General features: G+C 44.9%; 35 protein-coding genes (1 of these 35 cut by a window edge). 9 read left to right on the top strand and 26 right to left on the bottom strand.

The annotated features are described in order from the left end of the window. Positions 1-173 precede the first annotated feature (173 nt). Both MSG36_RS18265 and cysB read right to left on the bottom strand, forming a co-directional pair. A complete protein-coding gene (locus MSG36_RS18265; RefSeq protein ID WP_248369188.1) occupies positions 174-1376 on the bottom strand; it encodes a methyltransferase in 1203 nt (400 codons plus the stop codon). Positions 1377-1546: 170 nt separating this feature from the next. Next, the gene (cysB, locus tag MSG36_RS18260) at positions 1547-2521 is read right to left on the bottom strand and encodes an HTH-type transcriptional regulator CysB (RefSeq protein ID WP_061039392.1); all 975 of its coding nucleotides are present in this window, start codon (positions 2519-2521) and stop codon (positions 1547-1549) included. Positions 2522-2843: 322 nt separating this feature from the next. On the opposite strand from cysB, the gene MSG36_RS18255 reads away from it, so the two are divergent. Together MSG36_RS18255 and miaE are read left to right on the top strand one after the other, a co-directional pair. Continuing rightward, positions 2844-3608, top strand: coding sequence for a hypothetical protein (locus MSG36_RS18255; RefSeq protein ID WP_048614538.1), 765 nt, complete (start codon positions 2844-2846; stop codon positions 3606-3608). Between the two features lie 143 nt (positions 3609-3751). Beyond that, entirely contained in the window at positions 3752-4507 is a 756-nt protein-coding gene (gene miaE, locus MSG36_RS18250; RefSeq protein ID WP_008224293.1) for a tRNA isopentenyl-2-thiomethyl-A-37 hydroxylase MiaE, read from the top strand. Positions 4508-4611: 104 nt separating this feature from the next. Here the strand turns inward: miaE and pyrF are convergent, their stop codons facing one another. From pyrF to MSG36_RS18195, 11 genes are all read right to left on the bottom strand, one after another. Next, a complete protein-coding gene (gene pyrF / locus MSG36_RS18245; protein ID WP_017078954.1) occupies positions 4612-5307 on the bottom strand; it encodes an orotidine-5'-phosphate decarboxylase in 696 nt (231 codons plus the stop codon). 125 nt (positions 5308-5432) lie between these two features. Continuing rightward, positions 5433-6608 carry a lipopolysaccharide assembly protein LapB gene (gene lapB, locus MSG36_RS18240; RefSeq protein ID WP_016769333.1) on the bottom strand — a complete coding sequence of 392 codons (1176 nt, stop codon included), beginning with the start codon at positions 6606-6608 and terminating at the stop codon, positions 5433-5435. Between the two features lie 12 nt (positions 6609-6620). After that, positions 6621-6893 (bottom strand): lipopolysaccharide assembly protein LapA domain-containing protein, encoded by a 273-nt coding sequence (locus MSG36_RS18235; RefSeq protein WP_017066774.1) that lies wholly within the window; start codon positions 6891-6893, stop codon positions 6621-6623. A 129-nt stretch (positions 6894-7022) separates the two neighbouring features. Continuing rightward, positions 7023-7307: an integration host factor subunit beta gene (ihfB, locus tag MSG36_RS18230; protein WP_017060238.1), complete on the bottom strand. Its 285-nt coding sequence runs from the start codon at positions 7305-7307 to the stop codon at positions 7023-7025. Positions 7308-7428: 121 nt separating this feature from the next. After that, a complete protein-coding gene (gene rpsA, locus MSG36_RS18225) occupies positions 7429-9099 on the bottom strand; it encodes a 30S ribosomal protein S1 (RefSeq protein ID WP_010439921.1) in 1671 nt (556 codons plus the stop codon). Positions 9100-9205: 106 nt separating this feature from the next. Then, entirely contained in the window at positions 9206-9886 is a 681-nt protein-coding gene (gene cmk / locus MSG36_RS18220) for a (d)CMP kinase (protein WP_017060237.1), read from the bottom strand. Between the two features lie 292 nt (positions 9887-10178). Continuing rightward, positions 10179-10925: a 3-deoxy-manno-octulosonate cytidylyltransferase gene (gene kdsB / locus MSG36_RS18215; RefSeq protein WP_059020935.1), complete on the bottom strand. Its 747-nt coding sequence runs from the start codon at positions 10923-10925 to the stop codon at positions 10179-10181. Beyond that, positions 10925-11104 (bottom strand): Trm112 family protein, encoded by a 180-nt coding sequence (locus MSG36_RS18210; RefSeq protein WP_004736429.1) that lies wholly within the window; start codon positions 11102-11104, stop codon positions 10925-10927. Before MSG36_RS18210 ends, kdsB begins: the two co-directional genes overlap by 1 nt. Next, on the bottom strand, positions 11085-12092 hold the full coding sequence (lpxK, locus tag MSG36_RS18205) for a tetraacyldisaccharide 4'-kinase (RefSeq protein WP_059020937.1): 1008 nt from the start codon (positions 12090-12092) through the stop codon (positions 11085-11087). The genes MSG36_RS18210 and lpxK overlap by 20 nt, the downstream gene beginning before the upstream one ends. 14 nt (positions 12093-12106) lie before the next feature. Further along, positions 12107-13855, bottom strand: a complete 1749-nt coding sequence (msbA, locus tag MSG36_RS18200; protein WP_050644559.1) for a lipid A ABC transporter ATP-binding protein/permease MsbA — start codon at positions 13853-13855, stop codon at positions 12107-12109. A 31-nt stretch (positions 13856-13886) separates the two neighbouring features. Beyond that, positions 13887-16217, bottom strand: a complete 2331-nt coding sequence (locus MSG36_RS18195; RefSeq protein ID WP_248369183.1) for a DNA internalization-related competence protein ComEC/Rec2 — start codon at positions 16215-16217, stop codon at positions 13887-13889. A gap of 17 nt (positions 16218-16234) precedes the next feature. Between MSG36_RS18195 and MSG36_RS18190 the strand changes: the two genes are divergently transcribed. Next, positions 16235-16747, top strand: a complete 513-nt coding sequence (locus tag MSG36_RS18190; protein ID WP_017060232.1) for a DUF2062 domain-containing protein — start codon at positions 16235-16237, stop codon at positions 16745-16747. A gap of 206 nt (positions 16748-16953) precedes the next feature. Here the strand turns inward: MSG36_RS18190 and lolE are convergent, their stop codons facing one another. The 3 genes from lolE to lolC are packed head-to-tail and all read right to left on the bottom strand — an operon-like array spanning position 16954 to position 20092. Continuing rightward, positions 16954-18198: a lipoprotein-releasing ABC transporter permease subunit LolE gene (gene lolE, locus MSG36_RS18185; protein ID WP_248369180.1), complete on the bottom strand. Its 1245-nt coding sequence runs from the start codon at positions 18196-18198 to the stop codon at positions 16954-16956. Then, a complete protein-coding gene (gene lolD / locus MSG36_RS18180) occupies positions 18199-18891 on the bottom strand; it encodes a lipoprotein-releasing ABC transporter ATP-binding protein LolD (RefSeq protein ID WP_048614550.1) in 693 nt (230 codons plus the stop codon). Beyond that, positions 18884-20092: a lipoprotein-releasing ABC transporter permease subunit LolC gene (gene lolC / locus MSG36_RS18175; protein ID WP_059020945.1), complete on the bottom strand. Its 1209-nt coding sequence runs from the start codon at positions 20090-20092 to the stop codon at positions 18884-18886. The genes lolD and lolC overlap by 8 nt, the downstream gene beginning before the upstream one ends. A gap of 227 nt (positions 20093-20319) precedes the next feature. Here lolC and MSG36_RS18170 point away from each other — a divergent pair, with 227 nt between their 5' ends. From MSG36_RS18170 to MSG36_RS18155, 4 genes are all read left to right on the top strand, one after another. Further along, positions 20320-20889 (top strand): PilZ domain-containing protein, encoded by a 570-nt coding sequence (locus MSG36_RS18170; protein WP_248369178.1) that lies wholly within the window; start codon positions 20320-20322, stop codon positions 20887-20889. Positions 20890-20895: 6 nt separating this feature from the next. After that, entirely contained in the window at positions 20896-24357 is a 3462-nt protein-coding gene (gene mfd / locus MSG36_RS18165) for a transcription-repair coupling factor (protein WP_248369175.1), read from the top strand. A 63-nt stretch (positions 24358-24420) separates the two neighbouring features. Beyond that, positions 24421-25188 (top strand): peptidoglycan binding protein CsiV, encoded by a 768-nt coding sequence (locus tag MSG36_RS18160; protein ID WP_017065298.1) that lies wholly within the window; start codon positions 24421-24423, stop codon positions 25186-25188. Between the two features lie 137 nt (positions 25189-25325). Beyond that, positions 25326-25871, top strand: a complete 546-nt coding sequence (locus tag MSG36_RS18155) for a GNAT family protein (protein WP_210441212.1) — start codon at positions 25326-25328, stop codon at positions 25869-25871. A 113-nt stretch (positions 25872-25984) separates the two neighbouring features. Here MSG36_RS18155 and MSG36_RS18150 read toward each other — a convergent pair whose 3' ends face one another. The 7 genes from MSG36_RS18150 to hinT all read right to left on the bottom strand — a co-directional run bounded on the left by MSG36_RS18150 (position 25985) and on the right by hinT (position 32574). Then, on the bottom strand, positions 25985-27274 hold the full coding sequence (locus MSG36_RS18150) for an NAD(P)/FAD-dependent oxidoreductase (protein ID WP_009847154.1): 1290 nt from the start codon (positions 27272-27274) through the stop codon (positions 25985-25987). A 512-nt stretch (positions 27275-27786) separates the two neighbouring features. After that, positions 27787-28326, bottom strand: coding sequence for an alpha/beta hydrolase YcfP (ycfP, locus tag MSG36_RS18145; RefSeq protein WP_009847155.1), 540 nt, complete (start codon positions 28324-28326; stop codon positions 27787-27789). Between the two features lie 108 nt (positions 28327-28434). Continuing rightward, positions 28435-29289, bottom strand: a complete 855-nt coding sequence (locus MSG36_RS18140) for a phosphotransferase (RefSeq protein ID WP_248369172.1) — start codon at positions 29287-29289, stop codon at positions 28435-28437. 205 nt (positions 29290-29494) lie between these two features. Continuing rightward, entirely contained in the window at positions 29495-30085 is a 591-nt protein-coding gene (gene lpoB / locus MSG36_RS18135) for a penicillin-binding protein activator LpoB (protein ID WP_017060223.1), read from the bottom strand. Positions 30086-30171: 86 nt separating this feature from the next. After that, complete coding sequence (locus MSG36_RS18130; protein ID WP_017060222.1) at positions 30172-30555, bottom strand: YcfL family protein; 384 nt, start codon at positions 30553-30555, stop codon at positions 30172-30174. After that, on the bottom strand, positions 30555-31946 hold the full coding sequence (locus MSG36_RS18125) for a hypothetical protein (protein WP_248369169.1): 1392 nt from the start codon (positions 31944-31946) through the stop codon (positions 30555-30557). Before MSG36_RS18125 ends, MSG36_RS18130 begins: the two co-directional genes overlap by 1 nt. A gap of 277 nt (positions 31947-32223) precedes the next feature. Then, a complete protein-coding gene (gene hinT, locus MSG36_RS18120; RefSeq protein WP_017065295.1) occupies positions 32224-32574 on the bottom strand; it encodes a purine nucleoside phosphoramidase in 351 nt (116 codons plus the stop codon). Between the two features lie 277 nt (positions 32575-32851). On the opposite strand from hinT, the gene MSG36_RS18115 reads away from it, so the two are divergent. Both MSG36_RS18115 and MSG36_RS18110 read left to right on the top strand, forming a co-directional pair. Continuing rightward, positions 32852-34843: a methyl-accepting chemotaxis protein gene (locus tag MSG36_RS18115; protein WP_048609363.1), complete on the top strand. Its 1992-nt coding sequence runs from the start codon at positions 32852-32854 to the stop codon at positions 34841-34843. 197 nt (positions 34844-35040) lie between these two features. Further along, the gene (locus MSG36_RS18110; RefSeq protein ID WP_048609362.1) at positions 35041-36207 is read left to right on the top strand and encodes a DUF1887 family protein; all 1167 of its coding nucleotides are present in this window, start codon (positions 35041-35043) and stop codon (positions 36205-36207) included. A 212-nt stretch (positions 36208-36419) separates the two neighbouring features. Here MSG36_RS18110 and udp read toward each other — a convergent pair whose 3' ends face one another. The 3 genes from udp to MSG36_RS18095 form a co-directional block, all read right to left on the bottom strand. Next, complete coding sequence (gene udp / locus MSG36_RS18105) at positions 36420-37178, bottom strand: uridine phosphorylase (RefSeq protein ID WP_017065292.1); 759 nt, start codon at positions 37176-37178, stop codon at positions 36420-36422. Positions 37179-37483: 305 nt separating this feature from the next. After that, the gene (locus tag MSG36_RS18100) at positions 37484-39841 is read right to left on the bottom strand and encodes a zinc/cadmium/mercury/lead-transporting ATPase (RefSeq protein ID WP_248369166.1); all 2358 of its coding nucleotides are present in this window, start codon (positions 39839-39841) and stop codon (positions 37484-37486) included. 153 nt (positions 39842-39994) lie between these two features. Then, positions 39995-40805 carry the 3' portion of an MATE family efflux transporter gene (locus tag MSG36_RS18095; protein WP_248369163.1) on the bottom strand. It continues 653 nt past the right edge of the window, so the window shows 811 of its 1464 coding nt (coding positions 654-1464); the start codon falls outside the window, past its right edge; it ends in the stop codon at positions 39995-39997.

Here is a 40805-nt window from a genome sequence, read left to right as displayed (position 1 = left end):
GAGTGCGCTTAATGTAGGTATTATTTGAAGTAGTCATAATTCGTCCTCAATGTGTAAACACATTTCAGGACGGGACACACATTAAACAAAAAGCCAGTACGACATTATGTCGCACTGGCTTTTTTGCATTAATGGATTTAGGTCGTAAAAACACGTAACAGTACGATTTACCACTAGCGCTCGATTTTAACCCCATGAATCAATAGGTTTCTTGGCGTAATACTGCGTTCGCAGAACTCTTCAATCGAAGCTTCATAACCTTGCTCTTGCAGATAGATAGCGCGATCTAAAGCTAGCCATATCTCTAAAGGCCTTCTAAAAACTTGTTGAACCAAACTCAGCTTCTCCATTTCCCAGAAAAGCGCTTCGCCTTGAATCAAATAAGAGTCAAAATCAATATCTGAGCCCAGCGATAGCTCTTTCACTTCAGATGCCCAACGGCAGAAAGATTCAAAACCCTCAGCTAACTCTGATTTTTTGATGCTCGGTACAGGAATGTATTCGTCAATGTTAAGTTCAGCCTTAAGTAACTGGCTGAAGCCTAGACGATAGCTCATCTCTAGTTGACGATGTCTTTTTACTCTTTCACCACCAGTGACGGTTTCTTGAAGCGGAATTCTTAAGTCGCTCTTACTTAACGTTAATGCTGATCTTTTCGCGACAGAAGACATCGCTTGGTAGTTTTCGTCTCGAATAAGATGATAACAACAAGGAGAAATAGTGACCGCTGGTAGCCCATGTGACACTGACTTTTTAACTAACTCGACATGAAGATCGCCACAAGCATGAAGGGCTACGGCATGTTGGCTTGAGTTAAACACTTCATCAGCGCTTTCAGAAAAAGCATCACCTTGAACAAAGTTCATCGCTAATTTCTGGTCATCAGCAATCTTTTGTCCGCTTTCGCATAACGATTGCTGCCATTCAAAGCTAGTGACTTTTTGATCCGATTGCTGAGATAGGATTCGACCAAGAAAGCCTTTACCAGAACACCACTCGAGCCACTCTTTGCCATGATGATGCTCTAATACAGCCTCGCCCATTGCGACAATTTGATGTAGCTTTCGGCCAGGAATACCATCAGCAGTACCACGTGGGAGGTCTAAACCAACCAAAGCTGTGTTATCGAACTGGATGTTTTGGGTAGCAGTCTCTAATTCAGGTAGGAAACGAGTCAGTTCCTCAATCAAAAGTTGAGGCTGCTCTTTTAAGGTTTGAATGCTTTCATTATCTAAGCTTTCTAACCAATCAACGAGTGGACGATTGACCTCCTTCCACGGCTGCTGTTGAGTTTGGCATAGGTGAAAAGGCTCTGAACGCCAGTAAATCTGGTGCTCTAGCAAAAATGAATCGAGAATTGTAAATCGTGAATGCATGCTTCCCCCTATGATGCGTGGATTGTAGGGGTAAGAGGTCGAAATGGAAAGGGTCGAAATGGAAAGGGTCGAAATGGAAAGGGTCGATAAAGAAAACGAAAGCTAAAAGCCCAAAAGAAAAACGGCCTGCAAATACAGGCCGAATAAGAATCTAGATTTACACGATGAGATTAACGAACAGGCAGCTCGATATCTTTAAACATCTCTTCGATCTCTTCATTCGATTTCAAAGAAATAGCTTGCTCAACCACAGGGCGAGTCAAGTGCGGTGCAAAACGCTCCATAAAGTCAAACATGTAAGAACGCAGGAAGGTACCTTTTCTAAAGCCAATACTGGTTGTGCTCGCACCAAATAAATGGCTCGCATCAATCGCAATCAAATCGGTATCTTGCTCGTGGTCAATCGCCATACTTGCGATTACACCAACACCAATGCCCATACGAACATAGGTTTTGATTACGTCTGCATCGGTCGCGGTAAACACAACACGCGGTGTTAACCCTACTTTGTTGAACGCCGTATCAAGCTCAGAACGACCAGTAAAACCAAACACGTAGGTCACTAGGGAATAAGCCGCAAGATCTTCGATCGTGATATTACGCTTCTGTGCCAGAGGATGATCTTTGGTCACGACGATCGAACGGTTCCAGTGGTAACAAGGCAGCATAATCGCATCTTGGTAAAGGTGTAGCGCTTCCGTTGCAATCGCAAAATTGGCTGTACCTTTAGCGACGGCTTCTGACATTTGGCTTGGCGTGCCTTGGTGCATGTGAAGCGATACTTTAGGGTAACGCGCCGTGAAACCTTTAATCACATCAGGCAGTGCATAACGAGCTTGAGTATGAGTCGTTGAAATATTCAATGTCCCCATCTCTGGATGAGTGTGCTCACCCGCTACCGCTTTAATACTTTCAACGCGCGCCAAAATCTCTTGAGAGATACGAATGATATCCTCACCCGCTTGGGTAACCTGCGTTAGATGCTTGCCGCTACGCTCAAAAATCTGAATGCCTAGTTCGTCTTCAAGTAATCTAACTTGCTTACTAATGCCAGGCTGAGATGTGTACAAACTCTCTGCTGTAGCTGAAACATTTAGGTTATGGTTTACAACCTCAACAATGTACTTCAGTTGCTGTAACTTCATATCTAACCTCGTAATCCTTTACTCATTTCTGTGCTAACTTATTTGCAAAGAGAGCGTTATAGTCGCGTGTAATATAATTAATAGTTATAACGCTTCGAACACAAAAATGACAGGAAAATTGAGTTTTTCTAGCTTAACAAACAAAAACATCACTAACGCTTTGCAACCCAACCCTCATTCTCATACATTAGTTGGTAAGTTTTGATTGCCGATTTCGCTCAACAAGAGATAATCAGAAATTGCAATTTACGAGTGCCGATACACAATGGAATCGTGTATCCTCTCCAGTTAGCTATAGAAAATAATAAGCAGACTCAAATATATGAATATTGGTTTAATAATCGCCTTAGTAGCCGTTCTTTTGGTGTTAGTTTTAGGCTACAACATCATGCTTCAATATAAAGTTAAGGTAGAAACAGCGAAGAAACAGGAAGCTTCTCGTTATCTAACCATTATTGACGGTACAGAAGAACTGATTGGCAACGCTCATCACATGCCGTTTAGCCAAGATCTTCTTGTATGCTTAAACAATCGAATTCTTGATGCATTAGAAAACATGTATCAACTCGATCCAAAAAATAAGCAGCTTGCCCAACGCATTGAAAGTGTAAAACAACAAATCACTCAGCTTAAAGAGAACTACAAAGGTGGTGAGAGCACCGCTTTCCGCGTACCAAGTAGTGACAAGCAAGCGATCATGATGCTTAAGTTAGTTAAGCGCCTGCGTGATACAGTACGTAACGAGCACAATAAAGGCCGTTTCGAGACTCAAGCTTATGTGGTTGAAAATGCTCGCCTAGAAACGATTCAAATCCGTATTAACATTGAAAATGTTATTAAACGTGCAAACGATTCGATTTCTCGCGGACAGCCGGGAACAGCGATTCAGCTATTACGCAAAGGTATTGATGCTTTAGCGACTAAGAACGACTCGTACTCTAATCAAGCCAAAGAAAAGCTTCAACAGATGCTTAACGAGCTTGACCAGAAACGCCAAGACAAAAACGCTCAAGATTTGCAGCAGATGGAATCTAAAGAGCGTGAAGACGATATGGATGCCCTCTTCGGTCAGAAGAAGAAATGGTAACAGTCTAACTCAACACTTAAAGGCCGCCTTATTTACATTAAATAGGCGGCCTTTTTTATAGCTGTTGAATTTCCTTTCTCTGTATAGGGAGATCTCTTGAGCTGTGATAAAATCACCGCATTATCAACAAACTTTCCCTGACCATGTATCAAGAATTACTCGCTCCAATCCACTCTTTTCTTAAAGCCGAAACACCAGATTCATGGATAGATGAAGCCAAAAAGCCTGAAAATCTTCACATCATTCTACGCGATCACATGCTGTGTGAACTTAAGGCGGCACAGAGTGCTTTGTTCCTTATTCGCAAGTACGCTGTCGATAAAGAAAGCGCGAAGCAACTGAATGAATGGATTTTGCCATACGAGCAATTTGCTTACCGTCGTATCGGAGACTTAGAGTCTCTGCGTGGTAAAAGCAACGTATCCAAGCAAATCACCGCAAAAGAAGGCTGTAATTACGGTGCTGACCTGATCGATAAGATGGTATTACTGATCAAAGAAGAGCTGCATCACTTCTACCAAGTCATGGAGTTGATGGAGAAGAAAGGCGTGACTTACCAGCCAATCGAGGCGGGTCGTTACGCTAAAGGCTTGATCAAACAAGTTAAGACTTACGAGCCTGATGCTCTGGTTGATAAGCTTATCATCGGTGCGTTTATTGAAGCTCGCTCTTGTGAACGCTTCGCTAAATTGGCTCCTTTCTTGGAAGAAGACATGGAGAAGTTTTACGTGTCTCTACTTCGCTCAGAAGCTCGCCACTACCAAGACTACCTTGAGCTAGCAGAACAGATCGCAGGGAAAGATATTTCAGAGCGTATTGCGCATTTTGCTCAAGTAGAAGCTGATCTTATCACTTCAGATGACAGCGACTTCAAATTCCATAGTGGCGCTCCGGTTTAAGCTCCACACAGAGCATTCAGTCCAGATTAGACTAATCCAGACTAAAAAATTAAGGCCAGCAATTTGCTGGCCTTCTTTATTTATATCTCAATCTAAATATAGACTTAAGCTAACGTACCGTTGATCTCTGCAAGCACAGCAGCAGGGTCTATAGCTTGCGTAATCGGACGGCCGATAACAAGGTAGTCTGAGCCTGATTCAATCGCTTTAGAAGGCGTCATGATACGCTTCTGGTCACCAACATCTGCGCCGACAGGACGAATACCTGGAGTAACTAGCTTGAACTCCTGACCAAGTGCACCTTTAAGCAAAGATGCCTCTTGTGCAGAACATACAACACCGTCTAAGCCTGAGTTTTTCGTTAGAGAAGCCAAGCGCATCACTTGTTGTTGTGGTTCAAGATCCAGACCGATACCCGCTAGATCAGATTGCTCCATACTGGTGAGTACCGTTACACCGATTAACAGTGGACGGTCTTTGCCATAAGGTTCTAAGATTTCGCGAGAAGCCGTCATCATGCGCTCACCGCCACTTGCGTGTACGTTCACCATCCAAACACCCAGTTCTGCGGCAGCACGAACTGCTTTTGAACATGTGTTCGGGATGTCGTGGAATTTAAGGTCTAAAAATACTGAGAAACCACGCTTATGTAATTCACGAACAAATTCAGGGCCAAACAGGGTAAACATCTCTTTGCCCACTTTTAGGCGGCAAGATGCTGGGTCAATACGATCGACAAAGGCTAACGCATCCGCTTGATTATCATAATCCAAGGCTACAATGATTTTTTGGTCGTTCATTTCATCTCCTAACGCAGTTAACTTTCTAAATAATTTTCAATCACCTAAGCAGGTGATAAATAACAGTCATAAAAATGCAGCCCGAAAGCTGCAATTAATAATTTGGTCTTAAAGTGACCACAAATCTATTCACCATCAAGCCCACGAATAGGCTTGATCGTCCCCCACCCTTTACATGAAGGGCAGTGCCAATACATTGAGTGTGTTGAGAAACCACACTGACGACAACGGTAATGAGGCTTAACCTTAAGCTGTTCACCAACCATAGATTGAAGTGTGGTTAAGCTGTCTTTTGCTCGGCCTTCTTCTGCTTCCGCTAGGTGGTAATCGATTAATCGATAAAAACCTTTCATGGTTGGATTTTTAACAAGCTGCTTTGTCAGTAGCTCTTGAGCAGAGCCTACATCTTCATGGTGAGCAACCAATTGCGCCAGCATCAGTTCGGCAGATACACCGGCTTTCTTCTGAATACAAGCTTTGAGGAACTCAACCAATTGAGCTTCTTGTCCAAGCTTGTGGTAACACTCAGCAAGGGTTGGCAACACCTCACTGATAAAATCGATATCTTGTTCAAGTACCGACTCAAGACAATCTATTGTCTTTTGGTAATCTTCATTCGCTAGGTGGAACTTCCCTAACGCGATACTTGCACGAACACATTTAGGGTCTTCAGAAAGCGCCTTCTTAAAATGCTGAAGCGCTTTAGAACGATTACCGTCGGCTTGTTCTTGCATCGCAAGCTCACACCAGAAATGCGCAACGGTCGCACGCATCTTCATTTTTTTCTTGCCGAGCTTAACTAAGATATTTCCGTAATGGATGGCTTTGTTCCACTCACGGGTCTGCTGATAGATAGCAACCAACTGCTGTAAAGCGCCCTCTTTATGGTCAGGTTCTTCTACAAGCTGCTCAAAGATTTTTTCAGCGCGATCAAGGAAGCCAGAGACCATGTAGTCTTTGGCTAATTGTTGCAGTGCGAGGTTTTTCTGATCGAGGGTAAGCCCCGAACGAGAGATGAGATTTTGGTGAATGCGAATAGCGCGGTCGACTTCGCCTCTTGAGCGGAACAAGTTGCCCAAAGCCAAGTGAGTATCGATGGTTTCATTGTCTACTTGAAGTAGCTCAATGAAGTGATCAACCGCTTTGTCAGATTGATCTGACAGTAATAGGTTCAAACCCGTCACGTATTGACGGGAGATCTGGTGTGATTGCTTTTGTTTTTCTTGCTGAGCATTACGATTACCCATATACCAGCCATAAGCGGCTGCGATAGGCAAAAGTAAGAACAGTAACTCTAACATCAAATATAGCCTTTAAGCTTTAGTATCAGCAGCGACCTGCTTTGATTGCTTATTGAGTTGCTTCTTCAAGCGATGAATTTTTAGCTGAGACCGCATGTGCATATTACCAAAGACTAACCAAGCAAGGGCGAAGCCTGAAACGAATACAACACCTAATAAACTTGAGAGGTGGAAGTCACCTTGCGCTAGCAGATAGTTGAAATTCACAGTTGTTTGGTTTTGAGAGCCTAAAGCCAGTGCAATTAGGAAAAGTGCGATAACGGCGACTATTTTTATAATTTTCATAGTTCATCACTCATTGGTTGGTTAGCTGTACGATTATGCAGGAAAATTACTAATCAGACCACCATATTATGGTCATAAAAAAGCGGCATACATTATAGTATGCCGCTTTTCTTAATTCCGATAAGTAGGCTACATTCCTGAGTTTACTCGTTCACGCAGCTCTTTACCTGGTTTGAAGTGAGGAACGTATTTACCTTCTAACTCTACCTTGTCACCAGTCTTTGGGTTACGTCCAACACGAGGCTCACGATAATGCAGAGAAAAGCTGCCAAAACCGCGAATTTCGATTCGATCACCACTTTCTAGTGTTGAAGCCATATGCTCTAAAATGTCTTTTACAGCGTCTTCAATTTCTTTTGCAGAAAGATGCGTTTGCTCAGCGCACAGTCTTTCAATCAATTCAGACTTAGTCATAGTTACCCTCGTTGGTTTTCTTTTTAGAAATTATAGACCTATCGGAAAAATAAGCAAAAAAAAAGGAGCCTTACGGCTCCTTTCTTGGCTAGATAGCTATAATTCTCTTAATGAGAAGCTATTATTCGCCTTTAGCAGCTTTGAATGCGTCTGCCATTGCGTTACCGAACGCGCCTTCTTCAGACTTGTTCAGTGAAGCCATTGCTTCTTGCTCATCAGCTTCATCTTTAGCTTTGATAGATAGGTTGATTACGCGGTTCTTACGGTCTACACCAGTGAACTTCGCTTCAACGCTGTCGCCAACGCTTAGGATTAGAGATGCATCTTCGATACGGTCGCGAGAAACTTCAGAAGCGCGGATGTAACCTTCAACGCCTTCGATTAGCTCGATAGTAGCGCCTTTCGCGTCAACTGCAGTAACAGTACCGTTTACAAGAACACCTTTCTTGTTGTCAGCAACATATGCGTTGAACGGGTCGTTTTCCATTTGCTTAACGCCAAGAGAAATACGCTCACGCTCTGCATCTACTGCTAGAACAACAGCAGAGATTTCGTCGCCTTTCTTGTATTCACGTACAGCTTCTTCGCCGGCAGCGTTCCAAGAAATGTCAGATAGGTGTACAAGACCGTCGATACCGCCTTCTAGACCGATGAAGATACCAAAGTCAGTGATAGACTTGATCTTACCAGTAACTTTGTCGCCCTTAGCTTGCATTTCTGCAAATGACTGCCATGGGTTAGCTTTACACTGTTTCAGACCTAGAGAGATACGACGACGTTCTTCGTCGATATCAAGAACCATAACCTCAACTTCGTCGCCAACATTAACAACTTTAGAAGGGTGGATGTTCTTGTTAGTCCAATCCATTTCAGAAACGTGTACTAGACCTTCAACGCCTTCTTCGATTTCAACGAAGCAGCCGTAGTCAGTTAGGTTTGTAACACGACCAGAAAGCTTGTGACCTTCTGGGTAACGCTTAGCGATTGCTACCCATGGATCTTCGCCTAGTTGCTTAAGACCTAGTGAAACACGAGTGCGCTCACGATCGAACTTAAGAACTTTAACTAGGATTTCGTCACCAACGTTAACGATCTCTGATGGGTGCTTAACGCGCTTCCAAGCCATATCTGTGATATGTAGAAGACCGTCAACACCGCCAAGGTCAACGAATGCACCGTAGTCAGTAAGGTTCTTAACGATACCTTTAACTTCAGTACCTTCTTGTAGAGTTTCAAGAAGTTCGTCACGCTCAACACTGTTTTCAGATTCGATAACAGCACGACGAGAAACAACAACGTTGTTACGCTTCTGGTCTAGCTTGATTACTTTGAACTCTAGCTCTTTGTTTTCTAGGTGAGCAGTGTCACGGATAGGACGTACGTCTACTAGAGAACCTGGAAGGAAAGCACGGATACCGTTAAGTTCAACAGTGAAACCGCCTTTAACTTTACCGTTGATGATACCAACAACAGTTTCAGCTTCTTCACAAGCTTTCTCAAGTACGATCCAAGCTTCGTGACGCTTAGCTTTCTCACGAGAAAGTTGAGTTTCACCGAAACCATCTTCAACAGCGTCTAGAGCTACGTCTACTTCAGCACCAACTTCAACTTCAAGTTCGCCAGCAGCGTTCTTGAATTGTTCAGCAGGGATAGCAGATTCAGACTTAAGACCAGCGTCTACAAGAACGAAACCGTTCTCGATAGCTACTACAGTACCTTTAACGATGCTGCCTTGTTGGAATTCAGTTTCAGATAGAAACTCTTCAAAGAGTTGAGCAAAAGATTCAGTCATTATTTAATCTTCAATAATTAAACGTCCATGGGTATCCTACCGCATGGGGTTGATAAATTCGCCGGTCATCATCCTTGCGACCAACGTTCGTACTAGCTCGGCGAAATTACCCAGCCAGTTTCGATTCAATATAGTGTAGTGCTTTTTCTACTACCTGCTCAATATTCATTGAGGTGGAATCAAGCACTAGAGCATCCTCTGCAGGGCGAAGTGGCGCCACTGGGCGATTACGATCTCGATCGTCTCGCTCTTGGATCTCGCTCAAAAGGTCGTCAAATTTAACATCTAACCCCTTCTGTTGCAACTGTTTAAGGCGGCGACTCGCACGCTCTTCAGCACTTGCATCTAAAAATATTTTCGCTTCAGCTTCAGGAAACACAACCGTTCCCATGTCTCGCCCATCTGCAACCAAACCAGGCGCAGCGCTGAATGCACGTTGACGACGAAGCAGTGCTTCGCGAACGCGAGGTAAAGCAGCAACTTTTGAAGCCGCCATGCCGGTCTCTTCTTTACGAAGTTCACCAGACACATCTTCACCTTCTAGGATAACCTTAACTAAGTCGCCTTCAGCAATAAACTGCACGTCTAAGTGTGTAGCAAGCGGTACTAAAGCATCCTCTGATTCAGTATCCACACCATGGTGAATTGCCGCTAAAGCCAATACGCGATAGATCGCGCCTGAGTCTAGAAGATGAAAGCCTAGCTTATCTGCTAGCAACATACACAGGGTACCTTTACCTGCACCACTTGGTCCATCAACCGTAATCACTGGGCTTTGAGAAGGCATCTTTTACTCCACGTTTTGTCGTAAGTTTTATTCTGTACTAGCGATTCGCCACTACTTTATAGGCGGCATATTATAGAGAAAAATTGGAACTCGAGCGAGGTAAATCTCAGATAATTCCGTGTTGATGATGCATAAACCAATGCAACTATCTCAATATCCGTTTGCTTAGGTCAATGAGACACGCACGCGCTTTTCGATAACGCACTTTTCGATAAATAGAAAAAAGCCTCGCAATAGGCAAGGCTCATCATTTTTCATTTTGTAGAGCAAACAAGAACTCGCTCAAAGAAGCTTAGCCAATAATAGCTCGAACCGCTTCTAGGTCTTCAGGCGTATCAACACCAGCAGCCGGCGCTTCCGCCGCAACGTCTACGTGGATTTTTTCACCGTACCAAAGTACTCGTAATTGCTCTAGGCACTCAATACGTTCAAGAGTGCTTGGTTCCCAGTTAATGTAGGTATTGATAAAACCCGCTCGGTAAGCATAGATACCAATATGACGAAGTAAAGGAGATTCCGCTGCAGTACCGTTGTTCGCGTAAGCATCGCGATCCCAAGGGATGGTTGCTCGGCTAAAATACAAGGCGTAACCGTCTTTATCGGTTACAACTTTAACGGCATTAGGGTTAAACACTTCATCAGCATGAGTAATTTCCACACCTAACGTTGCCATCGGAGCTGTACTGTTAGCAAGATTGTTGGCAACCTGATTAATGATCGAAGGTGGGATAAGTGGCTCATCACCTTGAACATTCACGATAATATGATCATCAGGAATCTTCATAACTTCAATCACTTCAGCTAGGCGTTCAGTGCCTGACTCATGATCCGGTGATGTCATACAAACGGTCGCGCCAAATGCTTTAGCCGCTTTTTCAACTCGAGCGTCGTCGGTAGCGATAATAACTTTATCGGCACCCGCTTTCATTGACTGTTCGTATACCCATTGAATCATCGGCTTTCCACCAATGTCAGCAAGTGGCTTCCCTGGTAAACGGCTCGATTGGTATCTTGCAGGTATAACAACCGTATAAGACATTACTTACCCTCATCCATAGAAACGGTGCGAGCTTCGGGTTCTAAAAGAACAGGAATACCCTCTTTAATTGGGTAGGCAAGGCGATCAATTTTACAAACAAGCTCTTGCTTATCCTTGTCAAAAGTTAGTTTACCTTTACATACAGGGCAAGCAACGATCTCAAGTAGACGGTGATCCATAGTATTCCATAACCTCTTTTATTCTTTTTAAAATTTGCTGTTGCGAATCTTCATCAAACTGCGCAGAAACTGGAAGATACCACCAGTTATCTTGAGCATATTCTTCGCATTTTACAGCGTCTTTTTCTGTCATAATCAGATTCATACCTTTCTTAGCTAAGGCATGAAGTTCATCTTTATCAAAATCTTGATGGTCGGCGAAGCCCTGTGTGAAAACCACATCACCATCAAGATCTTCCAATGTTTTAAAAAAGCGCGGTGGGTGGCCAATACCGGCAAAAGCCACCAGCTTCTGTAATTCTGCCACAGACCTTTTCTGACCTGTTTTCAGGTTAACCGCTTGGCTTGGAAGCAAAGACATCGAGAACTCTCGCCCATGCGCTTTACCGCCATTGTTCACCAAAAAGTCGACTTCATCTAAACGAGATACAGGCTCTCGTAATGGGCCTAAAGGAATCAAGCTCTCGCTACCAAAGCGTCTTGCGCCGTCGATAACTGCAAATTCAATATCGCGTTCAAGCGCGTAATGCTGAAGGCCATCGTCAGTGATGATCACATCAACGCCTTTGCTCAGCAATGCTTTCACCGCGTTAGCGCGCACAGGATCGACTGCAACTGGCGCACCAGTTCGCTTCCGAATCAAGCGAGGTTCATCACCAGAGTGTTCTGCTGGTGTATTTTCATCCAACACCAACGGATAGCTTGGTGCTTTTGCACCGTAGCCACGAGACACGACTCCGGGTTTATAGCCGTGAGCCTGAAGCATCTCTACTAACCAAATCACAACCGGCGTTTTACCATTTCCGCCAGCGCTAATATTGCCCACAACAATAACAGGTAAAGGCGGGCGGTAGGTCTCTTTCTTCCCAGAGAGGTAAGCATCACGACGTTGACTACTGATCATTTTGAACAGCACACTCAGTGGCCACAATAGCGGCCAGAGAAGATATTTCAACGGGTGATTGTTAAACCAAATCTTTTCGATCACAACAAGACCTAATTTTATCCGCTGAACTGAATTCGATGTAATTGTGCATAGGCGCCATCATGTGCGATTAGCTCAGCATGTGCGCCCCTTTCTACAATATGACCATCATCAACCACTAGAATTTCATCGGCTTGCTCGATCGTAGAGAGTCGGTGGGCGATAACTAATACTGTTTTGTCTTTCTGCAGCTCTTCTAATGCAGATTGAATAGCTCTCTCTGATTCTGTATCCAGTGCAGACGTTGCCTCATCAAGAATCAAAACCGGTGCATCTCTCAATAGCGCTCGTGCAATCGCAATACGCTGTCTTTGACCACCAGAAAGACTCGCGCCATTCTCGCCCACAACCGTATCAATGCCATTTTCCATGCCATCGATAAACTCACTTGCATGAGCAAGCTTAGCCGCGTGTTCGATCTGTTCACGTGAATACTGTTCTTCTGCTGCGTAAGCGATGTTGTTAGCCACCGTATCGTTAAACAGATGTACATTTTGAGAAACGAGAGCAAAGTGCTCACGCAGATTTCTCAATTCGTAATCACGAATGTCGTGGCCATCAAGCTCAATTGAACCAGAGTCTACGTCATAAAAACGAGTAAATAGGTTGGCAATGGTACTCTTACCGGAACCCGAACGCCCAACAAGCGCAACCGTTTTACCTTTCGGTATATTAAAGCTGACCTTATCAAGTGCTGGTTTCTCTGCACCGTCATAAGTAAACGTGACATCTTTAACAGCAACTTCACCCGTTACAGTTTCAGGTTTCAATGTTCCTTTGTTTTGCTCGGTATCTAGATCCATCAAGCCAAATAGAGTCGTACTCGCAGCCATACCACGTTGGAATTCAGACGTTACGTTAGTTAACGCCTTTAGCGGACGTAATAGACCAAACATTGCAGAGAAGACAACGGTAAACGTACCAGGAGTAAGCTCGGCTTTAATAGATTCGACACTAGCAAGGAATAGAACAACAACAATCGCAACTGATGCGATCATTTGAATAATCGGGTTAGCGGCCGCTTGAGCCGTGATTAGCTTCATGCTTTGTTGGCGCATTTGGTTGCTAACTTTATCAAAGCGGTGTTTTTCTAGATCTTGACCACCGTAAGTTAAAACCACTTTATGCCCTTTCAGCATCTGTTCAGCTGAAGAAGCAACGTGACCCATGCTAGTTTGCATGTTCTTAGAGATCTTTCTGAATCGCTTCGATACGATACTGATCGCCCACGCAACCAAAGGCGCGACAGCAAATAACACCAAAGACAACTGCCAGCTATTCCAGAACATCAGCGTCAACAAGCCAATAATACTTGCACCTTCACGGACAATACTGACTAACGCTTTACTGGTTGCTGCAGACACTTGCTCTGAATCGTAAGTAATTCGAGATAGCAATGCGCCTGTCTGTTCTTTATCGAAGAAAGAAACAGGCATGTGCATGAAATGGCTGAAAATTTTACGACGAATTTCCATCACCACATTGCCAGAGACCCAGCTCAAACAATAGGTTGAAACAAAGCCACTGACACCACGAATAAACATCATGGCAAAGATAATAATAGGGAGCGTGCGTAAAAAGTCAGATTCAGCATTACCAAAGCCTTCATCAAGTAACGGCTTTAGTAAGGAAATCATATAGGTATCAGAAACGGCATTTATGATAAGCGCAATTACCGCAACACCTAGGCCGGCCTTATATAGTCGAATATAAGTCCAAAGTCTTTTAAATGTGACCCAGGTAGTTTCATCTGTTTGTGTTGACATAGAATCGCTTAATTTTCTCACAATAATCTATCTATTCTACTCCCTTACGGAGCATCTGCCTATACCACTGCCCGCCTTGTTGTTCTCTAATCGCATGATATTGCCAACCTTCTTTGCTAAGAGTGATGGTTATTTGTCCGCTTTCACCTGTATCTAGCCAAGTACTCCCCGCTTCCTGATAACGTTCAATAACAGACTCACTCGGCATTCCCCACTGGTTGCCTTTGGCAAGAGAAGCTATCGCCAGCTGAGGAGACACAGCCTCAATAAACGACTTAATCGATGACGAATCGCTGCCATGATGCGGAACCAACATAACATCACTCCTTAGCTGTTCTCCTTCACGAGCAAGTAACCACTCACTTACCAGTTCAATATCACCAGTGAGCAACATTGAGAAATCAGCACTATGATCTGAGATCTTGACCACACACGAATGTGGGTTATACGCCCTCTTTACTTGCTTAGGCGGCCACAACACCTCAAAAACAACATCTTGCCAGTTCCAAACCTCTCCAATAGTACATGTTTGAATATTAGACGGGGCTTGAGTGATAGATTGGCGTTCTTGAATAATGTTCTGACTGGTTCTTATCCACTTTGGCGTATAGTTCTCAAGTAATGCCGGATAACCACCAGCATGGTCAGAATCGAAATGACTCACAATCACGCCTTCTAATTCATAAATCCCCCGCTGATTCAAAGTAGGAATCAACAAAGACTCAACAACCGAGCCTCCTGGCCACGCATTGCCAAGATCATAAACAACAATCTGATTGTTCTTTTCCAAGACCAAAGACAACCCATGCCCAACATCCAAGATGTCTATGGTTAGCTTGTCTTGTTGAGGTTTACCGAACTCCCACCACAGCACAAACACTGCAGTTACTAATATCGATAATGTTCGCTTGAAATACCGACTGACAAAGCTCAAAAACAAGATAAGGAATACTGATAATGCAATCGTCTGATTATCGACTTGGATCCAAAATCGCTCAGAGAAAGGAAGACTAAATACGAGAGGCTCAAGCGACAAGTCGACCAACTTCCACAGCTGACTAACCAAACCATTGTCTAGCGCTGTTATACCAACCACGCCAGACACTGACTCCGATATTAAGCTTAGAAACATTGCCAGAAACAACAGCGGGATCGTCACCATCGATACCCAAGGCAAAAGGAGTAAATTGTAGAAAACAGAGACTAAACTGAACCCTTTGAAAAACAACATAGAGAAAGGCGCGATAAGGAATGTCAGCATCAGTTGAATCTTGATCAGTTGGAGTGCCCTGTTGATAAATGTAAAGGTTGAAGCTGAGCGCTGTGTATTTAACGCGATATAGAGAACAGCGCCCAATGCACCAAAGGACAACCAGAAACTGCTCGACAAGGCTGAAAACGGCCAAATCAGCAGGACCACGCACAAGCTTAAAGCGACATACCGGAGCAAACTGATATTTTGCCCACGCCACAAGAAATAACTGGCGATGACGCACATCACTAAAGCTCTCAAGGTTGGCAGCGTGAACCCAGCAAACCAACTATAGAAATACGCCAAGCCGAGCCCGAATATTGTAGGTAACCAAAGAAATGAAGGGGAAAGTAACCTGAATATTTTGCCAATCTGATAGCCGATACCAAAGGCAATCCCAATATGCAGCCCCGAAATAGCCATCAAGTGAATCAAGCCACTGCTTTTAAGCAAATCCCACCGCTGAGGCGGAATAAGGTCTCGATATCCAAAACTCAAAGCCATAATGAGGTCTTGATTTGCCAGCAGACTTAACCTTTCAAGGCTGGCTTCAAACCATTGGGCGCGTAAGTTGGTGCTAGAATGAATTCGGTACTTGGTATCTGCTCTGTAAGTTGCATTGGCAACCACGCCAGCACTAAACAAGTACTTTTCGAGGTCAAAGCCGGCTTCATTGAGTTTGCCCCATACCGGCTTTATTGAGGTCGATAAATAGACATCATCTCCAAGTGTTAACTTAAAAGGGGTAAACAAACGCAATTTTATCAATTGAGGAAAGATTAATTTTTCGCCGCCAATTGATCTGACTACTATTACGCTTTCAAAACCGTGGCTATTTTCACTAAAAAGGCTAACAACCGACGCATTTATGGTAGTATTCTGCCCTGATTGGAATAAGCGACTCGTTTGTATTTCAATCGCATTCCCTAGGCAGATAACTAGTATCAATGCTGTTACTGGACCTCTTGCACTCCGGAAAACGCTATACTTTGTTGGTGCTAGCAGTAACAACAGCATCAATGGTGCCCAAACCCAATGTGGCATCACAGGCCAGAAGCTGGCAGACACAACTGTCGCAGCAAATGAAATCAAGAACCAAGTGTTAAACAAGAGAGTAGCTTCCTCCTATGCCAAGAAAGTTTATCAAACGATTTATGCCTGACCATGATCTAATCAAGCGTCAGAAAGCATTGAAAGTTTTTGGCAATGTTTTGTACAACCCCAACTTATGGTGCCTTAATCGTCGCTCTGCGGCCGGCGCGTTTGCTGTTGGGTTATTCATGGCGTTTGTCCCTCTACCAAGTCAAATGATTATGTCTGCAGGCCTTGCTGTCGCATGTGGCGTTAACCTGCCTTTGGCTGTCGCACTTGTTTGGATCAGTAACCCGGTTACCATGCCTGTTCTCTTCTACTTTGCTTATAAAGTCGGGGCGTTTGTTATGCATGTGCCACCTCAAGCCTTCCATTTCGAATTGTCTTGGGACTTCATCTTGGCGCAAATGAGCACTATAGGGCCTCCGTTCTTATTGGGTTGTCTGATTTGTGGTGTGGTTTCAGCAATGATTGGCTACTTTGGTATTCGCGGTTTATGGCGTTACTCAGTAGTCAGAAGTTGGAAGAAGCGACAAGCAAGGCACTAAACGCCATTCCTTGTTATTCAATCTAACCTTGTCTGTGCTTCACTTAAAACGCACACAAGTTAAAATCGGATGAGCCACTTACCTCTGCAAGATTGGCATGTAACGAAAGTCGTAAAGAACACGAATTGAATTCAATAAAAAAGGATCCCATTGGGATCCTTTTTTGTATTTATCGAAGCGGAACTGCTTTGTTATTTAGGCTAATGCTATTTAGAACTCAGCACTGAGGCTGGGTTTAACTTCGCCGCGCGTGACGCTGGATACCATGTCGCTAGTAGGCTCAGCACAATCGCAGTGCCGGAAACCACAACAACATCCGTCATATCTAGTTGTGATGGCAAGAAGTCGACAAAATAGATATCACCGGACAAGAACTGGTGATCGACCAGCTTTTCAAGTCCTTTGATTAGTGTCGTGAGATTAAGAGCGACTAGCACACCTATTGCACTGCCCACTAAACTGCCTAACACGCCTGAGAATACGCCCTGCCAAACAAAGATGCGCTTCACAAGACCATCTGATGCGCCCATGGTTCTTAAAATCGCGATCTCTGATGCTCGGTCTTTTACTGCCATCATCAAGGTCGAGACGATGTTGAAACAAGCAACACCAATAACCAACACCATAACTAAATACATGATGGTACGAACGAGTTGAATATCTCGATACAAGAAGCCAAACTTCTGCTGCCAGCTGCGCAGATACACATACACATCAAGCTGATTACCCACTTCACGCACAATAGAATTCGCGTTCAGCACATCGGTCACTTTTAAAGAGACCCCAGTCACGGCCTCACCTAAGTTTGCGTAGACCTGAGCATCTCCAATCGGGATCAGAGCCAAGCTGTGATCTATCTGACCATTAAGCGTCAGCAAGCCAACCACTTTCACTCGAACACGCTTTGGCGCCTGAACCTTCACAGAACCGTTTACCGTTGGAATCATCAAAGTCAGATAATCACCGACTTTCGCACTCAACACATTCGCTACGCCAGAGCCCAAAATGATCTGTTGTTGTCCTGCCTTAAACTCGCTCCAAGCTTGCTTATCGATAAAACTCGACAGACTCGAGACTTGTTGCTCTAGCTGTGGGTCAACGCCGCGAACTTCAATTGCTTTGAGTTCTTTGCCCTTTTCAGCAAGTGCAGTAATTTTTACATAAGGCGCAGCAGCAACGACTTTATCGTGCTTAACCGATTCCTCAATCACGTGCTCCCAACGAGTCACAGGCTCATTCACGCCTTCAAACTCACCGTGAGGAATCACTGAAAGCACTCGTGATTGGAGCTCTCGCTCAAAGCCATTCATCGCAGATAAGCCGATAATGATCACCGCGACACCAACAGCGATACCAATCGTCGAGGACAAAGAGATGAACGACACCATCTTGTCTCGTTGTTTCGCACGGCTAAATCGGCCGCCTATCAATAGAGATAAAGAAGAAAACACTTAGCTCTCCTCTTTTTCTACGTTGACCAGTAAACCATCTTGCATGTGAAGTTGGCGATCCATCTTACCGGCAAGTTCACCATCGTGAGTCACGACCAAAAAGGCAGTATCGTATTCACGGTTCAGTTCACGCATTAAGTCGTAAATAGACAATGCGGTGTTATGGTCAAGGTTACCGGTTGGTTCATCCGCCAACACTAGCGCAGGCTTATTCACCAATGCACGCGCAATCGCCACACGTTGCCTCTCGCCACCAGAAAGCTCTGAAGGTCGGTGGTCCACGCGGTGACTCAATCCAACTTTGTCCAACAAACGTTGTGCTTCTTGTTTTGCTTTAGCGGGCTTTTCGCCGCCAATCAATAACGGCATCGCCACGTTTTCTAAAGCTGAAAAGTCAGATAGAAGATGATGGAACTGATACACAAAGCCAAGATGCTGGTTGCGAAGCTTCGCCTGCTTATTCGAACTCAAAGATGCTAAGTCCTGGCCAAGAAAACTCACACTGCCCGCAGAAGCATCGTCTAATGCGCCTAAGATATGCAGTAAGGTACTTTTACCCGATCCAGAGGTACCGATGATTGCTACTAGCTCACCCTTTTCGATTTCAAAGCTGACTCCCTTGAGCACCTCAGTATCTAACGAGCCTTCACGGTACGTTTTACGGATATCATTACATTGAAGAAAATTACTCATAACGAAGGGCCTCAGCAGGTTTCACAGACGATGCACGATAAGAAGGGAATACAGTGGCAATCAGGCTAAGTGCAATAGCCAAAACCACAACAACAGCGATTTGAATTGGGTTAATCAGAATTGGCAACTGTCCACCAAAGGAGAATAGAGCAACGCCCATCGCCTCTAAAATAGTATTAAGGTTCATCGCTAGGGCAACGCCTAACACACCACCAGAGAGTGCGCCAATCACGCCACTACTTGCGCCTTGAACCATGAAGATCCCCATGACTTGACCATCGGTCATGCCTTGGGTCTTAAGAATCGCGACTTCAGACTGCTTCTCCATCACCACCATGATAAGTGCCGAGATAATATTGAAAGCAGCAACACCGATGATCAGCCCAAGCATTAAGCCCATCATGTTTTTTTCCATACGGACGGCTTGGAATAGCTCGCCACGTTGGTCACGCCAATCACTCCACAACCAACCTTCTGGCAATGGCTGAGTCGATAACTCTGCAACTTCAAACGGGTCTTCAAAAAACAGTCTCCAACCGGAAATGGTGTCTGATTTATAGCGCATCAAACGCCCAGCATCTTGGATGTCTGTCACCATCAGTTGAGCGTCGATATCAGAACCTGTGTTGAAAATACCGGCAACAGTGAAATTTCGTTGGCTTGGAATACGACCTAACGGGGTGTACTGGCTCGCGCTGGTCACCATCAGGCGAACTTTGTCACCCATAGATACCTTCAAATTTCTCGCCAAGGTGTGACCAAGAAATAGCTGATACTGGCCCGCTTTAAGTGAAGACAATCTGCCCGCAATCAAGTGGTTCTGAAGAGGGTCGTCTGAATTAGGTTCAATGCCGATTAACAGCCCTGCAGATAACTGAGCCGGACTCTGAATCACCGCCTCACTGCGGACAATCGGTTCAACGTGACCATTAAGCGAGATTTGCTCTGCAAAATTAGGCGCTTGGGCAGCAAGAGAGGTGGTGCCACCTTGCTCATAAACCACCGCTTGAGGAAGAACACCAAGAATTCGGTCTTTTAACTGCGCTTCGAATCCATTCATTACCGATAAAACAGTAACCAAAGACAGCACACCAATGGTGATACCTGCCGTCGACATATAAGAAACAAAACGGCTAAAGCGATCACCTGAACGGCCTTTCAAATAGCGTAGGCCAACAAACAACGAAATAGGATGAAACATACTTTGAACCATCTAAAGGGGATGCGGGTTAATGTAACGGGTATTGCTGTTACTGTGTAGGGGTTAATTGAAAATATAGAGTGAATTAACTCAATTAGTTAGGCTTGAAAAACAGAACCTTGTCAAATAGCCAAATTTCAAACAACTATTTGAGACTTTCAATTAACTGACCTTGATTACTGCGGCCACATAGCGATAATCAATAGATCACTTCAAGGAACTAACGCATGACAGAACAAGAGTTTTTCACCGTTCACCATAGCCTTACCGCTAATATTGAACCAATGGACAGCGGCTTCACTTTACCTTCTCAAATTCAATTCGAATCTGAGATCCCAGCACCATTTGTGGTGGCAAGTGAATTTAGCCAATTGGATCTGTTAGCTGACAGTGCGCGTGCTGAACTGAAAAACAGTGACTTGAAGAATGTCACCAGTTTATTGGATGCACAAAACTCAAAATTAAACCTCTTGTTGAGCTTTATGTTATCGCAGCAAGATGATGAGAAATGTCGCACTCACACCTATTCATTTGGTGCGAGTCAGTTTTCCTGCTTTTCAAAAGCAGACATCGAACCGGGTCGCTTAGTAAAAGCCAAACTTTTCCTAGAGCACCCAGCTGCAGCCATTTATTGCTACGCAGAGGTATTTGCTAGCGAGGCGAGAGACTCAGGTTTCGAAATCAAATTTAAATACGCTCATCTTCGCGATACCGACCAAGACCTGCTAATTAAAGCGGCACTTCATCAACAACAGAAACTCTTGCGTCAACGCTCTCTAGACCGAGATAACAAGTAAATTAACATGACCAAAAAATCCATATTTACACTACCTAAACTTAAAGGTGCCGGTGACAAAAAGCACATCGGTAACCTAGTCGGTTCGTCTCTCGCTCTTGCCATTGCCAAACTCGCAGAGCAGCACAACAGCCATACCGTCTTGGCTGTACCCGACCCACAAGTGGCGCTTAAGCTTCAATCTGAAATCGAACAGTTTACGGCACATGAAGTTGCACTATTCCCAGACTGGGAAACACTGCCTTACGACAGCTTTTCTCCACACCAAGAGATCATTTCAGATCGTATCGCGCGCCTTTATGCCTTACCGACATTAAAAGACGGTATTACGATCGTACCGATCAGCACGCTACTTCAGCGTCAATCACCGCGTGACTTTTTGCTACAACACACGTTAATGGTGAAAACGGGCGATCTCTACTCGCTTGAAAAACTGCGCCTACAACTTGAAAAGTCAGGCTATCGGTACGTTGATCAAGTGTTTGGCCCAGGTGAATACGCAAGCCGTGGCTCTATTCTCGATCTGTTCCCAATGGGCAGTAAAGACCCGTATCGAATCGATTTTTTCGATGACGAGATCGACACGATTCGTACTTTCGATCCTGAAAACCAGCGTTCTATCGAAGACATCTCTGAGATCCGTCTGCTGCCTGCTCACGAATTCCCAACCTCGGAAACAGCGATTGAAGATTTCCGTATTCGTTGGCGCCAACAGTTTGATGCGCGCCGCGAACCAGAATCGGTTTATATGCAGGTTTCTAAGGGTACGTGGCCTGCTGGTATCGAGTACTGGCAACCGCTGTTCTTTGATCACACTGAAACCTTGTTTGATTACGTTGCCGATGAAGCGCAACTGCTGATTCTAGGTGATGTCGAGACTGCAGTAGATTCATTCCTTACGGACGTTGCTCATCGATACGAACAGCGCGGTGTAGACCCATTACGACCACTGCTTACGCCTGAACAACTGTGGCTTAAGAAAGACGAGCTGTTCGCACACTTCAAACAGAAGCCGCAGGTCAACCTCAGCTTAGATTCAATTGAAGATAAAGCTGGACGTACCAACCTTCCGGTTGTGTCTCTTCCTGATCTCAGTGTTCAGCATCAGAATAAAGAGCCACTCGCAAACCTAAGAAAGTTCACTGAAGCCTTCGAAGGAAAAGTGGTCTTTTCAGTTGAGTCTGAAGGTCGTCGTGAAGCTTTGAGTGAATTACTTCGAGGCATCAAAGTTCGTCCAAGCGAAGTTGAAAACCTCGATGCGGCGATTAAAGGTAAAGATAAGTTCAGCCTGATCCTCGGTTCTGCTGAGCATGGCTTTATCCACGAAGAGCAAAATATCGCCCTTATCTGTGAAAGCGACCTGTTGGGTGATCGCGTTATTCAGCGCCGCAAGAAAGACAAGAAAAGCGTTAACAGCGATACTGTCATTCGTCACTTAGCCGAACTTAAACCGGGTCAACCTGTTGTGCACATTGACCACGGTATTGGTCGCTACATTGGCCTGCAAACACTCGAAGCCGGTGGCATGAAAACCGAATACGTGACACTTGAGTATCAAAACGATGCCAAGTTATACGTGCCGGTTGCTTCTCTGAACTTGATTGGCCGTTATTCAGGTGGCGCTGAAGATTCTGCACCGCTACATAAACTCGGTGGCGAAGCGTGGCAAAAAGCGCGTAAACGCGCCGCAGAGAAAGTACGTGACGTTGCAGCAGAGCTACTTGATGTTTACGCTAAGCGTGAGCTAAAACCTGGCTACAAATTTGTACTCGACCGCGGCCAATACGCGACTTTCAAATCTGGCTTCCCGTTTGAAGAAACCGATGACCAAGCGATGGCCATCAATGCTGTTATGTCTGATATGTGCCAAGCAAAAGCCATGGACCGTTTGGTGTGTGGCGATGTTGGCTTTGGTAAAACCGAAGTCGCGATGCGTGCAGCATTCGTTTGTACCGACAACAGCAAACAAGTCGCGGTATTAGTTCCAACCACCTTACTTGCTCAGCAACACTTCGAGAACTTCCGTGACCGTTTCGCTAACTTACCGATTCGTGTTGAGGTTCTATCTCGATTCAAATCAGCAAAAGAGCAAAAGTTGATAATGCAAGATGTCGCCGACGGTAAGGTCGACATATTGGTAGGTACTCACAAGCTACTTTCGAGTGATATTAAGTTTAAAGATCTCGGCCTGCTGGTTGTCGATGAAGAACACAGATTTGGTGTGCGTCAGAAAGAGAAAGTGAAAGCGATGCGTGCGGATGTCGACATCCTTACGCTTACTGCAACGCCTATTCCGCGAACGCTGAACATGGCAATGAGTGGTATGCGTGACCTTTCGATCATCGCTACACCACCCGCACGACGCTTGGCAATTAAAACCTTCGTTCGCGAGAGTGATGATGCCATCGTAAGAGAAGCAGTACTTCGTGAAATCATGCGTGGTGGTCAGGTTTACTTCCTGCACAACCAAGTCGACACGATTGAGAAAACAGCAGAGTCACTACAGAAGTTGATTCCAGAAGCGCGTGTTACCGTGGCTCATGGCCAGATGCGTGAGCGCGAACTGGAACGCATCATGAATGACTTCTACCACCAGCGCTTTAACTTGTTGGTGTGTACAACCATCATTGAAACCGGTATCGACGTACCAACGGCAAATACCATCTTGATGGACAGAGCCGATAACCTTGGTTTAGCACAGCTGCACCAATTACGTGGTCGTGTAGGTCGTTCGCACCACCAAGCTTATGCTTACTTGTTAACGCCACACCCTAAAGCAATGACCAAAGATGCGATCAAGCGATTGGATGCGATTGCTTCGCTCGAAGACTTGGGCGCAGGCTTTACCCTAGCAACTCACGATTTAGAGATTCGTGGTGCGGGTGAGCTGTTGGGTGATGAACAGAGTGGTCAAATCCAGTCGGTTGGTTTCACCTTGTACATGGAGATGCTTGAACAAGCGGTTGAAGCGTTGAAAGAAGGTCGAGAGCCTTCGCTTGATGATCTATTGCGTGAACAAACTGAAATTGAGATGCGTCTGCCGGCTCTATTGCCAGACGACTATATTCCAGACATCAACACGCGTTTATCAACATACAAACGTATTGCGAGTGTGAGTGACACCGACGAATTGGCAGAGTTGAAAGTCGAGCTGATTGATCGCTTCGGCCTTCTACCTGATGCAACCAAGAACTTGTTGTCAGTTTCTGAGCTAAAATTAGCCGCAGCGTCTATCAAAGCGAAGAAAATTGAAGCTCACGATAAAGGCGGATTTATCGAATTCTACCCGGATGCTGACATAAACCCGAACTACCTTGTTAAACTGTTGCAATCTCAACCGCAAAAGTTTTCAATGGAAGGACCAACAAAGTTCAAGTTTACGATACCATTGGTCGACAGACGGAAACGAATTCAATTTGTTAGTGATTTATTGGGCGAATTCAGACAAAACTTGCTGCCTTCAGCATAAGACCCAATCCACTTGCACATATAAATTATCCAGCTGGTAGTTCGGCTGGAAGACGGAGTAAAAATGAAAAGACTGATCCCACTGCTACTATTGTTCGTCTCACTACCAAGCTTGGCGCAGAGACAATTTGATATAGAAGTGATCATTTTTAAGCGCGCTGTTGATGCAGAGAAGGTGAACGAATCTTGGCCAAATACACAGCCTAAGATTTCACTTGAGCGCGTTGGTTCATTTCAAGACACCCAATACCGAGCAAAGAAAGGCGTTCAAATGCTGCCTTACTCGGAATACAAGTTAACGCCTCAGAAAGACAAGCTACGTAAACACGCTGGCTTTGAAGTTCTGATGCATACCGCTTGGCGCCAAGGCGACCAAGGCAAGAGCTCTGCACCTGTTTTCCACATTCAAGCAGGTAAAGATTTCTCTAAACAATTTAATGCTGATGGCTCTGAAAAAGGCGCAATCACTGCAGGCAGCGCTGATGGGTTCCAAGAAGAGACCATTGACAAGCCACTGTACGAATTAGACGGCAAGCTGCAAATCTACGTTCAGCACTACCTATACGCTGAAACGACATTAGATTTAAAAGCACCAAGCGTTCGTGAAGTCACTCTACAAGAGCAACAAATTGAGCTAGATTCACCAGTAAGTGGCGCAGAAAGCAACGTTCAAGTGGGCAACCTAACTGAGATTTCTCCGACGGTTGAAGTCCAAGAGTTCCTTAAGAGCTACCGCATGGACCAAAAACGTCGTATGCGCAGTACGGAAACTCACTACCTTGACCACCCACTTCTTGGAATGGTGATTCAAGTTAGACGTGTAGCGCAGTAAGTTACTTGCCGATTCGGCTATAATTATATAAATAATTCAATCCGCCCTCCTAGTGAGGGCGTTTTATTAAGTGCTATCTATCTTTATTCTGTACTGACTCTCTTTGTTCAGTACTTACACGTTACTTGGTACGTATTATGAGCCCTGAATTTCAGATCAACACAAAAAACCTTAGCCTTAAAATCATTGAGGCCTCAGATGCTCAAGAATTTTCTCAGCTGGTTAAGTCCTCCCCTAGCTTGTTGCCATGGGTCGACTGGTGTCATAGCGAGTTTTCTATCGTCGAAGCCGAGAAGTTTATTCTGGCGACTCGCCTGAACTGGGTGAAAGCCGATGCGTTTGGCTTTGGCATCTTTGAACGAAAAAGCGATAAGTTAGTCGGTATGGTTGCCATTAATGAGCTTTACCACACCTTTAATATGGCGAGTTTAGGTTATTGGGTCGGTGATGACTTTCAAAGGAGAGGGATCGCCAAAGAAGCGATGCTCGCCCTATTTGAATTTTGTTTCGCGCAACTCAAGTTAACGCGTTTGGAGATTGTCTGCGATACCGAGAACCTACCCAGCCAAAAGTTGATAGAGAAGTGTGGCGCAGAACGAGAAACCATTGCCAAGAATCGATTTCTGTTTAACGGTAAGCCAAAAGATGGCGTGGTTTATTCTGTGCTGCCTCCAACGTCTTAACAGCAAAAATGAATTCAACACCTGCGATAGTACGTAATCGACACAATCAAAAAAAGAGCTCCGAAGAGCTCTTTTTTATTATCAGCGTAATGACCTTAAAGGCTTACCTGATTTTAGTGAAGCTTTAGGTTTGGACGAAGTACGCGGTTAATACGACCAACCAACATCATCAGTGATGTTTTGATTAAGCCGTGAAGCGCCATCTGGTGCATGCGATACAAAGAGATGTAAACCACACGAGCAATACGACCTTCAACCATCATCGAGCCTTTCGTCAGGTTACCCATCAAGCTACCTACCGTAGAGAAACGGCTTAGTGAAACTAGCGAGCCTTTATCTTTGTAGATGTAATCTTTCAGGTCACGACCGTTCAACTTAGCAATGATGTTGCTGAATGCACAGCTTGCCATTTGGTGAGCCGCTTGTGCACGTGGTGGAACGAATGAACCATCTGCTTGTGTACATTGCGCCAAGTCACCGATCGCAAAGATGTTGTCATCCAGTGTTGTTTGCAGCGTGTTCTTCACAACCAACTGGTTGATACGGTTGGTCTCAAGGCCACCGATATCTTTCATGAAATCTGGTGCTTTGATGCCTGCTGCCCATACCATGATTTGAGCTGGGATCTTGTCGCCATCTTTGGTTGTTAGGCCGTCAGAATCCGCCTGAGTCACCATCGTATTCGTACGAACGTTCACACCAAGCTTGGTTAGCTCAGAGTGTGCTGCGCTTGAAATACGAGGAGGTAGAGCTGGAAGAATACGCTCACCCGCTTCAACTAGGTTTACGTTCAGCTTGCTTGAATCTAGGTCGCCGAAGCCGTAAGTACGAAGCTCTTTAACTGCGTTGTGTAGCTCTGCAGAAAGCTCTACACCTGTTGCACCCGCACCAACAATCGCGATGTCTACCGTGCCTTGACCGTTCTTAGCGTGAAGCTTTAAGAACTGGTTGTTCATTTCTGTACGGAAACGGTGTGCTTGCTCTGGACTATCAAGGAAAATACAGTTGTCACGAACGCCTGGAGTGTTGAAGTCGTTTGACGTTGAGCCTAGCGCCATCACAAGAATATCGTATTCAAGTTCACGGCTTGGCATCAGCAGTTCACCGTGCTCGTCTGTAAGCTCGCTTAGTGCAATCACTTTACGCTCACGATCGATGTCGTTCAGGCTGCCCATTTGGAAATCGAAGTAATGGTTTTTTGCGTGTGCACGGTAGCTTAATGCATCAACACCTTCATCCAGAGAGCCAGTTGCTACTTCATGAAGTAATGGTTTCCATAGGTGGCTTGCTTTACGGTCTACCAGAGTGATCTGGGCACGTTTCTTACGACCTAAAGTGCGGCCTAGCTTAGTTGCTAGCTCTAAACCACCAGCACCGCCGCCTACTACGATAATTTTTGTCACAATGACAATCCTCTACAAAATGAATAAATGGGGTTCGGCTCGATTACTCCAACCGATAAATTCTATGTATCTACTCGGCCTTGAATGCGAAGGCTGTTACAAATTGGATTACCGCGAAAAAGAATAACGACAGCTCACCGAGTAGTTAGAGGGATTACAAACAACAAATGTTGGTTTGTTGCTTTGCTCACATGGATAAAAAAGGTGACTACCTGAGAGGCAGAACACAAATTATGGGCAAGTTTTTTCACTCGCTCTCAATTTTTTTTGATATTTGTCAAAATATTTTGCTTTGGAACATTATATATAGCAAAAAGATGACCGCAACAAAAAAATCCTTACCCTCAATGAGGATTCGCGACTAATTAGTTAACGTTTGCGCAAACTGATCTATAAATGCGCAAACTCACAGATAAAACAGCGATAACCGCTTTATGAAACACGAACGCAAAAGTTCAGATGTAAAAAAGCAGCACTCATTGAGCACTGCTTTTATAAAGCATCCAGATTGATTAAGCGTTTTTGAACGCTTTCATTGCTTGAAGATGTTGAGAGATCTTTTTGAATTTATGACTCTCTTTCTCATCCCAGATTACGTCGTAGTAATCTTCTAGCGCGGCAGCGGTTTTGGTATTGTCGTGGATTTCATCTTCACGAGACAACACTACCAAACAGCGTCCTTTGTTTTTCATGCGGTACTGAGCAACACATTTAGTTGCGATGTCTTCGTACTCTTCTGGACGGTCAATTCGACCTACCATGTTGTTCTCAGGGTGCAGATTAGGGTTGAACACCACCTGCTTAATCCCACATAAGAAACCAATACGCTCAGACCAAAAACCACCTAAACCTACACCACAAATAATGGGATGCGGATCATCGGATTGCTCTATCACTTTATGCACTTCTTTTAGCAGATGCTGCATATCGTGTTTTGGATGCAAAGTACTGTAGTTGATGAAACGAACGTCATCATCAATGAATTGCAACTGCAGTATTTTTTCGTGATTGCCCGGGCTTGTTGAGTCGAAGCCATGTAGATAGATAATCATTGTACCTCCCCCGTTGAATATTGGTACGTTTTGATCAATCTAACACGAAAAACAAGGTTTTAAAGGTAACAGCTGAGAAATTATATTTTTCACTTCCTAAACGTGATCCTAGCTACATAAAGTGTGACTCAGAGCCTCTGCTTCACGCAGATAACTTTCATCGCCCCAAAGCTGATGAGCAAGTAAATACCATAGCATCGCCATCATCTGGCTTCTTGGTAACCATGCTTCTACACCATCGAGCCAAGGCTGAACATCATGGATACCTCGCAGCTGGCAGTACTTCTCAACCGCTTCAGTGACTGGCACGCCAGCAACCGCAATGGTTAATGTTAAATCGAGCCTAGGGTCTGCGAGCGCAGCGTATTCCCAATCAATAATCTTAATGCCGTCACTGTTTCTCACTAGGTTATAACCACCTAAGTCAAAATGGCACAAAGACAGGTCAACATTGGTTATACTCGGAGCCACGCGCCACTCTTGATAAATCTTAGTGCAGGCTTCGGTCTTATGAATCGCATCAAGCTGCAGCCAGTAATGGTCGACTCGCGCCGTGAAACTGAATGGTTGCAGTGGTAATCGCGCAGTATTAACCAGATGCACTGAGATCAGCGTCTTCAACAAATCATCAAGCTCTAAGCCTTCGTAAAGCGTCTCACCCGCAATCCATTCAACCAATAAGCCTTGCTCATTCACCACCATGGGGCTTGGCCCGATGCCGAGACGCTCAATTGCAGACAGCACTTGGTACTCTTCATGACGAGAGATGAAGAACGCTTTAGTGATAGGTGTGGTTGGCCGCCAAACATACGCAGTACCATCGGCATCAACCAACTTCCAACATCGATTGGTCAAACCGCCGGTTAATGTCTGTGCTCTAACTGGAGGCTCAGAAAAGTAACCGTCAAGCGAACTCAAACTGGTATCAAGAAGCTTAGCCTCAGACCAAGAAAAAATTGCCATATTTACTCCCTATAAACGTCTTAACTGCCCTATAAACGTCTTCATTCCCTACAAAAAAGACACTGACCAAAAGCCAGTGTCTCTTCATAAACAGCACATCATGCACTGCATTGGCGTGTGACCAAGCTATACGCTGTCAAGATTAAGCGCTGCCAATACTAGACATTGTCAAATCCGGCTGCGCATAGTTGGCAAGTAAGCGAAATTAAAGGCCTAGTAGGCTCTTAGATTGTTGCTTACGGATTTCAGTCTCGTCAGCCCATTCAATCAAGCCAGACTCAAGATCCATTAGACGCATCGTCATTTTGTAGTATACGTCTTCATCGCTACCCGCTTTCTTAACGATGCTTGATAGGTTGCCGTACAACATGTACTGAGCACCAACCATTTTACCGAATTGAATCGCTGAACTTTGGTTTACAAGCTCATCGTTATTTTGGAAGTTCAGTTGGTCACGAACAGACTCTACACGGTCCATATCAACGAAACGGAACTTACCAGAGTTCAACATCTTCGTACTGATAGTGTCAGTGATTGACTCAGTATCGATGTGCTCACTTGTTTTGTTCTTGATTCGCTCTACAAACACGATTGGACGCTGTTCACGAGTAATGTAAGACACAGAACCAGACGCCATCATGCTATCGACCATTTCACCCGCAATCGTTTGAAGGTCAGTTGAACCGAAATCGATTGTCGTGGTTTCTACTGCTTGTGCATCACCGTAGCTTACCTTGTTTGAACAACCGCCTAAAATAACCGCTAAACCTAGTAGCGCAATGACACTCTTTTTCATTTTGTTTCCTCAACTTATCACTGAGCGGGGTTACCCACACTCTTAAATGCTTGTATTTACGAATCATGAGACCCGTTTTATCTAACTTACTGCTCTCGGAACTGGACTCTGAACTGAGTCGCTTTCGGGTTTACCGACACTTCCGACAACGAAATACTTTCAAAACCACGAACAATCGCTTGCTTCCAAGGACCTTGTTTAAGGTTGACCTCAAGCCCGGCATCGTCGTACCAGTAAAAACGATAAAGGATATGTTGATCGCCTTTATAGTTACTGTTTAAACGAACGATTCCTCGCGTATGACCGTCGACCAGATCGGTGCGGATATCTTCAACCTGTAAACGGCTGCCCAATACCTTGTCACCAAAGAAAACGTTCTGAGTCAGACTATCGACCCTTACGCCAGCTGTATTATCAGCACAACCAGCCAGAGCCATGACCGCTGCTAAGCTTACTAACCACTTTTTCATTACAGCCTCCCTAGCTGTTTATGCCACATTGTTGCGTTGTTTCCTTGTCGAGAAATCCACACCAAGGTCGTCTGCCCTTCTCGAATATCAAAGTCGTACGTTTTAGCGCCCGCTTCCAACGTATATTGACCACTGTTTGCTACAAACGTGCTGCTCTTAATCTCTGCAGGTAATGATTGCCAACTGCGAGTGTCTGGTTGCTCTGTCAGTGTGTTCCACACGTTGAACAGAATATTACCGACATCATCACCTTTGGTTGCTTCTTTACGAATGCGATCTTTCGCGACTACACGGAGCGCTTGGCGAATAACAATGCTTGTCATACGTTCCGATAAATCGTTCTGCGCCATCGCGTTTACATCAGAGATCAAGTGTTCTTGTAGCGGCTGTCCGCTGATTCGCAAGGCAGAAAAACGCTCTACGTTTTGGCTTGGGTAATATGGCAGCGCAAGAGAGTATATTGCCCCCTGATCGCGACTGTCATAAACAGGTAAATCTAGTCGCCAACTGTCCATAGCTTGTACAGCGCTCTGCTCTTGAAGAACAATCACTCGTCCTTCACCTGCACTAAGTTTAGAAGATTGCTTATAGCGTTTTTCTAATGTCGCTAAATCTTGTCGCATCCCTAAACGAGCGGCTGTTGCCATGGTTCTATCGATGATTTCTTGGTTATCTGGCATCACAGCCAAAGCACGACGATAGTCAACGTAGGCGCTGTTTAAATCATTTGACGCTTCATAAAGCAGACCAGACAAGAACATCAGATACGCATTCTGTACTGACTGCAGTTTCTTACCCGCATCAGGGTAATTGGCAAGGATGCTACCCACATTGGCAGACAAGCCTTGCTTCTTCGCATCGCTGGCAGCTTTTTCTAACTCAGCTTCGCGTTGCTTCTTCGCTTGTTCTTGAACTTGGTTGGCGCGACGCATTTCGATCACCGCACCTTCTAAATCGTTTTTCTTGAGGTAATTTAAACCGAGGTACAGATGAAGAAAGCCCAACTCATAATCGGCTGGAACATACTCGGTAATATTGTCATTCACAGCCAACGCACCCACACTGGTTGCACTGTCTGAGATTGAGATCACGGCTTTGCGTTGCTGCTCAGTCACCGCCTGATCAGCCACTTCAAACGAAGCCTTACTCTCAGGGTATTTTTGATCCAGCAGATTAATTCTGCCTCTTTCAAAGTTATCAAGGATGTCGCCTGCCGCGTAATCTGGTAGCTCTTGCTGGGCCTCTGAATAATCTCCAGATTTAACGGCTTGGTAGATCGCTTTGTTTTGTGCGCTGTAATGACTGAACAGGCTTCCTGCAGACATACTCGCACAACCTACGGTCAACGCCGATAACAGGGCAATGGAAGCGAATCTAAACTGTTGCTTCACTTATCGTCTCCGTGCATGTTTAAAATGCCAACTTTATTAGGGTCTGTTGACCTTTCGTGGTCTCATTATCAAAACGAAACGTGTTGTAAAAAGGATCTCAAGCCAGTTGAAACCCTACTGATTTAGCCTCTGCCTAGGCGATGCCGACATTCAGACAACAGATAGAACTTAAAGTTGGCATACAAACTACAAATTTTCCAACTAACTACTTGTGTTAACCCACTAATGAGCGCGTTTAAACTAGCGCATTAGCTTTCATTAACTCGTTAGCTTTTTATTAGCTCATTAATAGCGGACCAAGTGGACGACCACCAACCAAGTGCATGTGAATATGATAAACCTCTTGGCCACCATGAGAGTTACAGTTCACGATAAGACGATAGCCATCTTCTGCGATGCCTTCTTCTTTTGCTAACTTGCGAGCAACAGTAAACATGCGCCCCATCATCGCTTCATCTTCGACTTCAACATCGTTGGTCGTCGGAATCAGCTTGTTTGGGATGATTAGGATATGGCTTGGCGCACGAGGGTTAATATCGCGAAATGCGGTTACTAAATCGTCTTGGTATAGTAGATCTGCTGGGATTTCTTTGTTGATGATCTTAGTAAAAATGGTTTCTTCAGCCATGTTTCTCTCCGATAAAACATTTATTTTTTAATGCTTTGAGTATGCGCTATGCCGCATCAAACCACAATAAATCTGCTTTAAAGCATAATAAAAAACACCGTTCAAATCAAAAAAAACGAGCCTTAGCTCTCAAGAATGGCATGTTGGTTATAACTGAGCGCTATTTTTGACGTGTGCGTCATAAAATGCGTAAGACGAGCTCAATAGAATGCTGATAATTTTGTTAGTTTTACTTTGACCTGACATTAGGTCTGCATTTTTATTTAGGGAGAAAGCCATGAAGGGATCTGTGATCAAGCGTATGTACGCTGGTTTCGCACTGATCATCATCATGTTCGCAGTCACGATAACTATCATGATGAACAGCATGAATCAGATACACAGCAATTTTGAGAGTGTCTCAGAAACCTCATTACCACTTGTCGCGCTTTCAAATCAAACAAGTGTTCAATTGCTTTCTGCTGATAAGTCATTCAAAGATTTCTTAACCACACAAAACGCTGAACGCATGTCTGCAATGCGTACAGAATTTGCTGCATCACAAAACTCGTTTTCAGAAGTTCTCGGTAGTTTAGAAGCGGCAAGCCAAAACAATGCTTCACTTATTGAACGCATCGCGCAATTAAGAGCAATGGAAGAACGCTACTTCGCCGAAGCTGACGAAGCAATGAACAACTACGTTGCGATGTTCGAAGCACAAGAACAAGTACAAAAAGCCTCTCGTGACTTCCAACGCTTACATTCAGAATTAACCGTTGGTATGAAAGAGTACGTTGCCGACCAAAAAAGTATCTCTGTTAAAGTGATGGCAAAGAGCTACTTCATTAAACTGCAAGACGCAGAGGTCATCACCTCTGATGCACTAGCTAGCTCTGATGTTGCCTTCGTTCAGAAAGCCGTTAACCAAAATAAAAAGGCCGTTACTCACCTTAACTACGCTTATCGCGGTCTATCAACACAACTGCCAGCACTTAAAAATGTCTTCGATGAGTCGGTTCAGAAGTTCACCAAAGACGTTGGTCAGAAAGGTGGCGTACTAGACAAACACAACAACTACCTACAAGCCAAGCAAGCGCTGTACGTGAACATCGCCAACCTAGCCGTAGAAGTTGACCAAGCAATGGCTGTTTTGGACTCGTTCAACGTGACTGCTGAAGAGCAACTAAACTCATCACTAGCAGACGCAAGCAGCATCTACGACAAAGGCCTATTCAACGCGATTGCCATTGGCATTGTTGTAACCGTGTTCGCAGCTGCAATTGGTTACCACATTGCACATAGCGTAAGAGAGCCATTAACTCGCATCCTAGGTACTTTAGAAGGTCTAACCGAAGGCGATATGACTCAGCGTATCGACATTCGTTACGACAACGAATTCAGCCGTGTGAGCCGTCACATCAACACCTTAGCGGACAACCTGCACAACATCCTTGTGAAGCTGAATGATGCTTCAGATGACTTAACTAAGACTGCAAGCGTCAACCAGAAGACGTCATCTGAAACACAAGCTCAATTGAACAGCCAACGCGAACAAACCGCTACCGTTGCGACCGCAATGACAGAGATGTCTCATTCTGTACAAGAAGTGGCGAACAGCGCGCAAAGTTCACTAACCATGGTTCAACAAGTAGAATCGGCTTCTGAGTCTGGTCGTCAGATTATGAACACCAACATCAGCACCATTAATCAGCTAGAGGTTCGCTTGACTGAATCAGTGGGCGCTGTTGGCGAGCTACAACAGATGAGTAGCCAGATTGGTTCAATCCTTGACGTTATTCGTGGCATTGCTGAACAGACCAACCTACTTGCACTTAATGCGGCAATCGAAGCAGCGCGTGCGGGTGAACAAGGTCGTGGGTTTGCAGTCGTTGCCGATGAAGTTCGAGTGCTAGCACAGAAGACCACTCAATCAACCTCTGAAATTGAGACCATGATCAGCAACCTGCAATCAAGCTCAAAAACTGCAAGTAACGTAATTGAAAGCTGTATGAGCGATATGGACATGTCGGTTCAACAAGCTTCAAGTGCAAACAGTGCGATGGAAGAGATCCAAGCCTTGATTCTAGAGATCAGCCACATGAGTACACACATCTCTCAAGCAGCCGCTGAGCAGAGTGAAACGTCTGGTGATATTGCACGCAACATCGAAGACATCAACCACATCGCAGATAAGAGCTACCAAGCGATGTCTTCAATTGCAGAGGCAAGCCAAAACCTAACGATTCTGGCGAATCAGCAAGGTGATTTAGTACATCAATTCAAACTATAGATAAATGAAGAATCGATAGATATTTAGTGAGATTCTTGAGACTTCTTACCCAATAGTGGTAACTAATTGAGCTAGGGCAACTTTTATCAAGGGTTGCCCTTGTTTTTTATGAGCTTTGTCATTATATGATTATTAAGGCTTGCTGCTTCCCGTTTTTTCTTTCACCTTTATGAGCGAGCCGCTATTAAGGAATTTATATGGCTGTTCATGTTGGCATTATCGATCAAGACCCCATTCGCTTGCTCACCCCTTTACTTGATAACCGAACGGTCAGCACTCACATCGTGTTTATCGGCGACAAAAATCAAGTCAGTATGTACAAACGTTTAGACAGCGTTTTGCAGAAGCGCGACATTACCAGTGAGTTTTTCGAAATTCCGACCATCGTAAACACATCCGTTATTAAAGAATCTATCCAAACTCTTGCCGAAGACCTCAAAGCTCGCGGCCAAGAAGTGAAGCTCAACGCAAGTTGTGGCCTGCGTCACCGCCTACTTTCTGTGTACGAAGTATTCCGCACTTACCACTGGCCAATCTTCGTGGTTGAACCAAACAGTGACAAACTTTGCTGGTTGTACCCAAATGGCAAAGAAGACGCACAAGTTCAAGACCGCATTACTATCGACGACTACCTAACGGTATTTGGTGCTCGTGGTGAATTCAGCGATGTACAGCTGTCTCCGCAACTTGATCAGAAACTGTATGAACTGGGTGAGCGTTGGGCAAGTAACGCACTCGAATTAGGCCCAGGTCTTGCGACATTGAACTACCTAGCAACGACCTGCCGTAAAGAACAGAAACTTGATGTTGGACTATCTGAGAAACAACAAGGCTATCGCGAGCTCAACATGCTGCTAAGCGATTTAGTTGAAGCTAAGATTGCGACTTACGACAATGGTATTTTAACCTTTGCCAACGAAGACGCGCGCCGCTTCTCAAACGGTGAATGGTTAGAAACTCTGGTTCACAGCACAGTGAAACAAATCCAAGATGACATGCCGACTATCCAAGACCGTTCGTTGAATGTTCAGGTATACCGTCAACTTGGTGAACGTGAGGTTCGAAACGAGCTTGACGTAGCATCAGTGGTGAACAATAAGCTGCACATCATCGAATGTAAGACCAAAGGTATGCGTGATGATGGTGATGACACCTTGTACAAACTGGAATCGCTTAGAGACCTGCTAGGTGGCCTACAAGCACGTGCAATGTTGGTGAGCTTCCGCCCTCTTCGCCATAACGACATCACACGAGCTGAAGATCTTGGCCTTGCATTGATTGGCCCTGACGAATTGAAAGATCTTAAAACTCACCTAACGGCATGGTTTACGGCTGCGGGTGGCAGTGAAGATCTAGAGTACTAAAAACCAATAAACTCATGAGAGCTCAATGCTCTTAAGCAGATTGTTAAAAAGGCGAATGACCATTGAGTCACTCGCCTTTTTTGTATCTGATACTTTTCTTGTCTACTTTATCTGCCACATAAAAAATGGCCGCATCATTCGATGCGGCCATTTTCAAAATTTAATGTCACTTGAAGACTTAATGCTCTCTAAAACTCAGAGCACTTTAAGACTTAAAGCATTTTACGAGCAGCTTCTACAACCACTTTGATTGAGCGCGCTTCCGTTACTTTTAGAGTGTCGTGATCAGGCGTCTCTTTTTGAGTACGGTTGATGATTACACCAGCAACACAACCTGCTTTCAGACCAGAACTTGCACACATTGTTAGTAGTGTTGCAGATTCCATCTCGAAGTTTAGAACGCCCATGTCTTGCCATTCTTGCATAGAACCTTGGAAACGCTTAACAACGCGACCAGAGAACGTGTCGTAACGCTCTTGACCTGGGTAGAACGTATCACTTGATGCCGTTACGCCCATGTGAACTGTTGCACCTGATTCATCAACTGCCGCTTTCATTGCTGTTGCAACTTCAAAGTCAGCCACTGCTGGGAACTCCATAGGAGCAAAGTGTAGGCTAGCGCCGTCTAGACGAACAGAACCTGTAGAAACAATCATGTCACCCACGTTTACATGTGGCTGGATAGCACCAGTCGTACCAACACGTAGGAAAGTGCGAACACCAAGTTGAGCAAGCTCTTCAACTGCGATAGAAGTCGATGGACCACCAATACCTGTTGAACATACAACAACTGGTTTGCCGTCTAGCTCTGCGCGGTAAAGCGTGTATTCACGGTGACTAGCAAGGAATACTGGGTTCTCCATCTCTTCTGCAATTTTTTGCACACGAGCAGGATCACCAGGGATGATCGCAAGAGTAGCACCGTTAAGATCTGCTTCAGTAACACCTAAGTGGAAAACAGCTTGAGACATAGTTCGCTCCTTTTGGCTTATTGGGCTTTTTACCCTTATTTAAGCTCATAGTAAATTCGTGGGGTACGAACACACTCTAACCAAGCTCATTACAAAATGAAGTGACACATGTCACATGAATGATCGCAACAATAATTCAAGTTTCACAAAAAAACGATTGGCATCACAAAAATAAGCAATCCGCACGCTTATGTTGCATACTAATGAGACAAAAAGCGCCTTTAACGTATTACCGCTAAAGGCGCTTTTATATTAAGAATGCTCTATCTTTTATATTAAGAATGCTCTATGTCGGTGAGCTCGATTTAGTCCGCTTTAGATTTGAATCGAAGCAGACGCAATGCGTTCAATGTCACCAATGCAGTTGCACCACTATCCGCTAAAACTGCCACCCACAAACCGGTAATACCTAACAAGCTTGTCACCAAGAATACGCCCTTCAAACCAAGCGCAAGGGCTACGTTTTGACGGATGTTGTTCATGGTCGCTTGCGACAGTTCAATCATCGCTGGCAGCTCAGTTAAACGGTTATGAGTCAGCGCTGAATCCGCCGTTTCCAAAGCGACATCCGTACCACCACCCATTGCGATGCCGACATTCGCTGTTTTCATTGCTGGTGCATCATTAATGCCATCACCGACCATCGCCACGTGCGACTGTTGAGATAACTCCTCAACGTAAGATACCTTGTCGCTTGGCAATAGGCTTGCCTTGTACTGCATACCAATCTTGCTACTGATCGCAGCTGCACTGCGCGGGTTATCGCCGGTCAGCATGATAGATTGAATACCCAAGTCATTAAGTCGTTCAATCGCAAGCTTAGCGTCACTGCGTAACGTATCTTGCCAAGCAATCAGACCAATCACAGTCGCAGCTTGCTCGGTTGATTCTTCTTCATCTTTAAGCTCAAGAGCAACCACAACCGTCTTGCCCTCGCCTTCTAATGCCTCAACTTGAGAAACAACATCGGCACCAAGATCGAACGTCACCTTAGAAGGCGATAGAACCTGATACTTAATTCCGTCGACATCGCCTTCAACACCACTACCGATCAGCGCGGTCTTGTTGTGTGACTCTGGAATTTCGACATTCAGTTCTTTCACTTTAGCAACTAGCGACTGCGCCAATGGGTGAGTAGAACCCACTTCGATTGCTCCAACCACACGCAGCATCGCATCTTGCTGCCAACCCGATAGAGGTTGAATATCCGTAACCTGAGGCTTACCTTCGGTCAGTGTGCCTGTCTTATCGAAGGCGATGGTTTGGATTTTACCAAGCTGCTCTAGCGCTGCGCCGCCTTTAATGAGCGCGCCACGTTTCGCTGCTGCAGCCAAACCAGAAGTAATCGCTGCAGGAGTCGAGATAACCAAGGCACACGGACAAGCAATCAATAACAGCGCTAGGCCACGGTATACCCATGTTTCCCATGGCTGTGCAAACAACAATGGTGGCGTGATGATGACCAACAGAGCCACTACCATCATTAACGGTGTGTACCAACGGCTGAACTTATCGAGGAATCGCTCTAGTGGTGCTTTACGTGATTCTGCTTCTTCAATCAGATGAAGAATACGATCGATCGCATTCTCACCCTGTTTTGAAGTGATGGTGACACGAACCACTTTATCGACCACCACAGCGCCAGCCATGATGCTGTTACCTTCGATATGTTCAACAGGAACAGATTCACCGGTTAACGCACTTTCATCAAAGCTTGCCGCGTCTGTAATCAATTGTCCGTCAGCAGGTAAACGAGAGCCCGCAGCCACTTCAATCACATCACCGGGAACCAGTTCACTGACGGCAACTTCTACACGTTCGCCGTTGATGATCTTAGTCGCGTTTTCTGGTACCAATGCCATTAGCGCTTGAACGCCACTTCTTGCTCTAGATGAAGCAAACGCTTCTAAGCGCTCACCAATCAAGAACAACAATAGAACCATCGCCGCTTCCGCAGTTTCACCAAGGTACAAAGCACCCAGCGCGGCGACACTCATTAAGGTTTCAATAGCAAACGGTGTACCTGAACGTGCCAGCTGAACCGCTTTCTTCGCCACCGGATATAAACCAAGCAGACAAGTTACCGTAAACAAGCCTTCGCTTAATTGAGGAGAGGTACTTTTCAGAAGCGCAGCAATCAGCATTGCCGCTGCAATCGCGATAATCTGTAAATTAGGTTGGATATAAGCTTGCCAAAAAGTCTCAGGTTGTTGTTTTTCTTTCTTTGAACCGACTTCCGTAAGAGGGAAACCCGTTTTGATAGAGACCTGTTCAATGGTGTCAGCAAGGCTTTCATTATCGAATTTCACAACCAGCTTTTCGGTAGCAAAGAGAACCTTCGCTTGAATAACACCGTCAATATTGCTGATCGCGTTTTCTATTTTTCTTGCACAAGCTGGGCAGTCCATTCCGGCAACCAGCCAACTTTTCGAAAATTTGGCATCGAGAGATAAAGTTGAGGACTGACTGTCTTCTTCTCCACTGTCCGACGAACTACAACAATCATCTCCAGACGATGAAGGTGCAGCAGAAGAGCTACAACAACCAGATGAAGTACCTGCTGCTGTGATGCTTGAAATTTTAGGGCTAGAGCAGCTTGCTCCTGCCGCTTGAGTTTGAACGTCCACTTTTGCTGAGCGGCACGCTGCATGTTTTGCGCACATAAAATATCTCCTTAATACTCAAAAGCCTTGAGGTTGTTGCTAACTCACGAGCAACAGAACCTTAAGTTCATCAAAAGTATAAACCTTGGAGGCTACTCCAAGGTCAAGAAGAAGTTTTCAAGAAAACAAAAATATTATGCCAGCGCCGATAGCTTACTGAGATTTAAGCTCCGCACACTCTTCACGGTTTGCCGATACATCATCGATAAGTACCGCATCGTGTGAACAGAATGGCTGTGTGTTCAAGCTGACAATCGACACATCATCTTCCACAGGGTCGACTTGAGAGCCTTGCATCAGCTCAGCGATATGATGTCGAAGCACCAAGATACCTAAAATCCCGAACAGAACATTACCCAAAGCTTGACCATAAAGAACACCCAAAGCGCCATACCACTGCGAACCTAGATAGACGAATGGCAGAGTACCTAACGTCGCTTTACCCAGATTCAGTGCTGTCGAGTAAAGCGGTTTACCTAGGTTATTAAAAGAGGTGTTGGCAACAAATAGCGCGCCGTTAAAGGTGAAGGTTAACGCCACATAGGTACAGAAAGCCGCCACAATGATTGCTGCATCACCTTGTAGACTAAAGCCTTGAATGACATAACCTTGAACAAAGTACAACAGAATACAAACAGCAATGGTGTATGCCGTAGTAACCAATAATGAGTTATTGAGTGTTTCTTTCACTCGGTCCATGCGTTCAGCACCAAAGTTCTGACCAATGATTGGCCCCACAGCGCCAGACAAGGCAAAGATAACCGCAAAACAAACTGGCGTCAGACGACCTATAACGGCAAAGCCCGCGACAAAATCCTCACCATACTGTGCGATACCCGTTGTCACAATCGCGTTACCGATAGGCGTTGCGGTATTGGTGATAATCGCAGGCAACGCAATCGCCAATATTGGTCGAATATTAAGACGCCATTGCATAAAAGAAGGCGGAGCCACCAGCTGATGG

Origin of the sequence: Vibrio sp. 1CM8B (assembly GCF_023161685.1) — a bacterium.
GTDB lineage: Bacteria > Pseudomonadota > Gammaproteobacteria > Enterobacterales > Vibrionaceae > Vibrio > Vibrio coralliirubri.
This window is presented reverse-complemented; position numbering and strand designations above follow the sequence as displayed.

Coding starts and splice junctions, on each gene's coding strand:
- MSG36_RS18265 (WP_248369188.1), bottom strand. CDS start 1,376: ATGCATTCACGATTTACAATTCTCGATTCATTTTTGCTAGAGCACCAG.
- cysB (WP_061039392.1), bottom strand. CDS start 2,521: ATGAAGTTACAGCAACTGAAGTACATTGTTGAGGTTGTAAACCATAAC.
- MSG36_RS18255 (WP_048614538.1), top strand. CDS start 2,844: ATGAATATTGGTTTAATAATCGCCTTAGTAGCCGTTCTTTTGGTGTTA.
- miaE (WP_008224293.1), top strand. CDS start 3,752: ATGTATCAAGAATTACTCGCTCCAATCCACTCTTTTCTTAAAGCCGAA.
- pyrF (WP_017078954.1), bottom strand. CDS start 5,307: ATGAACGACCAAAAAATCATTGTAGCCTTGGATTATGATAATCAAGCG.
- lapB (WP_016769333.1), bottom strand. CDS start 6,608: ATGTTAGAGTTACTGTTCTTACTTTTGCCTATCGCAGCCGCTTATGGC.
- MSG36_RS18235 (WP_017066774.1), bottom strand. CDS start 6,893: ATGAAAATTATAAAAATAGTCGCCGTTATCGCACTTTTCCTAATTGCA.
- ihfB (WP_017060238.1), bottom strand. CDS start 7,307: ATGACTAAGTCTGAATTGATTGAAAGACTGTGCGCTGAGCAAACGCAT.
- rpsA (WP_010439921.1), bottom strand. CDS start 9,099: ATGACTGAATCTTTTGCTCAACTCTTTGAAGAGTTTCTATCTGAAACT.
- cmk (WP_017060237.1), bottom strand. CDS start 9,886: ATGCCTTCTCAAAGCCCAGTGATTACGGTTGATGGACCAAGTGGTGCA.
- kdsB (WP_059020935.1), bottom strand. CDS start 10,925: ATGTCTTATACGGTTGTTATACCTGCAAGATACCAATCGAGCCGTTTA.
- MSG36_RS18210 (WP_004736429.1), bottom strand. CDS start 11,104: ATGGATCACCGTCTACTTGAGATCGTTGCTTGCCCTGTATGTAAAGGT.
- msbA (WP_050644559.1), bottom strand. CDS start 13,855: ATGTCAACACAAACAGATGAAACTACCTGGGTCACATTTAAAAGACTT.
- MSG36_RS18190 (WP_017060232.1), top strand. CDS start 16,235: ATGCCAAGAAAGTTTATCAAACGATTTATGCCTGACCATGATCTAATC.
- lolD (WP_048614550.1), bottom strand. CDS start 18,891: ATGAGTAATTTTCTTCAATGTAATGATATCCGTAAAACGTACCGTGAA.
- lolC (WP_059020945.1), bottom strand. CDS start 20,092: ATGTTTCATCCTATTTCGTTGTTTGTTGGCCTACGCTATTTGAAAGGC.
- MSG36_RS18170 (WP_248369178.1), top strand. CDS start 20,320: ATGACAGAACAAGAGTTTTTCACCGTTCACCATAGCCTTACCGCTAAT.
- mfd (WP_248369175.1), top strand. CDS start 20,896: ATGACCAAAAAATCCATATTTACACTACCTAAACTTAAAGGTGCCGGT.
- MSG36_RS18160 (WP_017065298.1), top strand. CDS start 24,421: ATGAAAAGACTGATCCCACTGCTACTATTGTTCGTCTCACTACCAAGC.
- MSG36_RS18155 (WP_210441212.1), top strand. CDS start 25,326: ATGAGCCCTGAATTTCAGATCAACACAAAAAACCTTAGCCTTAAAATC.
- ycfP (WP_009847155.1), bottom strand. CDS start 28,326: ATGATTATCTATCTACATGGCTTCGACTCAACAAGCCCGGGCAATCAC.
- MSG36_RS18140 (WP_248369172.1), bottom strand. CDS start 29,289: ATGGCAATTTTTTCTTGGTCTGAGGCTAAGCTTCTTGATACCAGTTTG.
- lpoB (WP_017060223.1), bottom strand. CDS start 30,085: ATGAAAAAGAGTGTCATTGCGCTACTAGGTTTAGCGGTTATTTTAGGC.
- MSG36_RS18130 (WP_017060222.1), bottom strand. CDS start 30,555: ATGAAAAAGTGGTTAGTAAGCTTAGCAGCGGTCATGGCTCTGGCTGGT.
- hinT (WP_017065295.1), bottom strand. CDS start 32,574: ATGGCTGAAGAAACCATTTTTACTAAGATCATCAACAAAGAAATCCCA.
- MSG36_RS18115 (WP_048609363.1), top strand. CDS start 32,852: ATGAAGGGATCTGTGATCAAGCGTATGTACGCTGGTTTCGCACTGATC.
- MSG36_RS18110 (WP_048609362.1), top strand. CDS start 35,041: ATGGCTGTTCATGTTGGCATTATCGATCAAGACCCCATTCGCTTGCTC.
- udp (WP_017065292.1), bottom strand. CDS start 37,178: ATGTCTCAAGCTGTTTTCCACTTAGGTGTTACTGAAGCAGATCTTAAC.
- MSG36_RS18100 (WP_248369166.1), bottom strand. CDS start 39,841: ATGTGCGCAAAACATGCAGCGTGCCGCTCAGCAAAAGTGGACGTTCAA.